Source organism: Kribbella sp. NPDC004138, from assembly GCF_053603655.1.
The window spans coordinates 112,314-168,429 of the sequence record NZ_JBSGFZ010000025.1 but is presented as its reverse complement, the minus strand read 5'-3'; the positions used below and the strand labels follow the sequence as shown (position 1 = coordinate 168,429).

Sequence of the window (56,116 nt, the reverse complement as noted above, 5' to 3'; positions counted from 1 at the left end):
CCACCGGGTGGCGACGTACGCCGCCGACCTGGCCGCCGCCCGGTCGTACCGTGAGGACCTCGGACCGGCGTGGGAGATCCCGAAGATCTATTGGACGGCGATGGCCGAGTCGCGGATGCGCCAACAGCTCCGGCTGCTGCGCGAGTCCGGCGACACCACCACGTTCGAGGGCCTGGACCCCGAGGGCCCGCTCGGTCCGTTCGTCACGCCGGACCGGCTGATCGACTGCGTGATCGAGGGCGAGGAGTTCATCGACCGGAAGCTGAACGCGATGAAGGCGCACGCCACCCAGATCACCGTCGACGGCCCGTTCTTCGCCCTGTCCAACAACCTCGGCAACCAGATCTGGAGCTCCGAGCCGTACCGCCTGGTCAAGGGCACCGCCGCCCCGGCCCCCGACGGCCTCGAACACGACCTCTTCGCCGGCCTCTGAGCCGGACCGGCAGCACTCGGAGATCCAGCCGGCCGCTCGCGCCTGAGCACGAGCGGCCGGCGATCCCGGTCACCAACCATCGATGGTCCGGTACCCCGGGTGGCGGTAACGATGCGGGTGGCGTGATCGGTCCCACACGCCGGGTTGAGGTATCAACCCGGGTCCGGGCATAACCTGCTGAGGTGTCCTCTTCCGAGTCGAGTGGGAGTGTCCCGCCTGCGGACTTCCGGGCTGCCCTGGGGCAGTTCGCGACGGGGATCACGATCATGAGCACGCTCCAGGACGGTGTCGCGCACGCGATGACCGCGAACGCGTTCACCTCGGTCTCGCTCGATCCGCCGCTGGTGCTGGTCTGCGTCGACAAGGCCGTCCGGATGCACGCGGCCGTGCTGGACTGCGGCTACTGGGCGGTGTCGGTGCTGTCCGGGGGGCAGCGGCCGATCGCGGACCGGTTCGCGCGGTCCGGGCGGGACCTGTACAGCCAGTTCGACGGCATCGGGACGACGGCCGGCCCGAAGACCGGCTGCCCGACCGTCGACGGGGCCCTGTCGTGGCTCGAGTGCCGCACCTGGGCGACGTACGACGGGGGAGATCACACGATCGTGGTGGGTGAGGTGCTGAGCCTGGGATCGGGCGATCCGGGCGACCCGAGCGCGCTGATCTACCACTCCAGTCACTACCGGGAACTGCCCGGAAACTGACCGTTACCCCGGGGCATCGCGGGGCAGCCCCGACGGTCGGGAGGGTCCGCAACGTCCCGTAGGATGTGCGCTTGTGCCCTGACCAAGGCTCGAGCAGGAGGACTCTGTCCGGTGGGGAGAAAACAGCTCGCGGGGATCATCGCCGCCGCCGGGCTCGGTGTAGTCGTCGTGGGGTACGGCGCGGCGTTCGCGTTCGCCGGAGACAAGATTCCTGGTGACACCACCGTGCTCGGGATCCCGATCGGCGGGCTCTCCGAGAAGGACGCGAAGGCCAAGCTGACCGCCGGTCTCCAGGACCGGGCGGCCGCGCCGATCGCGCTGACGGCGGGCGGGTCGACGTTCCAGGTGGCGCCGGCCGACGCCGGACTCACCGTGGACGTCGACAAGACTGTCTCCGCCGCGGGCGCGGGCCGCAGCCTCGCGCCGGGCCGGATCTGGCACGCGCTGACCGGTGGCGACGCGGTCGAGCCGGTCGTCACCAAGGACGACGCCAAGCTGAAGGCGGCCGTCGACAAGCTGGCCGGCCAGGTGAACCGCAAGGCCACCGAGGGCACGATCACGTTCAAGGGCACCAAGCCGGTCAAGCACGAGCCGGCCGACGGGCTGCAGCTCGACACCGCGAAGGCGGCCGGCGCGGTGTTCGCGGCGTACCCCGCGGACGGCGCCCCGAAGGACCTGCCGGTCGAGGTGACCAAGCCGCAGGCCGCGCCCGAGGCGATCGAGAAGGCGATGACGGAGTTCGCCGAGCCGGCGATGTCGGGCCCGATCCGGCTGACCGTCGGGTCGAAGTCGGTCGAGCTGGAGCCGGCCGAGCTGGCCCCGGCGCTGGCCGTCAGCGTGCAGGAGGGCAAGGTCATCCCGGCGCTCAGCACGAAGGCGCTGGAGCCGCTGTTCCAGGAGCGGTTCAAGGCGCTGGAGACGCTGCCGAAGGACGCGACGGTGCAGATCGTCGGTGCCGGCCCGAAGGTGGTCCCGGCGGTCGACGGCATGGTGGTCGACCGGGCGAAGGTCGGCGCGGCGATCCTGACGATCCTGCCGAAGCCGACCGGCGAGCGGCGCGCCGCCGTACCGCTGACGGCGACCAAGGCGAAGTTCACCACCGAGCAGGCGACCGCGCTCGGGATCACGCAGAACATCGGCGACTTCAAGACCGAGTTCCCGCACGCGCCGTACCGCAACACCAACATCGGGACCGCGGCGGCGAAGATCAACGGGACGCTGCTGAAGCCGAACGAGATCTTCAGCCTGAACAAGATCGTCGGCGAGCGGACCAAGGAGAACGGGTTCGCCGAGGGGTACATCATCAGCCGCGGGAAGTTCGAGAAGGACTTCGGCGGCGGTGTCTCGCAGTCGGCGACCACGACCTTCAACGCCGCGTTCTTCGCCGGCGTGAAGATCCTCGAGCACAAGGCGCACAGCGTCTACATCAGCCGCTACCCGGTCGGCCGGGAGGCGACCGTGGCGTGGCCGTCGGTGGACCTGAGGTTCCAGAACGACTCCGGGCACGGCCTGCTGGTGCAGACGATCTTCAAGGCGTCGACGCCGGGCAGCAAGGGCAGCATCCGGGTGATCATCTGGGGCACGAAGTTCGTCGACGTCACCGCCGGGCAGTCGGCGAAGACGAACGTCCGGCAGCCGAGCGTCGTCTACAACACGGCCGCCAAGTGTGAGCCGCAGGCGCCGACCCCGGGCTTCGACATCACCATTTACCGGTACTTCGCGAAAAACGGCGTCCGGCAGAGGACCGAGTCGTTCACGACGAAGTACAACGCCGCCGACGACATCCGCTGCGGTCCGAAGCCGGGCACCGTGGTCACGCCGCCGCCGGGTGGCATCACGCCGCCGCCCGGCCGGAAGCCGTCGAGCGCGACGAACACCACGCCCCCGGCCAGCTGACCGATCAGCCGGCCGGTCAGCCGCGGTGCAGGTTGTGCAGTCCGGCCGCGACCTCGTCGAAGACGCTCTCGTCGATGACCGCGCCCTCGCGGCGGACCTGCTGCGGGTCGATGCGCAGGACGCGGTCCAGGCGGACCTCACTGGGCCGGTGCTCGTTGTCCCAGGCGCCGCTGCCGATGTCCAGCCAGATCCGGCCCCAGCGCGCCTCGTCGGCGGCGTCGCGGTCGTGGTCCTTGCTGGTCAGGATCAGCGCCAGCAGGTAGGGCTCGTCCCAGCCGACGACCAGTACCGGGCGGTCCTTCCCGCGGCTGTGGTCCTCCTCGAACGGCACCCAGGTCCAGACGACCTCGCCGGGATCCGCCACCCCGTCGTCCGGGTGCGGCGTGTACTCCACCCGCACGGTCCCCTCGAAGTCCCCGGCGTACTCCGGCCGCTCCACCACGTGATCCGCCATGGCAGAGCAGCGTAGCTCCCTCACATCTCGGCGGCCTCGCAACGTTCCATCGGCGTGCTGCTCACTCGTAACCGCGGTGCGGTTCTCGCTGTTCTGCTCATCGGTCAGTTCATGGCCAACATCGACACCGCGGTGGCCAACATCGCCGGGCCCTCGATCGGGACCGACCTGCGGGCGTCCCCGGGGGCGGTCGGGCTGGTCGTCTCCGGGTACGTCGTCGCGTTCGCCGTTCTGCTGATCACCGGCGCCCGCCTCGGGGCGTCGCTCGGTTACCGCAGGACGTTCCTGCTGGGACTCGCTGTGTTCACCGCTGCCTCGCTCGCCTGCGGTCTCGCGCCCGGGATCGGCGCGCTGGTGGTCGCACGGTTCGTCCAGGGGGCAGGCGCCGCGCTGATGGTTCCGCAGGTCCTGAGCGGCATCCAGCTGCACTTCGAGGGACGTGACCGTCTGAAGGCCCTCGGCTACTTCTCGATCGCGCTCTCCGGTGGCGCCGTCGCCGGCCAGCTGCTCGGCGGCGTCCTGATCGCGGCCGATCTGTTCGGCACCGGCTGGCGGCCGATCTTCCTGGTCAACGTCCCGATCGGCATCGCGCTCGCGGTCGCCGGCCGTCGTCTGCTCCCGGCCGATCCGCCGGGCCACCGCGACCGGTTGGACCTCGGCGGCGTACTCGCCTTGTCCGCAACGGTTCTGCTCGTCGTCCTGCCGCTCCTGCTCGGCTCCGAACGCGGCTGGCCTGCCTGGTCCTGGGTCTGCCTCCTACTCAGCGTCCCGTCGCTGGCGCTCTTCGAGTACGGCGAACGCCGCACAGCCGCCCGCGGCGGCCGCCCGCTCGTAGCGCGCCAAGTGATCCGGAACCCGGCCGTCCGCGCCGGTCTGCTCGCCCACGGCTGCACCAGCGGGACGTACTTCGCGTTGCTGTTCGTCCTGGCGCTGTACCTCCAGGACGGCCTGCACAAGGGCCCGGCGTACTCGGGCTTCGCCATGGTCGTCTGGGTGGCTGCGTTCGGTCTGGCGGGACCAGTCATCCCCGGGCTGCGCACGGGAGCGCACTGGATGCCCGTTGTGGGCTGTCTGGTGCTGGGAGCCGGCTACCTGAGCGTCCTGGCCTATCTGCTGCTCGGCGGCCGCAGCGGCCCGCTTCTGTTCGCTCTGCTCGGTGTCGGCGGGCTGGGGCTCGGTATCAGTGCCAACACACTGATCGGTGCCATCACGTCCAGCCTGTCGGCGCAGTACGCGGCTGACCTGTCGGGTGTCGTCGCCACCAACGCACAGCTGTCTGGAGCGCTTGGCGTGGCGCTGGCTGGTTCTACCTATGCTGCACTCTCTGACGACCCCAGAGGGGCCTTGGCGGTCGTTCTAGCGGGGTTCCTCGTGCTGACGCTGGTCGGCGCGGCCGCGGCTCACCGGCTGGTCAGATAGCGGTACCTGTACGCCTCGTGGTAGCCGAGACGCGTGTACGTCGTGATGGCCGGCGTGTTCTCCAGCAGCACCTCCAGGTACGTACGCCGGCCGCCGTGGGATCCCGCCCAGCGCGCGAGCCCCTGCACGATCGCCGTACCCAACCCGCGGCGCCGACAGCTGTCCGCCACCCGGATCGCGTCCACACCCAGCCAATGCCCGGTCATCGAGCCCCGACCGACCGCGGCCACGACCCCGTCCACGACGACCGACGCGAACATCGCCTTCGGCGCCCCTTCGAGGACCTTCGGCGCCACGTCCGGCACCGGGCCCTCGAAAGCAGCCGCGTACCACGCGTCGTCCGGCTGCTCGGCCAGCTGGACGTCGTACCCGGGAAGCCCGTTCACGTGGTCCAGCGTGGTGTGCATGACGAGTACGTCGGACTGCTCCGGGCGGGCGTCGACCCAGCCGAGAGCACGGATCTCCTTGTCCTGCGGGCTGTCGACGCGGACCAGGGCCTGTGGCGGCAGGTGGCGCTCCCGGTAGAAGTCCTCGGCCCGGGACAGCGCGTCGGCGACCGGCAGGCCGGGGTCGCCCGCGGGCAGGAGCGAGTTGCCGCGGCCGGTCCAGCCGGAGGATGCTCGCAGCAACCAGTGACCGACGTACGCCGTCTCGACGGCTGGGCGGCCCAGTGCGGTCGTCAGGAAGAGCTGGTCGACGTCCACCGGGCGGAGCGGCATCTCGGGGATCGTTTTCGCGGCCGTCACGTCCGCGGCCGGGATCTCGTGCACCGTGCCGTCGGCGTGCCGGACCGCGACCAGTTCGGGGGTCCGGGCCTGCAGGACGCCGATGACGTCGGTCAGGCCGCCCGGTATCCGGTGCCGGACGACGACACGGTGGCCGATATCACGGGCACTGAGGCCTGACACGATCCGGACTCCTGGCAGAGTGGGCGACGTACTACCGTGATACTAGAGACACCAGAGACACTGAGCACCACCGCATCGCAGCACCCCAAGTCCAGCGCTGCGCTTGCCTGCCATAGGAGGAGTAGCAGTGACCTACGTCATCGCGCAGCCGTGTGTTGACCTGAAGGACCTCGCTTGTGTCGAGGAGTGCCCCGTCGACTGCATCTACGAGGGCAACCGGATGCTGTACATCCACCCCGACGAGTGCGTCGACTGCGGAGCCTGCGAGCCGGTCTGCCCGGTAGAAGCGATCTACTACGAGGACGACACCCCGGAGCAGTGGAAGGACTACTACACGGCGAACGTCGACTTCTTCAACGACCTGGGCTCGCCCGGCGGCGCGTCCAAGCTCGGCAAGATCGACAAGGACCACCCCTTCATCGCCGCGCTGCCGCCGCAGGAGCACGACGAGTAAGCAGTTGGTTGCACGGAGTAGGGCGTCCCTCGGGGCGCCCTCCTTTTATTGCTCGAGCACGTCGACGTGGACGTGGTCCAGGTGCCGGAGGATCTTCGGGTCGCCGGACCGCTCGGGCGGGGTGTAGTCCCGCCAGCCGGAGTCCGAGCGCCCGCCCGCGGTCCAGATCTTGTCGCTGAAGATGACGGTCTTGATCTTCAGCAGGTCCGCCCGGGCGACCAGGTACTGCGCCATCGCCCAGCCCTTCGTGGTGTTGGCGGCCGAGATCGGCCGGACGAACACGTCCACCGCCCGCCCGTCGTAGTGCGCCGACCCCTCCATGTGCCCGGTCCGCACCCCGCCGACGGCGTACCCGCCGGTGGACACCTTGCCGAACGTGCGGGCCAGGTCCTTGCGGACGGCGTCCGCGCGCGGCGTCAGCCCGTTGGGGCCCATCACCTCGGCCGGCACCGAGTCGGTGTTCACGGTGCAGCTGAAGACGCTCTTCGACTGCCCGGTCAGCGCCGACGCCAGCACCCGGGCGTCCGCCTCGTGGTCGGCGTACGCGTTCGGGAACGCGCTGCGCTGCACCTTGTCGGCGGCGACCGTGATCGCGAGCTTCTGGTAGTTCTTGATCTTCACGAGCGCGTCGTAGAACTTGCCGCTCGCGTAGTACGGGTCCTGGACCTGCTGCGCCGTACCCCAGCCCTGTGACGGCCGCTGCTGGAACAGGCCGAGCGAGTCCCGGTCACCGTGGCCGAGGTTGCGCAGGCCGGACTCCTGGTACGCCGTGGCGAGCGCGATCGTCGCCGCCCGCGCCGGCAGCCCGCGCCGGACGGCGATGCCCGCGATGATCGCCGCCGACTCGGCCTGTTCGAAGTCCACCACGACCATCTGCCCGTTGACCGTGGCAGTGCACTCCTCGGTCGGCGGCAGCAGCTTGCCGACGTGCTTACCGCCGAGCCAGGCGATCCCGACGCCCACCACGAGGCTGAGCACGCCAATGGCCCCCACGGCCACCAGGGCACCACGCTTCACCGCCATACCGCTCCCAACGTCCAAGGGCGGGTGACAGGTTCCTGTCCCACGGACAGGTTGACGTGCGAAGCCTCACGCCGGTTGGCGAAGTCATACTTTCGAACGATCAGGCGTTCGCGTGCAGCGCCTCGTTGAGCGTGATGCCCTCGCCCTTGCGCGGGCGGGCCTCGACGGCGCCGGTGACGGAGTTGCGGAGGAAGAGCAGACCGGGCTGCCCGGACAGCTCCCGGGCCTTGACCACGGCGCCGTCCGGGAGCGTGACCTTGGTGCCCGCGGTCACGTACAGCCCCGCCTCGACCACGCAGTCGTCGCCGAGCGAGATGCCGGTGCCGCCGTTCGCGCCGAGCAGGCAGCGCTTGCCGATCGAGATCACCTGCTTGCCGCCGCCGGACAGCGTGCCCATGATCGACGCGCCCGCGCCGATGTCACTGCCGTCGTCGACCACGACGCCGGCGACGATCCGGCCCTCGACCATCGACGTGCCGAGCGTGCCGGCGTTGAAGTTCACGAACCCTTCGTGCATCACCGTCGTGCCCGCGGCCAGGTGCGCGCCGAGCCGGACCCGGTCCGCGTCGCCGATCCGGACCCCGGACGGCACGACGTAGTCCGTCATCCGCGGGAACTTGTCCACGCTCGTGACGCTCAGGTGCTTACCCGCCGCACGGGCGCGCAGCCGGACGCTCTCGATCTCGTCGACCGGGACCGGGCCGAGCGACGTCCACGCGTTGTTCGGCAGGGCGCCGAAGACGCCGTCCAGGTTCACGCCGTGCGGGCGGACGAGCCGGTGGCTCAGCAGGTGCAGCCGCAGGTACGCGTCCGCCGTACCGCTCGGGGCGTCGGCCAGGGCGATCTCGGTCGCCACCACCGCACGCCGGACCTGGCGGAGTTCGTCGTTGCCCTCCGCCGCGACCAGCTCGGCCGGCGCCTTGGCGTCGTCCGGCCGCGTCCCGAGCGCGGGCGCCGGGTACCAGACGTCGAGGACGTCCCCGGCGGTCGTAACGGTGGCGAGGCCGAAGCCCCAGGCGTGCGTGGCGTTCTCCGTCATACCCCACACCCTAATTCGGCAGCGGCGGACGACGACGCGTGGTCTACTTTTCGGATGCTTCCTGCGTGGGTTCCGGGACGGGTGGTTCTGGAGGCTCTGGGTGCTCCGGCGGAGGACGCGGTGCACGGCGAGCTGTTGCGGCAGTGGGGCTCGTCCGAGGTGCGGCGGCTGTCGTACGGTCTGCGCAGCGTGATCGTGAAGCACGGGACCGACACGCAGTTCGGCGAGGACGCGGCGTACGAGCGGTTCGTCGTACCGCTGGAGCTGCCGGCGCCCCGCCTGCTGTACGGCGGTGACGGCGTGATCGTGCTCGAGGACGTCGGCCGGGTGACGCTGGAGCAGGAGCCGACCGCGGACGGGTTCCTCGCCGCCGCCGACCTGCTCGCCGGGATCCGTGGCCGGGCGGTGCCGGGGCCGAGCGGTTTCCCGCCGGAGCGTGTGAAGGAGCTGGCCGGCCGGATCGGCCGGGTCTCGTTCGACATCGCGCCGCTGACCGAGGCGCTGGCGGCGCTGCACCGGCAGGCGCCGTTGAGTGTCGTGCACGGCGACTTCGTACCGAAGAACCTCGTCACCGACGGGACCCGGTGGACCGCGGTCGACTGGCCGCTGGCGTACGTCGCCCCGCACCTGAGCGACCTCTACACGCTGGTCCGCGATGCCGTTGCCTTCGGCTACGAGCGCGGGCCGATCGTGGCGCGGTACGTCGAGGCCGCCGGGGCGGACTCGTTCCTGGTCGATCGGCAGCTGCTCGTCGGCGGCGCCTGCTTCTGCCTGCTCGCGCTGACGTTCGTGGTCGAGGAAGGGGTGCGGACGATCCCGGAGTCGGAGGGCTGGATCGATCCGCTGCTGGCCGAGCTGGCGGACCTCGTGGAGCAACTGTCGTGAGACTGCTCGTCCTCGGCGGCACGAAGAATCTCGGGCGGCACGTCGTCGAGGCCGCGCTCGCGGACGGCCACGAGGTGACGCTGTTCAACCGCGGCCGGACGAATCCCGCACTGTTCCCGTCGGTACTCCGGATCGTGGGCGACCGCGCCGCGCCCGAGGCCCTGGCGACCGGTGAGTGGGACGGCGTGATCGACATGTCCGGCTTCCTGGTCCGCGACGTCGCGCTGACCGCGGCCGTCCTGCGCGACCGCTGCGAGCACTACACCTACATGTCCTCGATTGCCGTGTACGCCGACCGGATCACCCCCGGGATGACGGAGACCGCGCCGCTGCTGCCGTGGCCGGACGGCGCCCCCGAGGACCATTTCACGATGGACCTCTACGGCCCGTCGAAGGTCCGCAACGAATCGTTGCTCACCGCCACCTTCGGCGACCGCACCGCCGCCGTCCGCTCCGGCTTCGTCGTCGGCCCCTACAACCCGGACTTCGGCAACTGGGGCTGGGCGCTCGCGCACGGCCTCCCGATGGAATGTGCCGCCCGCCCCGGCCAGCCGGTCCAGTACATCGACGCCCGTGACCTCGCCGCCTTCCTCCTGCACCTCACCGTGCACCGCATGCCCGGCCCGTTCAACGCGGTCGGCCCGACGCAGACACTCGCGGACCTGGCCGCCGTCTGGCAGTCCGTCGTACCTGAGCCGAAGCCGATCGACTGGTCGCCCGCCGTCGACCGCTTCCACCTGCCGCACGACGGCACCAACGACGGCACCTTCCAACTCGACAACACCCGCGCCCTGGCCGCGGGCCTCCAGCTCCGCCCGGCCGAAGAAACCGCCCGCGACTACGTCACCTGGGTCCACGATGGAAACGTTCCTCCCGAGCCGCCGCACTGATCCGTAACATTGCGGCGTGATCAGTGCGACCGGTGGTGGACCAGGCGGGCCGACGAGTTCTCGGGGTGGGTTCGGGAGCGTGGACGGAACGCGCTACTCGGGGGTTTCCGGCGGGCGGCAGGAGGCCGAGCTGCCGGGCGCCGGGGGAGTGGTCGCTGCGGGGGACCGCTTGCGGTACAAGATCTACCCGGAGCTGGACGCGGGGCTGACGTACGCCGCGACGTTCGCGGCCGTCGAGCTGGTGTTCGCCGACGGGACCCGGCTGGACGGCGCCCGGGACCAGTACGGGAAGGCGGCCGACGCGGCGGGCCAGGGTGCGGCCAAGATCCTGTACGCCGACCAGTGGAACGACGTACAGGTCGACCTGACCGCGGCCGCCGGCCGGACGATCGCGCAGGTGCTGCTCGTGGTCGACGCGCCGCAGGCCGGGCATGAGTTCGCGGGCTGGATCGACGACGTCGAGATCGGCCCGGCGCCGGCGGAGCCCGACGGCTCGGACCTCGCGGCGTACGTCGACACCCGGCGCGGGACCAACGCCAGCCACGACTTCTCCCGCGGCAACACGCTCCCGATCACCGCCTGGCCGAACGGGTTCAACTTCCTCACGCCGGTCACGAACGCCTCGACGCACCGCTGGCCGTACGAGTACCAGCGGGCCAACAACGCCGACAACCGGCCCGAGCTGCAGGGCCTCACGTTCTCGCACCAGCCGAGCCCGTGGATGGGCGACCGCGACCAGCTGACGATCATGCCGGTCGCCGCCGCCGAGCCGCTGGGCGATCCGGCCGAGCGCGCCGCCGCGTTCAGCCACGACGACGAGACCGCCCGCCCCGACCTGTACGCGGTCACGCTCGCGAACGGCGTCCGCGCGGAGCTCGCCCCGACCGACCACGGCGCGATCTTCCGCTTCACGTTCCCGGCCGGCGCGCCCGGACGGCACCTGGTCTTCGACACCATCGACGAGCACGGCGCCTTCGCGTACGAGGGGAACGCCGTCACCGGCTGGGTCGAGAACGGCTCGGAGTTCGGCCGCACCCGGATGTTCTGCTACGGCGTGTTCTCGAGTGCGCCGACGGCCTTCGGCGCCACGTCGGGCGGCCGCGACAACGCCCGCGCCGCGAGCTTCGACGCCTCCGAGGTGACGTTGCGGATCGCGACGTCGTTCATCGGGGTCGACCAGGCGCGGCACAACCTGGAGCTCGAGCTCGAAGGCCGCTCGTTCGAGCAGATCCAGGCCGCCGCCAACGCGATCTGGAACGAGCGGCTGCAGGTGATCCGCCCCGAGGGCGCGACGCCGCCGCAGCTGCGGACCGTGTATGGCAACCTCTACCGCCTCAACCTCTATCCGAACTCGCACTTCGAGAACGTGGCGAGCGCGGAGAACCCGGACCACCGGTACGCGAGCCCGGTCCTCCCCACCGAGGGCGAGGCCACCGACCAGGTCACGAACGCAGTGGTCAGGCCCGGCAAGATGTACGTGAACAGCGGGTTCTGGGACACCTACCGGACCGCCTGGCCGGCGTACGCGTTCTTCTACCCGGCCCTGGCCGCCGAGCTGGTGGACGGGTTCGTGCAGCAGTACCGCGACGGCGGCTGGATCGCCCGCTGGTCGTCGCCGGGCTATGCGGACTGCATGACCGGGACGAGCTCCGACGTGTCCTTCGCGGACGCGTACCTCAAGGGCGTGGCGTTGCCGGACCCGCTGGCGACGTACGACGCCGGCCTGCGGAACGCGACCGTCGCGCCGGAGGCGACCGAGGTCGGGCGGAAGGGCGTCGAGACCGGCTTCTTCGCCGGCTACGTGAGCACGGACACCGAGGAGAGCGTGTCCTGGTCGCTCGAGGCGTACCTGAACGACTTCGCCCTCGCCGAGATGGCCACCCGCCTGGCCGACGTCCATCCCGAGCGTAGGGCGCAGCTCCTGGTCGAAGCGGAGTACCTGCGCCGCCGGTCGCTCAACTACGTGCTGCTGTTCGACCAGGACATCGACTTCTTCCAGGGTCGCCGGCCGGACGGGACCTTCGCGAAGAGCCCGGAGAGCTTCGACCCGGAGGAGTGGGGCGGCGACTTCACCGAGACCTGCGGCTGGAACTTCGCCTTCCACGTCGCCCACGACCCGCGCGGCCTGGCCAACCTGTACGGCGGTCCGCGCGGCCTGGAGGCCAAGCTCGACGCGTTCTTCGCGACGCCCGAGCTCGCGACGAAGAAGGGCACCTACTCGATCGTCATCCACGAGATGCTCGAGGCGCAGGCGGTCCGGATGGGCCAGTTCGGCTTCTCGAACCAGCCCGCGCACCACATCGCCTGGATGTACAACTACGCCGGCGCCCCGGCCAAGACGCAGGCGATCGTCCGCGAGGTCCTCGACCGGCTGTACGTCGGCGAGCAGATCGGGCAGGGGTACCCGGGCGACGAGGACAACGGCGAGATGTCCGCCTGGTACCTGTTCGCCGCCCTCGGCCTCTACCCGCTCCGCGTCGGCGCGCCCGAGTACGCGATCGGCTCGCCGCTGTTCCGGCGGACGGTCGTGGCGCCGATCGGCGGCGCACCGCTGACGATCACCGCCACCGGTGCCGAACACCCTTATGTGCAAGAGGTCCAGGCAGACGGCAAGCAGTTGGCCGTAGCGTCGATCACTCACGAGGCATTGACGACGGCCGGCCGGCTCGACTTCACGCTGGGAGCCGAGCCGTCCGACTGGGCGACCCTGGAGTCACCGCCGGGCCTGACCACCGGCGACGCCGTCGCGAGCCCTCTGGTCGACCTCATCCCGCTCGACCCCGGCAACCCGCTCTTCGACGACACGTCCGCCACGGAAGCTGCCCTGGGGCCCGTCACCACGTGGTCCCTGCCGGCTCCCGCGACCGCCACGATGTACACAATCACCTCGGCCCGCGCCGAGGCGGCCCCGGCCGAGTGGCGCTTGGAGGGCTCCACCGACGGCACCAGCTGGACCACTCTCGACGAACGCGCCGGCCAGACCTTCCGCTGGCACCGCCAGACTCGCCCCTTCACCATCAGGACCTCCGGCGAGTACCAGCACTACCGGCTGACCATCCCGACCGCGACCGCCCTCGCTCAGCTCGAACTTCTCCCATGACGCGGGCAGGCCGATGGGTAGCTACTTCTTGGGTGCGGAAGTGGCCCGGATGTGGAGCTCGGTGCGCAGGGTGACGGTGGACGGCGGGCGGCCGGGGGAGGCGGTCCGGTCCTTCAGCAGCAGGCCGGCGGTGCGGCCGAGCTCGTACGTCGGCTGGGCCACCGTGGTCAGGCTGGGGACGACCAGGTCCGCCCACGGGATGTCGTCGAAGCCGACGATCGCGATGTCGTCGGGCGCCCGCAAACCCTTGCGCGCCAAGCATTCCAAAGCACCAACAGTCATCAGGTTGTTGGTGGCGAACAGCGCCTCGGGCGGATCGGCCAGCTCGAGCAGGCTCTCCATCGCGGCGTACCCGCCGGCCTCGCGGAAGTCGGCGTGCCGGACCAGGTCCTTGTCGTAGCGGATCCCGCCCGCCCGCAACGCCGAGCGGTACCCGGCGAGCCGATCCATCGCGGTCGAGACCTTGCGCGGCCCGGTGATACAGGCGATCCGCCGGTAGCCGCCGTCGATCAGGTGTTTGACGCCCTCGAAGGCGCCGTGCTCGTTGTCGACCAGCACGGTGTCGGCCTCGACGCCCTCGACCCGGCGGTCGATCATCACCATCGGGATCTTCGCGTCGGCGAGCAGATGCACGCCCTCGGCCGTCGACGTCGGGGAGATCACCACCCCCGCCATCTGGTCGGTCAGCACCGCCGACGCGTACGCCGCTTCCTTCGCGGCGTCCTCGTCGGAGTTGCAGAGCACGACGTGGTACCCCTCGGTCTGCGCCACGTCCTCGAGCCCGCGGACCAGCGAGGTGAAGAACGGGTTCTCGATGTCGGAGATGACCACGGCCCACAGGTTCGTCGACGACTTCCGCAGGTTCCGCGCGACGCCGTTCGGCCGGTAGCCGAGCTCCGCGACCGCGGCCCGGACCTTCGCGGACAGCTCGGGATCCACGTTCCGCCGGCCGCTCAGCACCCGGGACACCGTCGCCGGTGACACGCCCGACCTACGCGCGACGTCGTAGATCGTCGTCATACCCGCTCCCCGCTGGAGATCCGATGGTCGTCTGGATCGCACTCTAACTCCGATCCGACCGAAAGGATCTCATGAGGCGGAGGTTGCGCCGTCCAGCAGCGCCAGCGCTGCCGCGTGGGAAGGCGCCGAGTCCGCGGCGCCGTTCACGGTGGTCGACAGGGCACCGGCCGCGTTCGCCAGCCGTACGGCGTCCACCAGGCCGGCCCCGTGTGCGAGGGACGCGGCCAGCGATCCGCAGAACGCGTCCCCGGCGCCGACGGTGTCGATCGTGTCGACGTCGTGGGCGGCGATCCGTTCCTCGAACCCGCCGGCCCGGTCCAGGACGTACGCGCCCCGCGACCCCAGCGTCACCACGCAGGCGCGCAGGTCCCAGTCCTCGGCGAGCTTGCGGGCGATCATCGGCACCTGCGACTCGTCGTCGCAGTCCAGCCCGGTGAGCGCCGCCGCCTCCACCTCGTTCGGCACCAGGATGTCGACGTACCCAGCCAGCGTCGGGTCGACCGGGCCGACCGGGGCCGGGGTGAGGATCGTCGTGACACCTGCGGCCGAGGCGAGCCGGAGGGCGGTGTGGCTGGCCTCGACCGGGAGCTCGAGCTGGACGCTCAGCACCTTGCTCGACGTCAGTACCTCCCGCGCGGCCTCGACATCCGGACCGGTGATCGCCGCGTTCGCGCGGGACACGATGATGATCGAGTTGCCGCCGTCGGGCAGCACCAGCGGCAGTCCCACGCCGGTCCCCAGCGACGGGTGCCGCACGACCCACGAGGTGTCGACCGCGTTCGCCGCCAGCAGCTCGAGGAACTCCTCGCCGTACCGGTCCTCGCCGATCGTCCCGACGATCGCCGTCCGGGCGCCCATCCGGGCCGCCGCGATCGCCTGGTTGACGCCCTTGCCGCCGAGGAACTCCGCGAAGCCGGTGCCGTGCAGCGTCTCGCCCGGCAACGGCCGCCGCTCCGCCGACGCGACCAGGTCCTTCATGAACGATCCGAGCACGCACACCTCCGTCATGCCTGGTCCTCCAGCAGACGCTTGCCCAGGGCGCCGGACGGGTGGAAGCGCGCGAAGTCGTGATGACTGAACTCCCGCAGAACGACAAGGGCGCAGGCCAGCGCGTCGCCCATCGCCAGGGAGGCCGTGGTCGACGCGGTCGGCGCCAGGTTCAACGGGTCCGCCTCGCGGAGCACCATCGTGTCCAGCGTGTACGTCGCCAGCTGCGCCAGGGTCGACTCCTCGCGGCCGGTCATCGCGATCACCGGGATGTCCCGCTGCCGCAGCATCCGCACGAACGCGCACACCTCGGCCGTCTCGCCGGACGCCGACAAGGCCAGGACGAGGTCGCGTGTCGTGACCGCCCCGGAGTCCCCGTGCAACGCGTCGCCGGAGTGGATGAACGTCGCCGGCGTCCCCGTACTCGCCAGCGTCGCGGCGATCTTGCGCCCGACGAGGCCGGACTTGCCGAGGCCGGTCACCACCAGGTGACCTTCGCAGCGGGCGACCGCGGTCAGGACCTCCAGGAAGACCCCGTCCAGCCGGTCGGCGAGCGCCGACACGGCCGCGGCCTCGGTCTCGATGGCGTCCCGCGCCGCTTGCAGTCCCCGTGCCACCAGGTCCCTGGACAGCTCGTCGGCCGTGCGGTGGGCGGACGCACGGTTCGGCACAACTGGCATCCCAGCGCCTCTCATCTCAGAAATCGATTTCCGCAGATTAGGCAGCGGGGCCGGGACGTGTCAACGTCTGCACCCAGGTCGAATCCCTTGTGTGCAGGCGAGAATCCGGCGAGTTGACCACATCGGCACCCCGCCGCCCCTTGACCGGCAGGGCGGCTCCTCGTAAATTGCGAGAAATCGATTGCCCTCGAAGCACGGCTAGACCGTTCGAGACACCCCTGGAGCACTGATGGCCGCAACACCGTCCCCTGCCAGGCAGTTCAGCCGCCGGTCCGTCCTGCGCGGCGGGCTCGGCGCCCTCGCCGCGTCCGCGGCCGGCGTCCCGTTGCTGTCCGCCTGCGGCGGCAACTCCTCCGGCGGCGACGCCAAGGAGATGTCGTTCTGGAACTTCTACGGACCGTCCGACGACCAAGGTCCGCAGAGCAAGTGGTTCGTCGACACCGTCGCGGAGTGGAACAAGAACAACGACGTCAAGGTCAAGCTGCGCTACATCCCGGGTAAGGACTACCTGAACGGGACCACGCTGCAGACCGCGTTCCAGTCCGGGCAGGGTCCGGACATCTTCCTGATCAGCCCCGGCGACTTCCTGCGCTACTACAACGGCGGCGTCCTGCAGGACCTCGGGTCCGCGCTGCCGGAGGAGTCCAAGAAGGACTACCTGCCCGGCCTGCTCGAGGCCCGCAGCGTGGACGGCAAGGTCTACGGCCTGCCGATGGAGATCGAGCCGCTCGCGCTGTACTACAGCGAGGCCGCGTTCGAGAGCGCCGGCCTGTCCGAGGCCGACCTGCCGAAGACCTGGGACCAGACCCTCGCCGTCGCGCAGAAGCTGACCAACAGCAAGCGGTACGGCGTGATGTTCGAGACGCTGCCCGGCTACTACCAGAACTTCACCTGGTACCCGTTCCTGTGGCAGGGCGACGGCAACGCGATCAAGGACGGCAAGTCCGTCTTCGACTCGCCGGCCGCCGCGCAGGCGCTGCAGTTCTGGGGCGACACGATCAAGAACAAGGTGGCCCCGCGCAAGGCGCTCGGAGACGGCGGCGGCGACGTGGTGTCGAACCTCGGCTCCGGTGCCGCGGCCATGCAGCAGAGCGGTATCTGGGCGGTCGCCGACCTGCGTGCGAAGGCGAAGAACTTCAAGTACGGCATCATCCCGCACCCGACACCGGACGGCGGCAAGCCGGCCACCGACCTCGGCGGCTGGGCCTTCGTCGCGAACTCCAAGGGCAAGAACCCGGAGGCGGCGGCGAAGTTCATCGCCTGGGCGCTCGGCTCGACCGACGCGGCCGGTGTCGAGCGGCAGCGGCAGTGGAACACGGTCGTCAAGACCAACGTGCCGCCGCGCAAGTCCGTGCAGGACGCCGCCGACGCCAAGGGCGCGTTCGGCGAGGGCGTGCTGAAGAAGTTCGTCAGCGAGATCGCGCCGACCGGCAAGCCGGAGCCGCGGTTCCCACCGGAGGTGTACCAGCCGATCGCGGACGCGATCCAGGCCTGCCAGCTGAACGCGGCCGATCCGGCCAAGGCGGCGGCCGACGCGGCCGAGAAGATCGACACGTTCCTGAAGACCTACCAGGGCGCGCCGATCAGCTGATGGTGACCACAACCGCTCCTCCGTCCGAACCCAGGGCTCGCGCGCGGGCGTTGCCGAAGGCGGGGATGACGAGGAAACGGCGCGAGGCGCTGGCGGCGTACGCCTTCCTCGCGCCGGACACCCTCGGCCTGCTGATCTTCGTCGCGATCCCGATGGTGCTCGCCTTCGGCGTCGCGTTCTTCAAGGTCGACGGCTTCGGCAACTACCAGTACGTCGGTCTGGCCAACTACAAGCTGATGGCGGGCGACGACCAGCTGTGGGCGTCGCTGAAGGTCACCGCGACGTATGTGGTGACGTTCGTGCCGATCGCGTTCGTGGTGAGTTTCGCGCTGGCCATGCTGGTCCGCAACCACTTCAAGGGCATCGGCTGGGTCCGGTCGGCGTTCTTCCTGCCGAACGTGGTCAGCCTGGTCGTGGTCGGCCTGATCTGGCAGTTCCTGCTCGTCGACAAGCGCGGCGCGCTGTCCAAGCTCCTGGCGCCGCTCGGCCTCGGCGACGTGTCGTTCCTCGGGACGCCGTCGCTCGCGCTCGGCACGTACGTCGTGATCAGCGTCTGGTTCCTGATGGGCTACCAGATGCTGGTGTTCCTGGCCGGCCTGAAGGACGTGCCGAAGGAACTCGAGGACGCCGCGGCCATCGACGGTGCGGGCCCCTGGCAACGATTCCGGTACGTGATCTGGCCGCTGCTGCGCCCGAGCAGCTTCTTCGTCGTGGTGAACTCGACGATCGGCGCGGTCACCGGCCTGCAGGCGTTCGACCTGGTCTTCGTGCTGACCAAGGGCGGTCCGGCGCGCGCGACCAGCACCGTCGTGCTCTACATCTACGAGCAGGCCTTCACCTTCAACAACATGGGGTACGCCGCCGCGCTGACCACCGTGGTCGTCGCGATCCTCGTCGTCTGCACCGGCCTGATGTTCGGCTTCACCCGAGGAGGTCGCTTCGATGAGGATTAGAGTCCTGCCGGTTGTCGCGCACATCCTCGCGGTGATCGCGATCCTGCCGCTGCTGTGGATCCTGATCAGTGCGCTGAAACCGGCCGAGGAGGTGTTCGACTTCGGCTGGCCGGCGCACTGGACGCTGGACAACCTGCGGTACGTCCTGCTGAAGATCCCGATGCCGCGGTTCATGCTGAACTCGGCGATCGTGTCTGTGGCGGTTACCGTGATCGCGCTGTTCTTCCACTCGATGGCGGCGTACGCGCTGGCCCGGCTGCGGTTCCCCGGGCGCGGGGTCATCTTCTCCGGCATCATGTCGACGCTGCTGGTGTCACTGCCGGTGATCCTGGTCCCGCTGTTCCTGGTGGCCAAGCAACTCGGTCTGCTGGACAGTTACGCCGGTCTGATCGTGCCGAGCATCTTCCACGCGTTCGGGATCTTCCTGCTCCGGCAGTACTACCTGAACATCCCCCGGGAGCTCGAGGAAGCGGCCGACCTGGACGGCTGCGGGTACTGGCGGCGGTACTGGAGCGTCATCCTGCCGCTCAGCCGGCCGGTTCTCGCGTCGCTGTCGGTGCTGTTCTTCCTGGCCAACTGGAACGCGTTCCTCTGGCCGCTGACCATCACCCGGAACCCGGACCTGCGGGTGATCCAGCTCGGCGTCTCCGGCATGCAGGGGCAGTACGCCTCCGCGTGGAACCTCATTCTCGCGGCCGCGGTGATCGCGGCCGTCCCGACGGTCGTGGTGTTCGTCGCGGGCCAGCGCCGGCTGGTCGACGCGATGAAGACGACCGGCCTCAAGTGAAAGGCTCACATGTACGGCGACTACGGGAGCAGTCTGCGTGATCTGCCTCGATTGCGGGACTCCAAGCGCCGCAGGGCGTCCAGCTGGGACCGGACCGGTGGGAACGACGACCGGCTGACGATCCGACCCGGTGAGACCGCCGTACTCGCGGACATCGAGGGACCGGGATCGATCAACCACATCTGGTGCACCGTCGCACGGGACAGCCCGTGGGGGCCGGACGAGATGGACGGCGACTACCTGCGGAAGCTGATCCTGCGCATCACCTGGGAGGACTCCGACCGGCCCAGTGTGCTCGTGCCGCTCGGTGACTTCTTCGGCGTCGGGCACGGGAAGACCGTCAACTTCGTGAGTGCGCCGCTGCAGATGAGCCCGCAGGACGGGAAGGGCTTCAACTGCTGGTTCCACATGCCGTTCGCGTCCCGTGCACGTCTGGAGATCGTGTCCGAGCTGTCCGCGGCGCCGGTGTTCTTCTACTACTACGTCGACTACGAGCTGTTCGACGGCGCGCAGGACGGGCTCGGGTACTTCCATGCGTCGTACAACCGGCAGCAGCCCACCGACGGGGTCGAGCAGGGCGACGAGACGCTGCGGCAGTACCAGGTGGAAGGCACCAACCTCACCGGCGACGGGAACTACGTCGTCCTCGACACCGAGGGCAAGGGGCACTACGTCGGCTGCGTGGTGAGCATCCGGAACCTGCGCGAGTCGGCCGAGTGGAACTGGTACGGCGAGGGCGACGACATGATCTTCATCGACGGCGAATCGTTCCCGCCGTCGCTGCACGGCACCGGCACCGAGGACTACTTCAACACCGCGTGGTGCCCGAGCGAGGCGTACTCGGCGCCGTACCACGGGATCACACTGCCCGGCGGACCCAACTGGAGCGGGGAGATCTCGCTGTACCGGTTCCACATCGAGGATCCGATCACGTTCTTCCGCAGCATTCGCGTGACCATCGAGCACGGTCACGCCAACAAGCGCAGCGACGACTGGTCGTCGGTCGCGTACTGGTACCAGACCCTGAAGGGATAGCTCATGAAGCGTGGGGCCTTGCTTGCTGTCCTCCCGCTGGTCTTCGGATCGGCGGCGCTGTTCACTCAATCCTCTGATTCCTCGCCCGCTCCGGTCGCTGCCTCGGCTGGGATCGGCACCGCTCAGGTGGAGTCGAAGGGCACGCCCAGCCCGAGCGACGGCGACCTGTGGCCGTCCTGCTGGGCCGGCAACGACAAGCTGTACGCCGCGAACGGCGACGGCAAGGGATTCAGCCTCGACGGGGACTTCGCCGACATCGCGGTCAGCGAGATCACCGGTACGCCGGGAAACTTGTCCGGGGCAACGATCTCGAAGGGCAACCAGGTCGGCTCGATCTGGAGCGGCGCGGGATACAACCGCAAACCCACCGGGATGGTGTGCGTCGGGGACACGATGTACCTCGCCGTCCAGGACCTCGCGCTGGACTTCAACGACGTACCGGCGGCGACGATCCTGAAGTCGACCGACCACGGCCGGACCTGGACCTGGGACAAGTCGAAGCCGATGTTCGCGGACCACGTCTTCACGACGATCTGGTTCGCGGACTTCGGGCGCGGCGGGGCGCTGGCTCCGGACGGCTACGTCTACGCGTACGGACTGGACGGGAACTGGCGGGACTCGTTCGACGACACCGTCGCCGATCCGCAGTCGGTCTTCCTGGCGCGGGTGCCTCGCGGAAGCGTTCAGGACCGCGGCGCGTGGAAGTTCTACACCGGCGCCGGATGGTCCTCGAAGATCGCGGACCGCAGACCGGTGCTGACCGACACGCGGCGGTTGTACGCGCAGACGTACGGGACGAACGCGTCCAACCTGAGCGTGATCAGCCAGGGTGGTGTGACCTACCTGCCCGCGCAGAAGCGGTACGTGTACACATCCTGGACGGAGTACACGTTCGAGTTCTACGAGTCGCCGACGCCGTGGGGACCGTGGAAGCACTTCCTGAGCAAGGACTTCGGCGGGTATCCGTGGTCGACCTCGAAGTACGGCGGGTACGGCGTCACGATCCCGTCGAAGTTCGTGCAGCCCGACGGCAAGACGATGTACGTCCAGGCGAACGTCTGCCCGTGCGGCGGTGGCGGGATCGGTACGTCGGTCTACAACTTCAACCTGCGCAAGCTGGTGCTGACGCCGTCCGCCGGTACGCCGGCCTCGAACCTGCCGGGACCCGAGAACCTCGCGACGACCGGGGCTGTGGCGATCTCCAAGTCGACGCAGTCGGGGAGTCTCGCGCTGATGAACGACGGCGCTCGTACCGGGAGCGAGTCGGACTTCGACGACGAGGTCAAGGGCGCGTCGTGGTGGGGCTACGAATGGCCCGCGAAGTACAAGGTGAACAACGTCGAGTTCACGTCCGGCGCGGTCTCGGCGGAGGGCGGCTACTTCACCGGCCGGCCGCGGGTGCAGGTGCGCCAGAACGGGCAGTGGGTCGAGGTCGGGTCGCAGACCGTGTCCCCGGCGTACCCGGGTGACGCGTCGGCCGGCGCGAACACGACGTACACGATCACCTTCCCCGTGCAGGAGACGGACGGGGTCCGGGTGATCGGTCTGCCTGGCGGAACGCGGTCGTACTCGACTGTTTCCGAGCTGGCGGTCCGCTATGTCTCGCAGCTCGCCGACGGCGGATTCGAGGGCACCGGCGGCGGCAAGCCGGCCTGGCTCTTCGAAGGCACCGCGGCCAACGGCGTCGACCGCGGCCTCGGCTTCGCACACTCAGGCGCCAACAACGGCTGGATCCGCTGCACGTGTACGGGCTGGAGCGCGCTCTACCAGACCGTCCCTGTGGTCCCGGGCGCGACATACACGTTCGGCTCCTGGGTCAACGCGTCGGCGAACCTCCCCGCCGATCAGGGCCGCTTCGGCGTCCGCGCCGGGACACAGGACCTGGCCAGCAAGACCTTCGGCGCCGGCACCGGTTACGTGCACCACGAGGTCACCGTGAAGGTTCCGCCCGACGTCCACGAGTTGACCGTCTACGCAGGTTTCAACGCGCCGAACAAGGACACCTGGATCCAGGTGGACGACTTCACGGTCAGCTAAGGCCAGGGGAGGAGCTCCGGTGCCGGGCCTGTGATCGGGCCCGGTGCCGGCCGGCCGGCGTACCAGGCGGTGAGGTCGGTGAGTGCGCCTTCGAGGGTGACGGTCTCGCCGGCACCGTTGTCCCAGGTGACGGTGGGGGACTTCAGGACCAGGTGGACGTCGTCCGGGGTGCGCGGGCGGAGGAAGTCGAGCAGGTGCAGGCAGAAGTCCTCGGACCACGCGGCCGGCGTGACGCCGAGGTCGAGGTCCGCGGTGTGGATCGTGAGCTCCCGCCAGGTCGCCTGCAGGCCGGCCGAGAGGTTGCTGTTGCGGTGCAGGATCGGGAGCGGCCAGTCGGTCGGGCCGACCCGGTCCCACGCGTCGAGCAACGCGGTGACGGCCTGGTTCAGGTGCGCTTCGAGCTCCGCCGCGGAGCGGTCCGCGCCGGCCTCGATCGCGGCGTCGCGTGCGGGGCGGCCGCCGTCGTACACCTCGACGAGCCGGCCCTGGAGCGCCTCCTCGACCTGCCGCGTCATCGCCTCGGAGAAGTTCGCGATGTGCGTGATCACGTGCCCGCGGGACCAGCCGGGCAGCACCGAGTCGCCGCGCGCGGCGGCGTCGTCGAGATCTGCCGTCAGCGCGAGCAGTTGATGGGCGGTCGCACGTACTTCGTTCAGGGCCACAGCCGCGACCCTAAGCGATGGATTCACATGGCAGCAAGCGTCTTTCCCATTAGAATCCCCGGATGAACAACCTGGCCTTCGCCCTGGCCGCCACGATCAAGCACGACGGGCACGGCGGAATCGCCGACCTGTTGTCCACCCCGGAGGAGGCGGCCGTCTGGCTGGCTGACCACGCGGAGCTCGTCGCTGAGGTGCTCGGGCGGCGGGCCGAGCCCGCGGCCGTAGAGGCCTGGCCGGAGCTGGTGGGGATCAGGCGGGCGGTGCGGGCGCTGTTCGCCCGAGCGGTGGCGCCAGAAGCGCCGAGCAAGGCCGACGCGGACCGGTTGATGGATGCCGACGCGGCGGTCCGGATGGTGAACCGGGCGGCAGACCGGCTGGGGAGCGAGCGGCTCGAGTGGCCCGCGGACGGCGAACCCGTCGTACAGCGGGTCGCGCGCACCGAGGATCCCGTCGCGCTGGTGACCGGCGCCGTCGGGCGGTCGGCGATCGACTTCCTGGCGGGTCCGGACCGGGCCCGGCTGCGGGCGTGCCCGGCGGCGCGGTGCGTGAAGTACTTCCTGCAGGACGATCCGCGGCAGACCTGGTGCTCGCCCGCCTGCGGGAACCGGGAACGCGTCAATCGCCACTACCGCAGGCGCACCGCCGGATAGCCTGGTCGTCATGACCATCGCGCGTTTCAAGGACCTCTGCGTCGACGTGTCGTCGCCGAGCGAGATGGCCGCGTTCTGGGGCCGGGTGATCGGCCTGACGACCCCCGCCGACAACCCGAGCGTCCTGGTCGGCGACGCCCCGGAGAAGACCGTCTGGATGTGCACGGTCCCGGAGAAGAAGACCGTCAAGAACCGGGTCCACCTGGACGTCGTCACCGGCGCGGTCGCGGACCTGGAGCGGACGGGTGCGGCGATGCTGACGCCGGCGAGCGAGCAGCAGCGGTGGACGGTGCTGACCGATCCGGAGGGCGGCGAGTTCTGCGGGTTCGTACGCGAGACCGTCCCGGCGTACCGGCTGATGGAACTCATCGTCGACTCGGCCGACCCGGAGGCACAGGCCCGCTGGTGGGCGGGCGTGGTCGGCGGCGAGTTCTCGACCCGCCCGGGCCGGCCGTACCACTGGATCGAGAACGTGCCCGGGATGCCGTTCAAGTACTGGGTCTTCGTGCCGGTCCCGGAGCCGAAGACCGTGAAGAACCGCGTGCACTGGGACGTCACCGCCCCCGCCCTGCAGCCGGTCCTCGACGCGGGTGCGACACTGCTGCGGCCCAAGGACGACGAGATCGGCTGGCACGTCTGCGCCGACCCCGAGGGCAACGAATTCTGCGTGTTCCTGCCCCCGGAGGCCTCATGAAGCTGGATCTGTCCGCGTCCGCGTCCGACCTGACCGAGGCGCTGGTCAACATCTCCTCGGTCAGCGGCACCGAGGAGAAGCTCGCGGACAAGGTCGAGAAGGCGCTCTCCGCGTACCCGCACCTGAAGGTGTTCCGGCACGGCAACACCGTCGTCGCCCGTACCGACATCGGCCGCGCCGAGCGCGTCGTCCTGGCCGGCCACCTCGACACCGTGCCGCTCAACGACAACCTGCCCGCGCGCCGCGCCGACGGCCTGATCCACGGCCTCGGCGCCTGCGACATGAAGGGCGGTGTCGCGGTCGCGCTCCGGCTCGCGGCGACCCTCGAGGAGCCGAACCGCGATGTCACGTACGTGTTCTACGACTGCGAGGAGATCGAGGCCGAGCGGAACGGCCTGTTCAAGCTGACCCGCTCCAACCCCGAGTTGCTCGAGGGCGTGTTCGCGGTCGTGATGGAGCCGTCCAACGCGGTCGTCGAGGCCGGCTGCCAGGGCACGATGCGGATCGAGGTCAGCACCCGCGGCGAGCGCGCGCACTCGGCCCGCTCGTGGATGGGGTCGAACGCGATCCATGCCGCGGGCGAGGTGCTCGCCCGGCTCTCGGCGTACGAGCCGCGGCGGGTGCCGATCGACGGCCTGGAGTACCGCGAGGGGCTGAGCGCGGTCGCGATCACGGGCGGCGTCGCGGGCAACGTCGTACCGGACCTGTGCACGGTCACGATCAACTACCGGTTCGCGCCGAACCGGTCCGAGGCGGAGGCCGAGGAACACCTGCGCGAGGTGTTCGAGGGGTACGACGTGGTCGTCACGGACTCCGCGCCGGGCGGACTCCCGGGGCTCGAGCGGCCGGCCGCGGCGGCGTTCCTGCAGGTGGTGGGCGGGGAGCCGCAGCCGAAGTTCGGGTGGACGGACGTGGCGCGATTCACGCTGCTCGGCGTACCGGCGGTGAACTACGGCCCCGGCGACCCGCTGTACGCGCACAAGCAGGACGAGTTCGTGCCCGAGGCGGAGATCGAGCTGTGTGAACAGCGGCTGAGGAGTTGGTTGACAGACCGCGCGTAGCCAGGCCGGGCTACCGCCCAGGCAATAACCTGGAGGCATGTCAGAACCATCGATCCACCCCGACCGTCCGGTCGGCCAGCAGCAGCGCGGGCCGATCGTGATGCGGCGCAAGCAGGTGCAGCACTCCACCTCCGAGCAGCGGCTGCTGGACAGCCGCGGCCCGTCGGACTGGGTGCACACCGATCCCTGGCGGGTGCTGCGGATCCAGTCGGAGTTCATCGAGGGGTTCGGCATGCTCGCCGAGCTCGGCGCCGCGATCAGCGTGTTCGGCTCGGCGCGCACCAAGGTCGAGGACCCGATGTACGCCGCCGCCGAGGAGTTCGGGCGGAAACTGATCGGTGCCGGGTACGCCGTGATCACCGGCGGCGGGCCGGGCGTGATGGAGGCCGCGAACAAGGGCGCCTCCGAGGCCGGCGGCGTGTCCGTCGGGCTCGGCATCGAGCTGCCCTTCGAGAACGGCCTCAACGAGTGGGTCGACATCGGTATGAACTTCCGGTACTTCTTCACCCGGAAGACGATGTTCGTGAAGTACGCCCAGGGGTTCGTGGTGATGCCGGGCGGGTTCGGCACGCTCGACGAGATGTTCGAGGCGCTCACGCTGGCGCAGACCCGGAAGGTCACGTCGTTCCCGGTCGTGCTGTTCGGCACGTCGTACTGGGGCGGCCTGGTCGACTGGCTGCGCACCACGATGCTCGAGGACGGCAAGATCTCGGCCGCCGACCTCGACATGTTCATCGTCACCGACGACGTCGACGAGGCGATCAGCTACATCGTCAAGGCCGGCGAACTGGCCGACGAGGCCGCCGAAGAGGCCGCCGAAGCCGCCGCCCGCGAGGTGGACGCCGCCAACGATCCGGCCCGCCGAGCCCACCGCCTGGGCTCCGACGGGAGCTGAAATCCTGGGTGTTTTCGCGGTTGACTCGCCCGGCATGGCACGATCGGTCCCGTGATGTGGTTCTTCGGGCTGATCGTGGTGCTGTTGATCGGGGCTGTCGCGGTAGTCGCCTCGGGTCGTTGGGGTGCCATGAACACGGCGTACGACGACCGGCCCGACATGACCGTGCCCGCCCGGCAGGCACTCACGTCCACCGACATCGAGTCGGCCCGCTTCGCGGTCGGCGTCCGCGGCTACCGGATGGACGAGGTCGACACCCTGCTCGAACGCGTCGCCAAGGAGGTCGCCGAGCGCGACCGCCGCATCGCCGACCTCGAACGCGCCGTGGCCCCCATCGTCGAGGCCCCCGACGGCCACGGCTTCACGTCCCGCCCCTACGACCCCGCCGAATTCGAAGACACCGGCACCCAGCCCCCCATCCTCGTCGGCGGCGACTTCCCGGCCGACGACCCCGCGGACGCCCCTGGCAGCACCAGCGGCACGGCAAGCGCGGATGGACCGGGTGGAGCGCACGAGGCGGACAGCGCCGGCGACGCGGATGAAGCCAGCGGTACGGCAGGCGCGGCTGGATCGGGCGGGCCGGCGCACACGCCGGGTGGCGCGGATGAAGCCAGTGGTACGCCGTCGGCGGCGGCAGGCGCGGCTGACGGCGCGGACGGACCTGGCGGTACGGCGCACGCGTCGGGTGGCGCTGACGGCCCAGGCGGCACGGCGTACGCGGCCGGAAATGCGGATGGATCTAGCGGGTCGGCGCACCCAGCAGGAGGTGCCGGCAGCGCGGACGAACCTGGCGGTGCGGCCTCCGCGGAGGGCGGTTCCGGCGGCGCGAATGGACCTGGCGGTGCGTCTCACGCGTCGGGTGGCGAGGACGGATCTGGCGGTACGGCGGGCGCGGGCGCCAGTGAGGGTGGACCGGCCGGGTCGGCGTACGCCGCGGCCGGAGTTGACGGCCCGGGTGGAACCGGCGGTACGCCGTACGCGGCGGGCCCGGCTGGTCCCGGCGAGGCGGCGTCCACGGAGGAGCCGGGGGACGCAGACGAGCCGGAGACGAGCGAGCTGCCGCGGACGAGCCGTGCGGCTGCCGATGAGTACGAGCGCCTGCAAGCCGAGGCCCGCGCCGTACTGGAGGCCCAGTCCCAGCCCGTCAGCCCCCGCCGCACCCCGGCCCCGCAACAGCCGGCCGGGGAGTCGGCTTCGTTGACGCCCGCGCAACGGTACGACCAGCTGGTGCAGAACCAGCGGCCCGCACCCAGCCAGTCCGCACCCGCCGAGCCGGAGCCCGACAGCCAGACCGCAACGCACTGGACGTCACAGCCCCCGCAACAGGAGCAGGCCCGCGATACCCAGGCGACGGAGCAGCCCGCGCACCCGCAGCAGGAGCAGGGCGGCGAGACTCAGGCGACCGAGCAGGCGCAGCAGCAGACCCCGCAGCAGCAGGGTGGGGTGCAGGCGTCTAACGGTGCGGCTGGGGATGAGGAAGGCTGGCGGTTCTGGCCGCCGGCGGATCAGGCCGGCGAAGGCGCTTATCACCGGCCTAGCTGATCGGCATGACGGGTAGCTGTCACGCAGCCGTTTGCAGTTCTGTCGGTGGGGTCGGGTTGACTAGGGGCATGGTCTTCACACATCGGGAGCGCACGCAGCGACACCTGGGCGCGTTGGCGTCGGTCGGGGTTTGTGGGGTGTGGGTATGACGGTGGTCGGGCCGGACGGGCTGGCGCGGTGTGGGTGGGCGACTTCCGCGCCGGAGTACGTCGAGTATCACGACACCGAGTGGGGCAAGCAGATCCGCGACGACCTCGGGCTGTTCGAGCGGATGACGCTCGAGGGGTTTCAGTCGGGGCTGTCGTGGATCACGATCCTGCGCAAGCGGGAGAACTTCCGGACCGCGTTCGCGCGGTTCGATCCCGAGACGATCGCGAAGTACGACGATGCGGACTTCGAGCGGCTGATGGCCGACCCGGGGATCGTCCGCAACCGGCTGAAGATCAACGCGACGATCTCGAACGCCCGCGCGCTGCTCGACCTGGCCGACGGCGAGTTCACCGAGCTGCTCTGGTCGTTCCGTCCGGCGAAGCACAAGGCGCCGAAGACGCTCGCCGACGTGCCGGCCACGACGCCGGAGTCCGTGGCCATGTCGAAGGCGCTCAAGAAGAAGGGTTTCGTGTTCGTCGGACCCACCACGGCGTACGCGTTGATGCAGGCCACCGGTATCGTCAACGACCACTTGACGACCTGTATAGCCCGGTAAATCGCGTGCACGTGCATCTGCAAAAGGCAGCTGCATAAGGCTCTTTGGGGAAATCAAAAGACAAACGGCTGAACGAGTTGTGCTCCGGCCACTGAACGTGATGAAGTGTCGGCGGGCTCCCCGGCTGTCAGGTGGTTGTCCGGCCGTGACTCGCCCTGCCGGAACGTGGTCGTGGGGCCCACCAAACGTTCAGCAGGGGGTCCGGGCTGTGGCCCGGACCCCCTGCTACGGAAGCTTGTTCGTGCCGTCCGCGGTGAAGGCGGTCCGGAACACGTCGGTTCCGGTCAGCCCGGTCAACTGGGTGCCGGCGGATGTCGTGGTGAGGTAGAGATTCGCTTCGGCGTAAGCGTCTGCCGCATCGTCGTCCCCCGTGCCGAACTGTCGCGTCCAGGTCCGCGTCCGGTCGGTCGCGTACTTCGCCAGCACACCGTCGAACTTGCCCAGTGGTGCGACCAACGATCCGTCGGTGAACCCGCCGACGTAGACAGCGCCGCCCGGATCGACAGCGATCGCGGCCGCCTTGTCGTTCCCGGTGGTTCCGAACTGGTCCCGCCACGTCAGTACGCCGTCCGCGTCGGCACGAGCAACCAGGATGTCCTTGTCGCCGTTCAGCGTTCCCGCGAAATCGCCCGCGGTGTAGCCCGCCAGATCAACGCCGCCCGCCGGATCGGCCGCCATACCCCACACCTCGTCGGACGCCGCCGTGCCGAACTGCTTCGTCCACACCGCATCGCCCCCGGCCGAGTAGCGCGCCAGGAACCCGTCGATCCCGCCGGCGGACGTACCGAGCTCGCCGGCTGTCATGCCCGCCAGGTAGACCGCGCCGCCCGACACCGCGACCGCCATCCCCTTGTCCTCGCCCGCGCTGCCGGTCTGCCGCAACCACACCTGCTTCCCGTCGGCGTCGAGCCGCGCGACGAACACGTCCTTGTCGCCCTGGTTCGCGCCGCCGAGCGCGCCCTTCGTGTAGCCGCCGACGTACACCGTGGTGCCGTCGACCGCCAGCGAGTAGCTCCGATCCGCCACCCCCGGTACGCCGAACTGCGTCAGCCACCGCCGGCTCCCGTCGGCGTCGTACTGCGCCACGAAGGCGTCGTCCGTGGCGTTCCCCGGATGCGCACCGTCCAGGTCGCCGTTCGTGTACCCGGTCACCACGACGCGTCCGTCCGCGTCCACCGCGACGCCGTACGCGCGCTCCGTCCCGCCGGTACCCAGCGATCGCGTCCACTCCCGCGACCCGTCGGGGCGGAACTTGACCAGCGCCACGTCCGTCCCGCCGGCGTACGGCTGCCCGTCCAGCGCGCCCGCCGCCGCGACCGCCTGATAAACGTTGCCTGCGGCATCTGTCGCGATCCCGCCGGCGCGGTCCTCGCCCGGCGTACCGGTGATCGCCGCCTGCATCGGCGTTCCCGGCGGCTTCCCGAGGTACTGGAAGACGTACTTCGCGCCTTCGGCGAACGTCGGGCCCCACACGTCCCAGTCGTGGCCGCCGTCGACGACGCGGAACTCCGATGTCAGGGTCGGCACCCGGGACGCCTGGTTGAACACGACATGTGCCTCGAAGTCGAGGTCGTGGGTCGCGTCGACCGCTCGGGGGTTCTTGTACTCGTCGTCGCCGACCGCGATGAACAGGTGCGAGCGCAGCCCGGTGGCGGCGAACGACTTCAGCGCGGCCGGCCAGTTCAGCTTCAGGTACGTCGCCTCCACGAACGGGTCCTTGCCCTTGCCGAAGGCACCGAATTCACGGGTGCTCGAATCGCCTGGCGGCAGCGGGAAGTACACCGCCGGGCTGAGCGCGATCGCGGCGCCGAACAGGTCCGGGTGCGCGAGCGAGTACCGCAGCGCGCCGGCGCCGCCCATCGAGTACCCGGCGATCGCCCGGCCGGTGCGATCCGCGACCGTGCGGTACGTCGCGTCGACGTGCGGCACGAGGTCCTCGAGGAACGCGGTCTCGACCGGCCGTCCCGGATCGGTTCCGGTGTAGGCCGAGTCGACGTACCAGCTCGCCCGGCTGCTCCACGGCGCGTCCGGCATGATCGCGATCGCCGGCGGGATCTCGCCGCCGCCGATCAGCTGGTCCAGCCGGCTCTTCACCTGCGTCCAGGCGCTCATCGAGTCGCCGCGCCCGTGCAGCAGGTAGATCACCGGGTAGCGCTGCGCCGACGCGTCGTACCCCGCCGGCAGGTAGACGTTGTAGTTGATGTTCTCGCCGAGCGTCGCCGACCGCACGGCGGCCGGCGCGATGGTGCCCGGGGGGGACGGCCGGCGTCGCGGTGGACCCGGGCACGACAAAGCTTCCGACCAGCGTGGCGGCGGTCAGAACAGGCAGCAGCAGTTTCCTCACAGGTCAGGTTGTAATCGCTTACGTAAACGATTACAAGACCTGACCGCTCAGCGGCCGTGGAAGGTGGGCTGCTGCTTGGCGACGAAGGCGTCGACGGCGTTGCGGTGGTCCTCGGTGCCGCCGGTGAGCTGCATCTTGGTCGCCTCGAACGCGATCGACTCGGCGAGTGTGTGGCTGGCCGAGTAGCCGATGGACTGCCGGACGGCGCCGTACGCGACGGTCGGACCGGCCGCGAGCTTCCCGGCCAGCTCGGCGACCGCGCTCTCCAGCGCATCGGCCGGGACGACCGAACTCGCCAGGCCGAGGTCGAGGGCCTCGGCGGCCGGGATGGTGCGCGGGAAGTACAGGAGCTCGAGCGCCTTCGCCTGGCCGATCAGGCGCGGGAGGGTCCAGGAGATGCCGGTGTCGCAGGACAGCGCGATCCCCGCGAACGCGACGTTGAAGCCCGCGGTGTCGGCCACGATCCGGAAGTCGCACGCGAACGCCATCGACGCGCCGGCCCCGGCCGCGACGCCGTTCACCGCCGCGATCACCGGCTTCGGCATCTCGGCGAGTGCCAGGGCGATCGGCGCGTAGTGGTCCGGCACGGTGCTCCACAGCGCGGCCTGGTCATTGGCCTGCAACAGCCCGATGTGCTCCTTCAGGTCCTGCCCGACGCAGAACGCCCGTCCGGTTCCGGTCAGGACGACGACCCGGACGGCCGGGTCGTCGGCGGCGGCCTGGACCGTGTCGCGGAGCAGGACCTTGGTCGGCGTGTCGAGCGCGTTCATCGCCTCCGGCCGGTTGAGGGTGACGGTCGCGACACCTTCGGCGACGGCGTACGTGACGAGATCACTCATCGTGGTCAGCTCCTTGACTGTCAGTGAGATTCAGGCGAGATTTTCAGTGCTGGGTCAGGCAGTTGTCGACGAAACGCCCGGCCGCGGGGCTCAGTCGTTCGGCGTGGAAATCGAAGAACGCGGCGGCCTTCGTCCCGGCCCAGTCGGCCGGCAGCAGCTCGTCCGGAAGCCCCGGATCGCGGAACAGGAACTTGCGCCACTCGTGCACCAGCTCGGACCGGACCGCGAACGCCTGCTCGTCGCCCGTCTCGGCGCCGGCGGCGTCCACCACGGCCTTCGCCTCGATCAGCCAGGCCTCGTACGACGCGCCGAGCTCGTCGAGTTTCCAGACCCGCCGGGCGAACGCCGGAGCGCCGCTGTCGACCGGGGCGCGGAACCGGTCCGCGGCGATGCCCTCCGCCGCGAGGATCTGGTCGACCTCGGCGTCGTTGCGCAGCCCGACCCAGGCTCCGTCGGACAGCGGAGCCCAACCCAGGAAGGAAAGTTGGCCCGCCAGCTGGTCGCGGCGGCGGGCGTTCGGGACCTCGCGCAGGATGCCCAGGTGCCAGTGCCGGTCCCAGTCGCCCGGGCCTTCGGAACCGGCCGCCACCGGTGTGCCGTCGGGCGCGGTCCGGTAGATCCGGACGGCCGCGTCGTCGAGGCGGCGACGCGCCCGGGCGGTCAGCGCGTATCCGGGCTGGCCGTCGAGCCGGACCGGCTCCAGCCAGCCCTGCCGGACCATCCGGGAGACGGCTGTCCGGACCGCGGGCGGATGGACGCCGAGCGGCGCCAGCAGCCGGACGAGAGCGGCGACCGGAGCCTGCGCACCTCGCGCGCGCAGGTGATCGCCGTACAGGTCGAAGAGGGCTGAACGGGCGTGCACAAGACTCGAGTCTGCCGTATGGTGCACGCCTCTGGCCCGGGATCGGGAATAATGGGGCCTGACACACACAGATACACACTGCGATACGCGCCGACGGCGCATCACCGCAACGGCGCCGGCGACGGAACGTCTGCGCGGTGTCGTCGCTCAACACCGACACTGGGAAGGGGTGCGCGCATGGCGGCGATGAAGCCGCGGACGGGCGATGGTCCGCTCGAGGTCACCAAGGAGGGCCGCGGGATCGTGATGCGGGTTCCGCTCGAGGGCGGCGGCCGGCTCGTCGTCGAGCTCAACGCCGAAGAGGCGACCGAGCTCGGGAACGCACTGAAGGCCGTCGTCGGCTGATCACATCCTCCGGGGGTGACCTTCGCCCCTGCCTTTCACCGACCCCGGTGGGTGCCGCTCTTTTCGGCACCGGCCGGGGTCGTTACGGTTTGCCTTGCCCTATTTGATCAAACAGTGAGGTTCGCCCAGTGGCTCGCCGCAGCAGCACGTCTGTTTTTCCCAGTCTTCCGGTCGTTGCCTGGCAGCCCGGTCTGCCGGTGCACGGGTCGTCGACCTGGGTGATCGTCGTCGGTGCCGAGGACGGTCTGCCGGCGGCCGCGAAGGAAGCGGGAGAGCGGCTCGGCGTCGACCTCGACCGGTTGTACGAGGCGCAGTGCGGCACCGGGTTCAGCCCGTCTGCCGGCGCCACGGCGGCGTACCCGCTGCTGACCGGTGACGTCGCCGAGATCCTGCTGGTCGGGGCCGGCGACGTGAGCGCCAAGGACCTGCGACACGCCGGGGCGGCGGTCGCGCGGTTCGGTCGCGGCAAGAACGAGCTCACCACTGTCGTTGCCGAAGGCATCGACGACGCGAGGCTGCAGGCGTTCGCCGAGGGCGTGGTGCTCGGCTCGTTCTCGTACACGCAGAAGACGGTCGACCCGGGCAAGCCCGCGGTCGGCACGGTGACGCTGACCGACGGGTCGGCCGCCGTGCGGCAGCCGGTGATCGACCGCGGTGTCGTGATCGGGCGCACCGGCTGGCTGGCCCGGCAACTCGCGATCACCCCGTCGAACGAGAAGGACCCGGCCTGGCTGGCGGCGCGCGCCACCGAGGTCGCCGCCGCGACCGGCCTCGAGGTGACGGTCTGGGACGAGAAGAAGCTCGCCGCGGACGGCTTCGGCGGCATCCTCGCGGTCGGCCAGGGCTCGACCCGGCCGCCGCGGTTCGTCCGGCTCGACTACACGCCCGCGGGCGCGACCAAGAAGACGCCGTACGTCGTGCTGGTCGGCAAGGGCATCACCTACGACACCGGCGGCCTGTCGCTGAAGCCGCGCGAGGGCATGGTGTCGATGAAGCGCGACATGACCGGCGGCGGCTCGGTGATCGCCACGATGTCCGCGCTGCGCGACCTCGGCGCGAACGTCCGGGTGACCGGCCTGGTCTGCGCCGCGGAGAACATGCCGTCCGGTTCGGCGTACCGTCCGGACGACGTGATCCGGCACTTCGGCGGCCGCACCACCGAGGTGAAGAACACCGACGCCGAGGGCCGCCTGGTGCTCGCCGACGGGCTCGCGTACGCCGTGCAGGAGCTGAAGCCCGACGTGCTCGTCGACATCGCCACGCTGACCGGCGCGATCAAGGTGTCGCTCGGCGCGATGCTGTACGGCGGGATGTTCGCGACCGACGACGCGCTGGCGGACAACCTCGCGGACGCCGGCCGGGTGTCCGGTGAGGAGCTGTGGCGGATGCCGCTGCCGGCCGAGTACGAGGAGCTGATCTCGACGCCGATCGCCGACTCGGTGAACAGCTCGAAGGGCCCCGGCTCGATCACGGCGGCCCTGTTCCTGAAGGCGTTCGCCGGCGACGTCCCGTGGGCCCACCTCGACCTGTCGTCGATCGCCGAGTCTCCGGCCGACCGCTTCGAGTACTCCGTCGGCGCGACCGGCGCCGGCGCCCGCCTGCTCAGCACCTGGCTGTCCTCGGACACGCCGACGTCCGGCATCGGCTGATCGGGGCTCGTGGCAACTACCTGAAGCGGTCGCAGAGGAAATCGACGATGCGGTCGCGGGCCGGGCGGGCCTGCGGTACCAGGCCGGGCATGCTGATGAACGCGTGTCCGGCCTTGGAGTACTCGCTGACGGCGACTGTGGTGCCAGCCTCCCGCAGCCGCTCGGCGTACACGCGGCCGTGGTCCGCGACCGGGTCGAGCACCGGGATCACCAACAGCGTTGGCGGCAGCCCGCCGAGGTGGTCGGCGTACAGCGGTGACACCGAGCGCGGATCCGTCCCCTCCGGTACGGCGAGGCGGCGGAAGAATTCGAGCGACTCGCGGGTGAGCGTCGGCGTGTCCGGGTACTGCCGCACCGAGTCGTAGTCGAGCGCGGTCGAGGTCACGTCGACGCAGGCGTTGACCAGCACCTGCGCCCGCAAGGACAGTCCCGCGTCGCGGGCCCTCAGCGCGGACAGCGCGGCCACCATCGAGCCTGCGCTCTCGCCGGCCACAGCGACCCGGGTCGGGTCGATGCCCCACTCGGACGCGTGCTGGAACACGTGCCGCAGGACGTCCCAGCCGTCGTCGACCATCGCCGCGAGCGGAGTCTGGTGGTCCATCAGCCGGTGCTCGACGGAGATGACGACCGCGGACACCCGCGCGGCGACGTGGCTGTTGATCCAGTCGCACTGCACCGCGGTGCCCACGTAGCCGCCGCCGTGCACATGCAGGACCAGCGGCAGTGTGCCTGAGTTCTTCGGGCGGTGCACCCGGACCCGGATCGTGCGATCGGCGAGCCGGACCTGCTGCCAGCTGATGGTCACGCCGCCGTGCGGGATGCCGGTGAGCAGGCGGGCGAAGCGGGAGTTGACGATCCGGTTCGCGACTTCGCCGAAGGCGGCGAGATCGGCCGGCGTCATCGACCGGTAGTCGGGCTCCTTGCGTACGGAGTAGACCAGGCGGACGCCCAGAGGGGCCCGCTGTGCGGGCGGGGCGAGGGTGGCGGATCTGTTCATCGAGCACCGTCCTTGCGGTTTCGCTACGACTGGTATCGATACCGAAGGTAGCATAACTCGGTAGGGTGGGCTCATGGCTCCCAGCACACGGCCGCCCGGCCGGCCCCGTTCGAGTGTCGACGCGGAGGTGTTCGCGGCGACGCTGGCGACGATCCACGAGCTCGGCTACACCCGGGCCACGGTCGACCGGATCGCGGCGGCGACCGGGATCGCGAAGACGACGATCTACCGGCGGTGGCCGTCCAAGGGCGCGCTCGTGACCGCGTGCCTGGTCGACACCTTCGGCCCGCTGCCCCCGGCCGGCCGCGACCGTGCGCAGGACCTGGCCGCGGCGATCCGCTTCGGGGCGCGCCGGATCGCCGAGCCCGGGGTCGCGGCCGCGTTCGCCGGCGTGTTCACGGACGCGATCGGTGATCCGGAGCTGCGCGAGATCCTGTCCACGCAACTGCAGGACCCTTACCGGAAGGTGCTCATCGAGTCGCTCGGGTTGTCCGAGCAGCGCGTCCTGTTCTTCATCGACGTCGTCATCGGCACGCTGCTGCACCGCATGGGCATGACCGGTGAACCGATGGTCGAGTCGGATGTCGAGGCCCTGATCGTGATGCTCCAACGCGAACTACCGTAGATCTCATGGACGGAACGAATGCCTTGGGCGACTACCTCCGCGCCCGGCGTGAGCAGGTGCTGCCCGAGGACGTCGGCATCCGGAGCATCGGCCTGCGCCGCGTCCCCGGGCTGCGGCGCGAGGAGGTCGCACTGCTCGCGGGCATCAGCTCCGACTACTACCTCCGCCTGGAGCAAGGCCGGGACCGCAACCCGTCGGTGCAGGTCCTCGAGGCGCTCGCCGGCGTACTGCGGCTGGATGCCGACGCCACGGCGTACCTGCTCGGGCTCGCGCAGGAACGCTCCGTCCCGAGACAGCAGCCGCGGGTCGAGCAGGCTCCGGAGAGCATCGTCGAGCTGATCGCCGGGTGGCCGAACAATCCGGCGTACGTGCAGAACAAGTACACCGACGTCCTCGCGGTCAACGCGCTCTGTGCGGCGCTCTCACCGAACTACGCCGTCGGCGTCAACCTGCTGACGGCCGTCCTGCTCGACCCCCGCGAGCAGGACCTGCGCCGGGACTGGGACGAGCTCACCGAGGAAGGCGTCGCCGCGCTGCGCTCCGAGCTCGGCCCGAACGTCGACGACGCGCGGCTGAAAGACCTCGTGGGCGATCTGTCGGTCCGTAGCGAACGGTTCCGGCAGCTGTGGGCGCGCCACGAGGTGCGGCCCCGGCGCGGCCGGCTGAGCAAGCTCACCCATCCGGAGGTCGGCGACCTCGACCTCCGGTCGGACAAGCTGACGATCGGCGGCACCGACAACGTGACGCTGGTCGTCTTCCATGCCGTGCCGGGATCCCGCGACGAGGAGTCGCTCGCCCTGCTCGGCAGCCTGGTGGCCCCTCAGGACGCACCCCGCGTCAGGCCCAGCGAGCATAGGCCCGAATGATCTCCGGGTACGCCCTGAACGCGGTCCCGACATGGTCGACGGCACCCATCGAGTGCACGGTCACGTCGGCACCGCGCGCACGCAGGGAGGTCGCGCACACGTCGGCGTTCGCGGCCACCACGTCGGTGTCCTGCGTCCCGCTGTAGAGGTGGACCGGGACCCGCGGCGTCCAGTCCTGGCAGATCCGGTCGGCCTTCCGCAACGCCTGCAGGTACCTGCCCGTCGGGTGCTGCAGCCGGGCGGCGAACTCCGGGGTGAACAGCTTGTCCGGCGAGTCCGGCAGCCCGGCCGCGACCTCGGCGTCGGAGTGCGTCCCGTCGAACAGGCCCTCGACCGTCGCCGCGTAGGGCGCCTGGAACGCGGTGCGTGGGTCGTCGTACAGCCCGACGGTCCGGTTCCACGCGGTCACGAAGTACGCGAGGTAGTACGTCGCGGTGGGCGGCAGGACCCGACCGTCGAACGCGGCCGGAAGCTCCGTGCCGCGCAGGTCGTACGGCCCGGCGACGGCGCGGATCTCGCCGAGCCGGAACGGTCCGGCCTCGCCGCGGCTCAGCGCGCGGCCGACACCGATCGAGGCCCGGCCGCCCTGCGAGAACCCGGTCACCAGCACATCCCGCTTCAGCGCCACACCGTGCTTGGCGGTGAACGTCCGTGCCGCGAGCAGCAGGTCGGTGGAGGCTGTGGTCTCGGTCTTGGTGTCGACGTACGGATGCAGACCCGGGCCCGAGCCGAGGCCGAGGTAGTCCGGTGCGACGCCGACCAGGCCCTGCCCGGCGAACAGGGCCGCGACGAGGCGGTCGGTCGAGGTGTCGTCGACGGATGCGACGTCGGCCTTGCCCGCCAGGGTGCCGTGCAGGTACTCGACCACGGTGAGGGCCTCGCGCCGGCCGTCCGGCAGCACGACGATGCCGCTGGCCGTCGTCGGGCGGTCGTTGTGGTCGATCGTCCGGTAGATCACGCGGTACGCCGTGACGCCGTACGCCGCCTTCGGTGCATCGGGCAAGTCGGCTGCCGCGGCGTCGAGCTGGGCCGCTGTCAGGTGGGCGATCGGGGTCGCGGAGACAACCGTTCCGCGCAGGCCCAGGACTGAGGACTGGGCCGGCTCGCTCACGGCCGGCGGGCTCACGGCGCCGTAGGCGGACAACGGGAACGTGAGCAGGGCTGCGGTGGCGAGAGTGGCGGCGACGGGTTTCGTCAGGCGTGAAGTCATGCCTCAACCCAACCGTCGCCGGCACGCTCACAGAATGGTGCGAAGTCCCGGGGCCCGGTGGGGTTTTCCCTACCCGAGCAGGCTGGTGTACAGCTCCACGGTGCGTTGCGCGACCGCGTCCCAGCCGAACTGCGAGACCGCACGCTCGCGCCCGGCCTTGCCCATCGCGGCCGCCCGGGCGGGGTCGTCAACCAGCGCGTTGATCCCGTCGGCGAGACCGCGCTCGAAGGTGTCGGTGTCGTGCTCGTCGTACGGCACCAGGATGCCGGTCACGCCGTCGTCGACGACCTCGGGGATGCCGCCGACCGCGCTCGCGACGACCGCGGTCTCGCAGGCCATCGCCTCCAGGTTGACGATGCCGAGCGGCTCGTAGATCGACGGGCAGCAGAACGCCAGCGCGTGCGTCAGCACCTGCCGGACCTCTTCGCGCGGCAGCATCTCGGAGACCACGAACACGCCGTCCCGGGCCAGCCGCAGGTCGTCGATCAGCGCGTCGGTCTCGGCCTTCAGCTCGGCCGTGTCGGCCGCGCCCGCGAGCAGCACGAGCTGCACCGACGGGTCCAGCCGCAGCCCCGCCCGGAGCAGGTGCGGCACGCCCTTCTGCCGGGTGATCCGGCCGACGAACGTCACGTACGGACGGCTCAGGTCGACGCCGAGCCGCTCGAGCACGTGCGTCGACGGATCCGGCCGGTAGAAGTCCGCGTCGATGCCGTTGGAGATCACGTGCACGCGCGCCGGGTCGATCGACGGGTAGCAGTCGAGGACGTCGGTCCGCATCCCGCGGCTGACCGCGACCACGGCGTCGGCGGCCTCGTACGCGGTCCGCTCGGCCCAGCTCGACAGCCGGTAGCCGCCGCCCAGCTGCTCGGCCTTCCACGGCCGGCGCGGCTCCAGCGAGTGCGCGGTCACCACGTGCGGTACGTCGTACAGCAGCTTGGCCCAGTGCCCCGCCATGTTCGCGTACCAGGTGTGCGAGTGCACGAGCTGCGAGCCGCCGACCGCGGCGGTCATCGTCAGGTCGGTGGACAGGATCCGCAGCGCGGCGTTCGCGTTCGGGATCCGCGGGTCGTCCTCGGAGTGTGCGGTCGCGCCCTGCCGGGGCTCGCCCATGCAGTGCACGTCGACGTCGATCAGCCGGTGCAGCTCGCGGACCAGGAAGTCCACATGCACCCCCGCCCCGCCGTACACGTCCGGAGGAAACTCACGCGTCAGAATGGCGACCTTCATACCGCCCGACGATAGGACATCAAACGACGTGTGTCGGCACCCAGAAGCGCAGCTTTCCGTGTCGTTCGTCTTCCAGTTCGCCGCCGGCTGCCTCGATCACCTTGCGCGACGCGGTGTTGTCCAGGTCGCACGTCACCAGGGCCGGGTCGATGCCGAGCCCGGCGGCGATCGGCAGCGACTGGACGAGCATCTGGGTCGCGTACCCGTTCCGGCGGGCCGACGGGCGGACGAAGTACCCGATGTGCCCGCCGACCTCGGTCAGCGCCGGCGTCAGCTCGTGCCGGATCGAGAGCCGGCCGAGGAACTCGACGCCGTCGACGAACCACAGCACGGTCTGGTGCACGAACCCGGCCGGCAGCACCGTCGCCGGCTCGGCCTCGCTCCTGATCGCCTCGACCAGCCGGTGGAACTCGCCCGGGTCGGCGGCCTGCTCCCGGGTCCACTCGGTGTCGTCGGCGAGTGACCGGGTGCCCATCCAGCGCTCATGATCCGGACCGAGCTCGTCCCAGGCCGCGAGAAACGAACGGTGAACGGCGACGGACGGAACGATGAGGATCGGCATCCTCACAGTGTCGCGACACGAGCAACCGCTTATGCAAGAGGGCTCCCGGCGTTAAGGTGCGGACATGGCAAAGGCGCCCAGAGTTCTCGGAATCGTGCTGGCCGGTGGCGAGGGGAAGCGGTTGATGCCGCTGACGGCGGACCGGGCCAAACCGGCCGTGCCGTTCGGCGGCAGTTATCGCCTGATCGACTTCGTACTGTCGAATTTGGTCAACGCCGGTTATCGAAATCTCTGTGTGCTGACGCAGTACAAATCGCATTCGCTCGACCGGCACGTCACGCTGACCTGGCGGATGTCGACGTTCCTCGGCAACTACGTGACGTGCGTCCCGGCGCAGCAGCGGCTCGGCCCGCAGTGGTACCAGGGCAGCGCGGACGCGATCTACCAGTCGATGAACCTGATCAACGACGCGGACCCGGAGTACATCGTGGTCTTCGGCGCCGACCACGTGTACCGGATGGACGCCTCGCAGATGGTCGCCGCGCACATCGAGCGCGGCAACGGCGTCACCGTGGCCGGCATCCGGGTGCCGCGCGTCGAGGCGACCGAGTTCGGCGTCATCAAGACCGGCGCCGACGGCCAGGTGATCGAGGAGTTCCTGGAGAAGCCGGCCGACCCGCCCGGGCTGCCGGACTCCCCGGACGAGACGTTCGCGTCGATGGGCAACTACGTGTTCACCCGCGACGTGCTGGTCGAGGCACTGCGCAAGGACGCTGCGAACCCGGCGTCGCGGCACGACATGGGCGGTGACATCGTCCCGATGCTCGTTGCCGAGGGCAAGGCGGGCGTCTACGACTTCAAGGACAATGACGTACCGGGCGCCCTGGACCGGGACCGCTCGTACTGGCGGGACGTGGGGTCGCTGGACTCCTACCACGAGGCGCACATGGACCTGGTGTCGATCCAGCCGGTGTTCAACCTGTACAACCACGACTGGCCGATCTTCACCTCGCACCCGCAGCTGCCGGGCGCGAAGTTCACCGACGACGCGACGGTCGGCGAGTCGATCGTCTGCCAGGGCTCGATCGTGTCCGGCGCGCACGTGGACCACTCGGTCCTCGGGTCGAACGTGATTGTCAGCGCCGGCGCCGACATCCAGCGCTCGGTGATCATGGACAACTGCCGGATCGGCAAGAACGTCGTGCTGAAGAACGTGATCCTGGACAAGAACGTCGTCGTCCCGGACGGCACCGAGATCGGCGTCGACCAGGACTACGACCGGGAACGCGGCTTCACCGTCTCCAAGGGCGGCGTCACGGTGCTCGGCAAGGGACAGGTGATCGAGCCGCCGAAGGCCGCGATGTCCGACCAGGCCGGCGCTGACGAGGTCACCGAGGCGTGAGCACGCAAGCCGAGGCGCTGCAGCTCGATGCCGCGGATCCCGGGCACCGGGAGCTGTTCGACGTACCGCCGGCGCAGGGCGGCGACCACCCCGAGGTGGCGTATTTCGCCGGCAACTCGCTGGGGCTCCGGCCGAAGGCGACCCGGGCCGAGCTGCTCCAGGACCTGGACTCGTGGGCCGCACTCGGCGTCGAAGGACATCTCGACGCCGAGCGGCCCTGGTTGCCGTACCACGAGCTGCTGACCGGTCCCGCGGCGCGGCTGGTCGGCGCGTTGCCGAGCGAGACGGTCGTGATGAACACGCTGACCGTCAACCTGCACCTGTTGATGGTGTCGTTCTACCGGCCGACGCGGTCGCGGCACCGGATCGTGATCGAGGACTCGGCGTTTCCTTCGGACAGCTACGCCGTCCGGTCGCAGGTCCGCTTCCACGGGTACGACCCGGAGGACGCGGTCGTCCGGTTGCGCCCGCGGCCGGGGGAGAACAGCCTGCGGACGGCGGACGTCGTCGAGCAGCTCGGCGGCGACGTGGCGCTCGTCCTCCTCGGCGGGGTGAACTACCTGACCGGCGAGCTGATGGACATCCCGACGATCACCAAGGCCGGTCACGTGGCCGGCGCGGTCGTCGGGTGGGACCTCGCGCACGCGGCCGGCAACGTGCCGCTGGCGTTGCACGACTGGAACGTGGACTTCGCGGCGTGGTGCTCGTACAAGTACCTGAACTCCGGTCCGGGCGCGATCGCCGGTGCGTTCGTGCACGAACGGCATCTCGGCGGGGACCTGCCGCGCTTCGAGGGCTGGTGGAGCACGGAGGCGAAGACGCGGTTCGAGATGACGCCCGAGTCCCGGCCGCCGGCGAGCGCGGACGCGTGGCAGGTGTCCAACCCGCCGATCCTCTCGATGAGCCCGGTGCGGACCTCGCTGGAGATCTTCGACCGGATCGGCATCGACGTCCTGCGGGAGCGGAGCGTGCGGCTGACGGCGTACCTTTCGGAGCTGCTCGCTGGTTTCGACGTCATCACCCCGAGCGACCCGGCGCGGCGCGGGGCGCAGCTGTCGTTGCGGGTCCGCGGCGGCGCGGGGGAGCTGTCGCGACGGTTGCGCTTCGAGTACGGCGTGATCGCGGACTCCCGGGAGCCCGACGTACTGCGGCTCGCGCCGGTGCCGCTGTACTCGACATACCACGACTGCTGGCGGGCCGCGTCGGCGCTGGCCGGGGTGATGGCATGAAGGTCGCGATCGTCGGCGCCGGCCTGACCGGCTCGCTGCTCGCGTGTTTCCTGGCCCGGCGCGGGTTGTCCGTGACGCTGTACGAGCGTCGCCCGGATCCGCGGGTCGCCCAGGTCGAGCGGGGCAGGTCGATCAACCTGGCCATCTCCGAACGCGGACTGGACGCGCTGCGGCGGATCGGCCTGGTCGACCAGGTGATGGCGGACGCGCTGCCGATGAAGGGCCGGATGATCCATCCGGTCGCGGGACCGCTGGACTTCCAGGCGTACTCGGCGTCGGGGGACCGGGCGATCAACTCGATCAGCCGGGGCGCGCTGAACAACGCCTTGCTGTCGGCCGCGGCGGCCGCCGACGGCGTGACGGTCGAATTCGAGCACCGGCTGGTGGAGCTCGATTCGGCGGCCGGGCAGCTGGTGTTCGCGACCCCGTCCGGGAAGGTGTCGGTGCGGGCCGACGTGGTGCTCGGCGCCGACGGCGCGGGGTCCGCGGTCCGCGAGCAACTGCTTGCCGAGGGCATCGTCGCGGAGGACGTGGACTTCCTCGACTACGGGTACAAGGAGCTGTCGATCCCGGCCGACGACGGCGAGTTCGCGCTGGATCCCGGCGCCCTGCACATCTGGCCGCGCGGTACGTCGATGATGATCGCGCTGCCCAACCCGGACCGCTCGTTCACCTGCACGCTGTTCTGGCCGGCCGGATCGTTCGACGCCCTGACCACGGCGGACGCGATCTCGGCGCACTTCCGCGAGCACTATCCCGATCTGTTGCCGCTGGCCCCTGATCTGGTCGACGACTACCTGAACAACCCGGTCGGCGTGCTGGGGACCGTGCACACGCTGCCGTGGCAGGCGCACGGACGGACGGCGCTGCTCGGCGACGCGGCGCACGCGATCGTCCCGTTTTACGGCCAGGGCGCGAACTGCGCATTCGAGGACGTGGTCGAGCTGGACCGCTGTCTCGACGACACCGGCGGCTCGTGGGCGCGGGCCCTGCCGCTGTTCGAGACGCGCCGGCGGGAGAACACCGAGGCGATCGCGGAGATGGCACTGGCCAACTTCGTCGAGATGCGCGACAAGGTCGCCAGCCCGGTCTTCCGGCTGCAGAAACAGGTGGAGCATGCCCTGGAACGCCTGCTCCCGGGCCGTTACGTCTCCCGCTACGAGCTGGTCTCCTTCTCCACCACGCCGTACGCCGAGGTCCAACGCCGCGTCCGCCGCCAGCAGCAGGTGCTGGGCGCGGCGGCGGTCGCCGTTGCCGGAGCCCTCCTCACCCTCGCCCGCCGAAGGCTCCGCAGATGACCGCGCGAACTCCCGCGCCGCCTCCGCCGCTCCGCGCGCGAGGGGATAACCCTGCGACTGTCACCGCCCGGGGAGGTGGGATCGGATGAGCTTGTGGTCGCCTGAGTTGTTGACTGGGCAGCCCGCGACGGTTGGATTGTTGCGACACTTTGTCGGCGGATCGTTCGTGGAGAGTGCCTCGCGGTTCGCGAAGGTTTCGCCGGTGACGGGGGAGCAGATATTTGATGTCTGTGAGGCCGATGAGGCGACTGTCGATGCGGCTGTGGGGGCGGCTCGTGCTGCGCTGAAAGGCCCGTGGGGGCGGATGAGCGAGCAGGAGCGCGCCGTCGTCCTACGCCGGGTCGCGGACGGGCTCGAGCGGCGCTTCGAGGACCTGGTGGCGGCCGAGGTCGGCGACACCGGGAAGTCGATCAGCCAGGCGCGCACGCTGGACATCCCGCGCGGCGCGGCGAACTTCCGCGCGTTCGCCGACTTCGCGACGACGCTGCCGACCGAGTCGTACGCGACGACGCTGCCCGACGGGCGACGGGCGCTGAACTACGCCGTCCGCAAACCGGTCGGTGTGGTCGCCATCGTCGTCCCGTGGAACCTGCCGCTGCTGCTGCTCACCTGGAAGGTCGCCCCGGCTCTCGCCTGCGGCAACGCCGTCGTGGTGAAGCCGTCCGAGGAGACGCCCGCGTCGGCGACCGTGCTCGCGGAGGTGATGGCGGAGGCCGGCGTACCGGACGGTGTCTTCAACCTGGTGCACGGCTTCGGCCCGTCGTCGGCGGGGGAGTACCTGACCCGGCACCCGGGCGTGGACGCGATCACGTTCACCGGCGAGTCCGCCACCGGTACGGCGATCGCGAAGGTCGCGGCGGACCGAGTCAAGGCGGTCTCGTTCGAGCTCGGCGGCAAGAACGCCGGCCTGGTCTTCGCCGACGCCTCGCTCGACGACGCCGTCGAAGGCTCGGTCCGCTCGACCTTCACCAACGGTGGCCAGGTCTGCCTCTGCACCGAACGCCTCTATGTGCAGCGACCGGTGTTCGACGAGTTCTGTACGCGCCTGGCCGCGCGCGCCGCCGAGCTCACGTACGGCTGGCCCGCCGACGAGGCCACCACGAACATGCCGCTGATCTCGAAACAACACCGCGACAAGGTCCTGTCGTACTACGACCTCGCTCGGGCCGAAGGCGCCGAGGTGTTGACCGGCGGCGGCGTACCCACCTTCGGGGATGCCCGCGACGGCGGCTGCTACATCCAGCCGACCGTGGTCACCGGTCTGCCCGAAGACGCTCGGACGAATCGCGAAGAGATCTTCGGCCCGATCTGTCATGTCGCGCCGTTCGACACCGAAGAGGAAGCCTTCGCCCTCGCCAACGACAGCGACTACGGGCTCGCCGCGACCGTCTGGACCCGCGACGTCGGCCGGGCCCACCGTGCCGGCGCCGCTCTCGACGTCGGTCTGTGCTGGGTGAACACCTGGTTCCTCCGCGACCTGCGCACGCCCTTCGGCGGAGTGAAGCTGTCCGGCGTCGGCCGCGAGGGTGGGCGGCATTCGGTGGACTTCTACACCGAAACGACGAACGTCTGCGTGGAGCTGTCATGACCGTCGTGCCCGGGAAGGCCACGCCGCGCGGCCGGTTCCCGCATGTGAAGGTCAGCGGCGGCTTCGCCTTCGTCTCGGGGACGTCGAGCCGGCGGCCGGACAACTCGATCGCCGGGGCCTCGGTGGACTCGATGGGCACGGTGTCGCTGGACATCCGGGTGCAGACCCGGGCGGTGCTGGAGAACATCCGGGACATCCTGGCGGCGGTGGGCGCGGGACTCGAGGATCTCGTCAGCGTCACGACGTACCTGGTGTCGATGAACGACTTCGGGGGGTACAACGAGGTGTACGCCGAATTCTTCGACGAGTCCGGGCCGGCCCGGACGACCGTCGCAGTGCATCAGCTGCCGCATCCCCAGCTGCTGATCGAAATCCAGGCCGTAGCGGCGATCCCGCACGAGGAGGAGTGAGTGATGGTCAACCTGGAGTCGACGAACTTCCCGCAGTGGATCGAGGAGAACAAGCACCTGCTGAAGCCGCCGGTCGGCAACAAGCAGATGTTCCCGACCGGGGACGACTTCATCACGATGGTGGTCGGCGGCCCGAACCAGCGCACCGACTTCCACGTCGACCCGTACGAGGAGTTCTTCTACCAGATCTCCGGCGAGCTCAAGGTCAACGTGATGACCGACGACGGCCCGGCGACCGTCGCGGTGAACGCCGGCGAGATGTGGGTGCTGCCACGGAACATGCCGCACTCGCCGCAGCGCGGCCCGAACTCGATCGGCCTGGTGATCGAGCGCGTCCGGGAGCCCGGCGTGCTGGAGAAGTTCCGCTGGTACTGCGCGAGCTGCAACGGGATCGTCCACGAGGTCGAGCTCCAGGTCAGTGATATCGTCGCCGACCTGCCGCCGGTCTTCAAAGCGTTCTACGACAGCGAGGAAGCCCGCACCTGCCCGAACTGCGGCACGGTGCACCCGGGTAAATGACCGTCGACGTCCACACCCACCTGGTACCGCACGGCTGGCCGGACCTCGCGGCGGCGTGCGGTGGGGACGGGTGGCCGTGGCTGCGGATCGACTCCGAGCGGGCCGCGATGATCATGGTCGGCTCGACGGAGTTCCGCCCGATCGGCCCGCAGGCCTGGGATCCGGCCGTCCGGCGCGCCGATATGGATGCCGACGGCATCGATCTGCAGGTGGTGTCGCCGACCCCGGTGTTCTTCGGGTACGAGCGTCCCGCGGCGCAGGCCGTGAAGCTGGCCGAGATCTTCAACGACCTCACTCTGCAGACGCTGGCCGGCGACGACCGGTTCGTGCCGTTCTGCCAGGTGCCGCTGCAGGATCCGGACCTGGCGTGCGCCGAGCTGGACCGGTGCCGCGCGGCCGGCCATGTGGGGGTGGAGATCGGCAACCACGTCGGCGACAAGGACCTGGACGACGCCGGGATCGTTGCCTTCCTCAACCATTGCGCCGCGACCGGTACGCCGGTGCTGGTGCACCCGTGGGACATGCCGGGCGGCCCGCGGCTGGATCGCTGGATGGCGCGCTGGCTGACCGGGATGCCCGCCGAGACCCATCTGTCGTTGCTGGCGATGATCCTCGGCGGCGCGTTCGACCGGTTGCCGCCGTCGCTGCGGATCTGTTTCGCCCACGGCGGCGGGAGTTTCGCGTTCTGGCTGGGGCGGCTCGAGAACGCCTGGCACCGGCGCGGCGACATCGTCCGTGGTTGCTCCGAGCATCCACCGTCGGCGTACCTGGACCGGATCCTGGTCGACACGGTCGTGTTCGAATCAGCGCCTTTGCGGCTCCTTGTCGATACCTTGGGGGAAGACCGCGTTCTGGTCGGCAGTGACTATCCCTATCCACTGGGTGAGCGGCCGGTCGGGGAGGTGGTACGGAAGGCCGGCTTCCTGACCGCGGAGCAGCAGCACAAGTTGCTGACGTCGAACGCCCTGCGTTATCTCGGGAGGTCTGAATGAGTGAGGACCGATCGGTACTGTCGCGCAAGGCGCCGGAACCGGACCAGGAACTGCGATACGGCGCCCACGCGGACCAGGTGATCGACTACTGGCCCGCGAAGGAGTACCGGCCGCTGATCGTCTTCCTGCACGGCGGCTTCTGGCGGCCGGAGTACGACCGGGTGCACGCCCGCTCACTGGGCGCGGCACTGTCCGACCTCGGCTGGCCGGTCCTCTCCGTCGAGTACCGCCGCGAGCCCGGCAAGCCGGACACCACCACCGCCGACATCCGTACGGCGCTGGAGGCGCTACCCGACCTCGTGGACGTTCACGCGGGCTACGTGCTGATGGGCCACTCCGCAGGCGGCCAGCTGGCGCTGTGGGCCGCCTCCACCCTCAACCCGGTCCGGCTACGCGCTGTCCTCGCCCTCGCCCCGGTGGCTGACCTGTTGATGGCCGACCAGCGCATGATCGGCGACAGCGCCGTCCAGGCCTTCATCGGCGGCGGCGTCCGCAACGACCTGGACCCGGTCCACCTCCCGGCCTCCATAGCCCCCGTCACCCTCATCCACGGCGCGAACGACACCGTCGTCCCCATCGCCGTCACCGAGTCCTACTTCGCCGCCCACCCGACAGCCCACCTCCACCGCGTCCCCCACTGCGGCCACTACGAACTGATAGACCCCCAGTCCGACCCCTGGCACGACGTAACCACCGAACTAACCCGCCTGACGAGCTGACAGTCATTCCTGATCGGGGATGCGTCGCCAGACTGCGCCGCGCCCCGTTCCCTCGGGACTGACCTTCAGCTCGTTCTTGAGCTCGTCCAGGACGAGCCGGATGGTCTGATCGCTGATTCCTGGCAGGGCCGTCCGGACGTCTGCCAAGCGGAAGACCGGGGCCGCATGCTTCAGCACGTGTGCTCGAACCCGATCCTGCTTCGTTCCTCCACTCCGGTCCGCGGCCGCCCGGCGGGCGAAGATCTGGTACGTCGACGCCAGGACGTCCACGAAGTACGACAACCACGGCCAGGGATCCGCCCTGTCGTCGTGCCAGTCATCGGTCGAACGCAGAAGGGCTGCGTAGTACTCGTCGGCAGAGTCGGCGATGAGCTGTTCGAGAGAGACCCACCGGCAGACCTCGTAGCCGCCGTCGATCAGCAGAGCGTTCGTCAGCGCACGGGCGACTCGGCCGTTCCCGTCAGCAAACGGATGGATGACGAGCAGGTCCAGGACGAACAGACCGACAAGGAGGACCGGATGGTGCCTGCCGTCAGCTTGCGCTTCCCGGTACCGGCTGATGAGGTCGGTCAGACAGTCCGCGGTCCGTGCTGCTGGGACAGGCACGAACCTGACCGTCGTACTGCCGTCTGGTGAACGATCGACGACTAGGTTGTCGTCCGTCTTCAGCTGTCCTCCTGGGTATGCCGTCTCGGACCAGAGCAGGCGGTGAAGGTGCAGCAGGAGACCGATGTTGAGCGGATGCCAGTCTTCCTGGAACAGGTAGTCGAGTGCTTTGCGATAGCCCGCCAGCTCCTGCTCGCTCCGGTTCCGGAGGACGCCGGCCTTGCCTTCGATGATGCGCTCGGCCCGCGCGGCATCGGGTACTACGACACCTTCGATGGCCGACGACGCGGTGATGCTCTGGATACGCGCGCGATTGGCGAGCTCGGTCAACAGAGCCGGCAACTGGTGCCGGTACAGCGCCTCACTGCCTCGTCCGGTGTCGATCGACCGGAGCCGCATGACGATGTCGGCCGGGACTCGGCCGATCAAGCGATCGAGATCTGCGAACGAGCGCACCGAACCCTCCAATAAACCAACAAACATCATAATTGGAGTTCATCTTAGTATGTTTGTTGGTTTTGTTGGTGGGTTTCTTCGCGGATTCCGTCGCTGTAAGTGGCGCCGTGCTTAACAGTCAGTTACTGCTACTTCAGGCGCTTGGCGGCGGTGAGGAGGCCGTCGGAGGTGGGGAGGAGGGCGGAGACCAGGTTGTCGTCGTCGCGGACGGCGCGGATCAGGTCTCGGAGGGCCATCGTGTCGGGGTCGCGGTGGGCGGGGTCGGCGACGCGGCCGCCGGTGAGGATGCCGGCGAAGGCGACGATGCCGCCGGGGCGGAGCAGCCGGAGCGCCTCGTGCAGGTACGCCGTGTTCTCGCGCCGGTCCGCGTCGCAGAAGACCAGGTCGTAGTGACCGTCGGTGAGCCGGGTGACGACGTCCAGCCCGGCGCCGGCGATCAGGCGGAACCGGTTCGACGCGACGCCCGCGTCCAGGAACGTCTTGCGCGCCAGCCGCTGGTTCTCCGCGTCCATGTCGACCGTGGTGAGGGTGCCGTCGGGCCGCATCCCGCGCAGCAGCGCGAGCCCGGAGACGCCGGTCCCGGTGCCGATCTCGACGACCGCCTTCGCGCCCACGCCCGCGGCGAGCAGGCTCAGCGCGGCGGCCGCACCCGGGCCGATCGGGGCGACACCGCTGTCCGCGGCGCTCGCCCGCGCACCGGTGACGACCTCGTCCTCACCGGTGTAGTCCTCGGCGTACGCCCAGGACGTCGGGTCGATGCCGGTGGCGATGGCGTCCTCCCAGTGGTCAGCGAAGTGATGTGCGGCTGCGGTACCCATGCTGAACCGAAGCCTAGCGGTTGGAGGTCCGCTTTCCGTGACGCACGCGCGGAGGCTGCGCAGTCTTGCTCATAACAACCTTGCCCTGATCAGATATGATCGTCTCAACGAGACGCGACTCACCTGGTGAGGGAGGTGTGGAGTGAGATCAGGCGCGGATGACGTCGATACCGGCTTCCTTGAAGACGGCGAGCTGGGTCTCGTCGGCCTGGGCGTCGGTGACGAGGGTGTCGATCTCGCTCAGCTCGCAGATCCGGGCGAAGGCGCGCTGCCCGAGCTTGGAGGAGTCGGCGACCACGACCACCTTCGCGGCCCGGCTGACGATCAGCTGGTTGATGTTCGCCTCGCCCTCGTGGTGGGCGGTGGCGCCGGTCTCGTCGATCCCGTCGACGCCGATGAAGGCGATGTCCAGCGACAGGTCCGACAGGATCCGGTGCGACAGCGGACCGATCATCTCGTAGGACTGCGGCCGCGCCACGCCGCCGGTCAGCACCATCTTCACGTGCGGCCGGACGATCAGCTCGTTGGCGATGTTCAGCGCGTTCGTGACCAGCGTGAAGGCCGGCTCGCCGTGCTCCGCGGACAGCTCCGGCCGGGTGGCCAGCGTCCGCGCCACCTCGGAGATCGTGGTGCCGCCGTTCATGCCGATCACCATGCCGCGCCGGACCAGCGTGGCCGCGGCCTGCGCGATCCGCTGCTTCTCGGACGCGAAACGCGCAGTCTTGTAGCGCAGCGGCAGGTCGTACGACACCGCGTTGGCGACCGCGCCGCCGCGGGTCCGGGTGAGGAGCTGCTGCTTGCCGAGATGGTCCAGGTCACGCCTGATCGTGGCCGCGGACACGTGCAACTGCTCGGCGAGCTCGTCGACGTCGATGGCGCCCTTCTCGGCGAGCGACTCGAGCAAGGTGTTGAGGCGTTCATAACGCTTCACCCGGGGCTCCTCCTTCACACAATCGGTCAGCCGGATGGCGGCTGGTTGGCACCATTCGATCACGTTCGAGCAGTTTCGACCATGACAAGTGCGGAGACGACATGACCCAGACGCCTTTTGTGAGCACTGAGATCGCCAGTCAACCAGACCTCTGGCGACAGGTCTCGGACGGTTTCGCGCAGTACGGCGGTGCGCTTCCGAAGGCCGGCCAGCGCGTCGCGGCCGTCGGGTGCGGCACGTCCTGGTTCATGGCGATGGCCTACGCCGCGCTCCGCGAGGACCTCGGCCAGGGGGAGACCGACGCGTTCGCCGGCTCGGAGTTCCCGGCCGGCCGGTCGTACGACGCGATCGTGGTGATCAGCCGCTCCGGGACGACGACCGAGGTGCTCGACCTGATCCGGGCCACCGACCTGCCGACCGTGGCGATCACCGCGACCCCGGGCTCGCCGATCTTCGACCTGGCCGACCGGACCATCCTGCTGGACTTCGCCGACGAGCAGTCCGTCGTACAGACCCGGTTCGCGACCACGACGCTGGCGCTGCTGCGCGCGTCGCTCGGTGAGGACCTGTCGAAGGCCGCTGCGGACGCTCAGACCGCACTGACCGTCGATGTCGACGACCTGGCCAAGCTCGAGCAGGTCACGTACGTCGGCACGCGCTGGACCGTCGGCTTGGCGCACGAGGCGGCGCTCAAGCAGCGTGAGGCCGCGTCGGCGTGGACCGAGGCCTACCCGGCGATGGACTACCGGCACGGTCCGATCGCCATCGCCCAGCCCGGCCGCGGTGTCTGGATCTTCGGCGAGGCGCCGGCTGGTTTGCTGGACGACGTCGCTGCCACCGGCGCGACGGTCGTGCACCACCGCGACCTGGACCCGATGGCGTCCCTCGTCGTCGCTCAGCGCGTCGCGGTCGCCAAGTCCCTGGCCCTCGGCCTCAACCCGGACCAGCCGCGCAGCCTGTCCCGCTCGGTCATCCTCGGCTGACCGCAGCGGTCATGGGTGCGTCGAGCGTCCATCCCAAGGCGCTGTAGAGCGCCCGTCCGTCCTCCGTTGCCACCAGTACGCCGGCCGTCGCGCCGGCGTACTGCGCAGCGCTCGCCAAGGCGGTCATGACGCTGCGGCCAAGTCCACGCCGGCGATGCTCCGGTGACGTCTCGATCTGGTCGAACACGGCGGCGTCTCCAGCGAGCGCCGCCTTTCCGCGCGCGGCGACCGAGCCGTCAGCAGCCGTCATGGTCACATCGAGGATGGCGCCGCGCTGCGTGTGCGTCAGCTCGTACGACGGCGGGGCCACGGCCGGCGCGGCGCTCAGCCGGGTTGTCATGAGGTACTCCCGCGGCTGCACCTCCCAGCGAGCATGCAGGGCGACCTCGCCGCGGATCTTGAGCCAGGTGTCAGGACTGCGCAGCCCGTCGACCAACCCAGCGTCGTACGCGTGCAACACGTAGCGGACCGCGTGGCCAGGGAGGCCGACGTCGACGCGGTAGCCACTTGGCAGCCGCACTGGCGCCGGGGTGTTGCGGGAGATGGTCCAGCCATGGACCCAGGCGTCAAGCATGCGCAGGAACCTTCGCGTTGAGGGCGGACAGACGACCGATGCCTGCGGCGACCAGGAGCCCGCCGCCTACGACCAGCAGGGTTGCCCTGGCACCGAGGCTCGGTACGAGCAGGCCGGCGGTGGCCTGGCCCAGCGCAGAGGCGCCGACGCGCAGGCTGGCCGCCGTGGTGCTGACCCGGCCCTGCAGGGACTCCGGGCTGTACCGCTGCCGCGCGGCGAACATCGCGGGCAACGTGGGACCTTCGAGGAGCCCGGCAAGAAGCGCGAGCACGAGCAGTACGGCGAGCGACGGCGCGAGCGGCCACGTGATGAGAGCCAGGCCGTAAGCGCTGACGGACAGCACCACGACGTACTCCGGTGGCCAGCGCGACTGCAGCCGGCCGAGGAGGAGGGCTGTGGTGACGCTGCCGAGCTCGACCGCTGTCCACAGGTAGCCGGCCGCGGACTCCGGCCGGCCGAGCTCCACCATGCGCAGGGGCAGTGCGATCAGCAGCATGCCGGTGAAGCCCATGAGCAGGGTCGTCGTGATCGTCGAGGCACGCAGGCGCGGGGTGTGTGCGAGGTGGCGGAGACCTCCGACGACAGACACCAGGAACGGCTCGCCGCCGGCCCCGCTCGGTGGCAGGGCGGGCAGCCGGCCGATCGCGACGATGCTGAGTCCGGCGGCGACGACGATCACCACGACGGCCGCGTCGACCGAGACCGCGGCGGTGATCGTGGCCGCGGTGGCCGGTCCGGCGATCGCGGCAGCGCTGAAGCTCACCGACTCGAACGAATTGGCGCGGGCCAGGCGATCCGGACGGAACAGGCTGGGCAGCATGCTCGTGAATCCGCCGCTCACCATCGGCAGCGTGGCGCCGGCGACCGCTGCGAGGGCCGGCGCGATCCAGTGCGGGCTGTTCCCGACGACCAGCAACAGCGCGATCATGACGGCGGCCAGCGTTGCCTGGTTGGCTGCGAGTGCGCTCCGGCGGTGCGGCGTCCGGTCCAGCCAGGCGCCGAGCAGCGGGCCGGTGACAATCGCCGGGAGGGCGTACGCCGCGCCGGTGAGGCCGGCGAGTGCGGGACTGCCGGTGCGGTCCAGCACGAGGAGGACGAGCGTGAAGGCGACCATCTCGTCGGCGAGCCGGGCGAGGGTCGCGGCCAGGTAGTAGCTGAACACGCCGCGGTCCCTCCTGTTACGTGAAGATCAGTGTTACGCGTTACGTTAGCAAATACGTTACGACGAGGAGAAGCCGTGGACATTCCGGCCCCCGACCGCTTGGTGCGGCTCGCGGTCGACCTGGTGAACACCCGCACGCTCTCGCCGGAGCGCCTGACGTCGCCGGCCGCGGTGCGCGAGTTCCTCCTCGAGCACGGCGAGTCCGGCCCGATCACGCTCGACGACGCGGATCTGGTGGCGGTCCGGGCTGTCCGGGAGCGGATCCGGCCGGTGTTCCACGCCGATCCCGCGACGGCGGCCCGGGTGCTCAACGAGTTGCTGGAGGAGTACGCCGTACGCCCGTATCTGTCCGATCACGACGGATCGCCGTGGCACCTGCATGTGGCCAAACCCGGGGCCACGTGGGCGGAGTGGCTGGCCGCGACGACCGCTCTCGGGCTGGCGAGCTTCGTCGCCGGGCACGGTTTCAAGGCGCTCGCGGTCTGCGCGGCGGCCGACTGTGAGCAGGTCTTCGCCAACGCTGCGGAGAAGCGGCCGCGCCGGTTCTGCACGCCGCGGTGCTCGAGCCGCACGCGCGTGGCGTCGTACCGGGCCCGCCAGAGCTGACTTCCAAGCTGAGCGAAACCAGTTTCGCCTGAGGTCTGGTGTTTGCGAAAGCGCTTGCGCTACTCTGCGGAACGGTCGGCTTGCCGATCGCCATCCCCGCAGAGGAGTTCCGATGAACAGGTTTGCCATCCGTTGTGCTGCAGGGCTTTCCGTGCCGTTCCTGCTCGTGGCCTGCTCCAGCGCGCCGTCGTCCGGCGGCGGTTCCAGTTCCCCGGGGCAGGTGACGCTCACGGTCGGTGACCGCCCGAGCAGTTCCGATCCCGCCAACCGGGCGTCCTTCGACAAGAAGGTCGCCGACTTCCAGCAGGCCAACCCGGACATCAAGCTGAACCCGGTGGAGACCATCTGGGACGCGACCACGTTCCAGGCGCAGGCGGCCGGCGGGCAGCTGCCGGACGTGCTCAACGTGCCGTTCACCGAGCCGCAGGGCCTGATCGCCCGCAAGCAGGTCGCCGACCTGACCAAGGTGCTCAAGGACGACGGCCTGCTGGACGAGCTGAACCCGAACGTGCTCAAGATCGGCCAGGACCAGTCCGGCAACGTGTACGCCGTGCCGACGGCCGCCTACTCGGTCGGTCTGGTCTACAACCGCGAGCTGTTCACGAAGGCCGGGCTGGACCCGAACAAGCCGCCGGCCACCTGGGACGAGCTGCGGGCGGACGCCAAGCGGATCGCACAGAAGACCGGGCAGGCCGGCTACGCGCAGATGACCACGAACAACACCGGCGGCTGGATGTTCACCACCCAGACGTACGCGTTCGGCGGCTCGATCGAGAACGAGGACGGCAGCAAGGCGGCGTTCGACGACGCGCCGTCGAAGGCCGCGCTGCAGTTGCTGCACGACATGAAGTGGACGGACAAGTCGATGGGCCAGGCCGTGCTCTACGACATCGACGGCATCTCCAAGGCGTTCGCGGCCGGCAAGATCGGCATGTTCATGTCGGCGCCGGACGCCTACCGCACGCTGGTCCAGACGAACGGCCTGAAGGCGTCGGCGTTCGGCATCGGCCCGATGCCGCAGCAGGGCGGCGACCACGGCACGCTCAGCGGCGGCAGCGTACAGATCGTCAGCCCGAACGCGACGGACGCAGAGAAGGCGGCGGCGATCAAGTGGATCAAGTTCGCGTACCTGAACAAGTACGTGAACCAGGACGCGGCCGTGACGAGCGCCAAGAACGGCGTGGCGGCGAAGCTGCCGGTCGGCACTCCGGGTCTTCCGGTGGTCAACGCGGACCAGTGGTCGACGTACCAGTCCTGGATCAAGCCGTACGTCAACGTGCCGCTGGAGAACTTCGCGCCGTACACGAAGGTGGCGGCCGATCAGAAGATCATCCCTGAGCCGCCGGTGAAGGCTCAGGAGGTGTACGCCGCGCTCGATCCGGTCGTGCAGACCGTGCTGGGGAACGCGAAGGCCGACATCCCGGCCCTGCTGACCAAGGCGGCCGGCACGGTGAACGCCAAGCTCGGGCGCTGAGTTGCTTCGCCGCCTGCGCAACGGGGTGCCGGCAGTGCTGTTCGCGCTGCCGGTGCTCCTGGTCTTCCTGGTGTTCTCCTGGGGCCCGATCGTCAAGGGCCTGGTGATGAGCGTCCAGCAGACCAATCTCGTCGACCCGGTGAAGTGGGTCGGGCTGGAGAACTTCCGGTACGTGCTGACCGACCCCGCGGTCGGGCAGGCGTCCCTCAACACGCTCTGGTTCACCCTGCTGGCGTTGCTGTTCGGCTTCCCGGTCCCGGTGCTGCTGGCGATGTTCCTGTCCGAGCTGCGCGGCCGGTCCTGGCTCTACACGACGCTGGCCTACCTGCCGGTGATCACGCCGCCGGTGGTCGCCATCCTGCTCTGGCGGTTCTTCTACGA

At 69.9% G+C, this 56,116-nt stretch carries 55 protein-coding genes (2 of these 55 only partly in view); 35 read left to right on the top strand and 20 right to left on the bottom strand.

Annotated features, from left to right (window positions below; all coding sequences use genetic code 11):
- The 3 genes from mshB to ACWEOO_RS31660 all read left to right on the top strand — a co-directional run.
- A protein-coding gene (gene mshB, locus ACWEOO_RS31670; protein WP_452146151.1) for an N-acetyl-1-D-myo-inositol-2-amino-2-deoxy-alpha-D-glucopyranoside deacetylase crosses the window boundary here: on the top strand, nt 1-433 show its final stretch. The gene continues 479 nt to the left of window position 1, outside the view; the window shows 433 of its 912 coding nt (coding positions 480-912); the start codon falls outside the window, past its left edge; it ends in the stop codon at nt 431-433.
- A 182-nt stretch (nt 434-615) separates the two neighbouring features.
- Entirely contained in the window at nt 616-1,134 is a 519-nt protein-coding gene (locus ACWEOO_RS31665) for a flavin reductase family protein (RefSeq protein ID WP_359926138.1), read from the top strand.
- A gap of 111 nt (nt 1,135-1,245) precedes the next feature.
- The gene (locus ACWEOO_RS31660; RefSeq protein WP_452146150.1) at nt 1,246-3,030 is read left to right on the top strand and encodes a VanW family protein; all 1,785 of its coding nucleotides are present in this window, start codon (nt 1,246-1,248) and stop codon (nt 3,028-3,030) included.
- A gap of 16 nt (nt 3,031-3,046) precedes the next feature.
- Here ACWEOO_RS31660 and ACWEOO_RS31655 read toward each other — a convergent pair whose 3' ends face one another.
- Nucleotides 3,047-3,484, bottom strand: a complete 438-nt coding sequence (locus tag ACWEOO_RS31655) for a type II toxin-antitoxin system PemK/MazF family toxin (protein ID WP_452146149.1) — start codon at nt 3,482-3,484, stop codon at nt 3,047-3,049.
- A 54-nt stretch (nt 3,485-3,538) separates the two neighbouring features.
- Here ACWEOO_RS31655 and ACWEOO_RS31650 point away from each other — a divergent pair, with 54 nt between their 5' ends.
- The gene (locus ACWEOO_RS31650; protein WP_452146148.1) at nt 3,539-4,903 is read left to right on the top strand and encodes an MFS transporter; all 1,365 of its coding nucleotides are present in this window, start codon (nt 3,539-3,541) and stop codon (nt 4,901-4,903) included.
- On the opposite strand, the gene ACWEOO_RS31645 is transcribed toward ACWEOO_RS31650, so the two are convergent.
- Nucleotides 4,885-5,811, bottom strand: a complete 927-nt coding sequence (locus ACWEOO_RS31645) for a GNAT family N-acetyltransferase (RefSeq protein WP_452146147.1) — start codon at nt 5,809-5,811, stop codon at nt 4,885-4,887. The two genes, ACWEOO_RS31650 and ACWEOO_RS31645, sit on opposite strands and share 19 nt — an antisense overlap.
- Before the next feature lie 127 nt (nt 5,812-5,938).
- Between ACWEOO_RS31645 and fdxA the strand changes: the two genes are divergently transcribed.
- Nucleotides 5,939-6,265, top strand: a complete 327-nt coding sequence (fdxA, locus tag ACWEOO_RS31640; protein WP_012923087.1) for a ferredoxin — start codon at nt 5,939-5,941, stop codon at nt 6,263-6,265.
- 45 nt (nt 6,266-6,310) lie between these two features.
- Here the strand turns inward: fdxA and ACWEOO_RS31635 are convergent, their stop codons facing one another.
- Nucleotides 6,311-7,288, bottom strand: coding sequence for a hypothetical protein (locus ACWEOO_RS31635; RefSeq protein ID WP_452146146.1), 978 nt, complete (start codon nt 7,286-7,288; stop codon nt 6,311-6,313).
- Nucleotides 7,289-7,388: 100 nt separating this feature from the next.
- Entirely contained in the window at nt 7,389-8,327 is a 939-nt protein-coding gene (dapD, locus tag ACWEOO_RS31630; protein WP_359926122.1) for a 2,3,4,5-tetrahydropyridine-2,6-dicarboxylate N-succinyltransferase, read from the bottom strand.
- A 54-nt stretch (nt 8,328-8,381) separates the two neighbouring features.
- On the opposite strand from dapD, the gene ACWEOO_RS31625 reads away from it, so the two are divergent.
- The 3 genes from ACWEOO_RS31625 (at nt 8,382) to ACWEOO_RS31615 (ending at nt 13,202) form a co-directional block, all read left to right on the top strand.
- A complete protein-coding gene (locus ACWEOO_RS31625; RefSeq protein WP_452146145.1) occupies nt 8,382-9,212 on the top strand; it encodes a phosphotransferase in 831 nt (276 codons plus the stop codon).
- Nucleotides 9,209-10,102: an NAD-dependent dehydratase gene (locus ACWEOO_RS31620; protein WP_452146144.1), complete on the top strand. Its 894-nt coding sequence runs from the start codon at nt 9,209-9,211 to the stop codon at nt 10,100-10,102. The genes ACWEOO_RS31625 and ACWEOO_RS31620 overlap by 4 nt, the downstream gene beginning before the upstream one ends.
- Before the next feature lie 79 nt (nt 10,103-10,181).
- On the top strand, nt 10,182-13,202 hold the full coding sequence (locus ACWEOO_RS31615) for a GH92 family glycosyl hydrolase (RefSeq protein WP_452146143.1): 3,021 nt from the start codon (nt 10,182-10,184) through the stop codon (nt 13,200-13,202).
- 21 nt (nt 13,203-13,223) lie between these two features.
- On the opposite strand, the gene ACWEOO_RS31610 is transcribed toward ACWEOO_RS31615, so the two are convergent.
- The 3 genes from ACWEOO_RS31610 to ACWEOO_RS31600 form a co-directional block, all read right to left on the bottom strand.
- Nucleotides 13,224-14,222, bottom strand: coding sequence for a LacI family DNA-binding transcriptional regulator (locus ACWEOO_RS31610; RefSeq protein ID WP_452146142.1), 999 nt, complete (start codon nt 14,220-14,222; stop codon nt 13,224-13,226).
- A 69-nt stretch (nt 14,223-14,291) separates the two neighbouring features.
- Nucleotides 14,292-15,230, bottom strand: a complete 939-nt coding sequence (locus tag ACWEOO_RS31605) for a ribokinase (protein ID WP_452146141.1) — start codon at nt 15,228-15,230, stop codon at nt 14,292-14,294.
- A complete protein-coding gene (locus ACWEOO_RS31600; protein ID WP_452146140.1) occupies nt 15,227-15,880 on the bottom strand; it encodes a KpsF/GutQ family sugar-phosphate isomerase in 654 nt (217 codons plus the stop codon). Before ACWEOO_RS31600 ends, ACWEOO_RS31605 begins: the two co-directional genes overlap by 4 nt.
- A 238-nt stretch (nt 15,881-16,118) precedes the next feature.
- Here ACWEOO_RS31600 and ACWEOO_RS31595 point away from each other — a divergent pair, with 238 nt between their 5' ends.
- The 5 genes from ACWEOO_RS31595 to ACWEOO_RS31575 all read left to right on the top strand — a co-directional run bounded on the left by ACWEOO_RS31595 (nt 16,119) and on the right by ACWEOO_RS31575 (nt 22,292).
- A complete protein-coding gene (locus ACWEOO_RS31595) occupies nt 16,119-17,480 on the top strand; it encodes an ABC transporter substrate-binding protein (protein ID WP_452146139.1) in 1,362 nt (453 codons plus the stop codon).
- 65 nt (nt 17,481-17,545) lie between these two features.
- Nucleotides 17,546-18,433 carry a carbohydrate ABC transporter permease gene (locus ACWEOO_RS31590; RefSeq protein WP_452146138.1) on the top strand — a complete coding sequence of 296 codons (888 nt, stop codon included), beginning with the start codon at nt 17,546-17,548 and terminating at the stop codon, nt 18,431-18,433.
- Nucleotides 18,423-19,220, top strand: coding sequence for a carbohydrate ABC transporter permease (locus tag ACWEOO_RS31585; RefSeq protein WP_452146137.1), 798 nt, complete (start codon nt 18,423-18,425; stop codon nt 19,218-19,220). Before ACWEOO_RS31590 ends, ACWEOO_RS31585 begins: the two co-directional genes overlap by 11 nt.
- 9 nt (nt 19,221-19,229) lie before the next feature.
- Nucleotides 19,230-20,255 (top strand): glycoside hydrolase family 172 protein, encoded by a 1,026-nt coding sequence (locus tag ACWEOO_RS31580; RefSeq protein ID WP_452146136.1) that lies wholly within the window; start codon nt 19,230-19,232, stop codon nt 20,253-20,255.
- Between the two features lie 3 nt (nt 20,256-20,258).
- On the top strand, nt 20,259-22,292 hold the full coding sequence (locus ACWEOO_RS31575; RefSeq protein WP_452146135.1) for a DUF4185 domain-containing protein: 2,034 nt from the start codon (nt 20,259-20,261) through the stop codon (nt 22,290-22,292).
- On the opposite strand, the gene ACWEOO_RS31570 is transcribed toward ACWEOO_RS31575, so the two are convergent.
- Entirely contained in the window at nt 22,289-22,954 is a 666-nt protein-coding gene (locus tag ACWEOO_RS31570; RefSeq protein WP_452146134.1) for a maleylpyruvate isomerase family mycothiol-dependent enzyme, read from the bottom strand. The genes ACWEOO_RS31575 and ACWEOO_RS31570 overlap by 4 nt on opposite strands.
- Nucleotides 22,955-23,016: 62 nt before the next feature.
- Between ACWEOO_RS31570 and ACWEOO_RS31565 the strand changes: the two genes are divergently transcribed.
- The 6 genes from ACWEOO_RS31565 to ACWEOO_RS31540 all read left to right on the top strand — a co-directional run bounded on the left by ACWEOO_RS31565 (nt 23,017) and on the right by ACWEOO_RS31540 (nt 28,502).
- Nucleotides 23,017-23,604 (top strand): CGNR zinc finger domain-containing protein, encoded by a 588-nt coding sequence (locus ACWEOO_RS31565; RefSeq protein WP_452146133.1) that lies wholly within the window; start codon nt 23,017-23,019, stop codon nt 23,602-23,604.
- Nucleotides 23,605-23,614: 10 nt separating this feature from the next.
- Nucleotides 23,615-24,298, top strand: a complete 684-nt coding sequence (locus ACWEOO_RS31560; protein ID WP_452146132.1) for a VOC family protein — start codon at nt 23,615-23,617, stop codon at nt 24,296-24,298.
- Nucleotides 24,295-25,359, top strand: coding sequence for a succinyl-diaminopimelate desuccinylase (gene dapE / locus ACWEOO_RS31555; protein WP_452146131.1), 1,065 nt, complete (start codon nt 24,295-24,297; stop codon nt 25,357-25,359). The genes ACWEOO_RS31560 and dapE overlap by 4 nt, the downstream gene beginning before the upstream one ends.
- A 37-nt stretch (nt 25,360-25,396) precedes the next feature.
- Nucleotides 25,397-26,254, top strand: a complete 858-nt coding sequence (locus ACWEOO_RS31550; protein ID WP_452146130.1) for an LOG family protein — start codon at nt 25,397-25,399, stop codon at nt 26,252-26,254.
- Nucleotides 26,255-26,308: 54 nt separating this feature from the next.
- A complete protein-coding gene (locus ACWEOO_RS31545; protein ID WP_452146154.1) occupies nt 26,309-27,796 on the top strand; it encodes a DivIVA domain-containing protein in 1,488 nt (495 codons plus the stop codon).
- A 145-nt stretch (nt 27,797-27,941) separates the two neighbouring features.
- Nucleotides 27,942-28,502 (top strand): DNA-3-methyladenine glycosylase I, encoded by a 561-nt coding sequence (locus ACWEOO_RS31540; protein WP_452146129.1) that lies wholly within the window; start codon nt 27,942-27,944, stop codon nt 28,500-28,502.
- A gap of 225 nt (nt 28,503-28,727) precedes the next feature.
- Here ACWEOO_RS31540 and ACWEOO_RS31535 read toward each other — a convergent pair whose 3' ends face one another.
- The 3 genes from ACWEOO_RS31535 to ACWEOO_RS31525 form a co-directional block, all read right to left on the bottom strand.
- Nucleotides 28,728-30,731 (bottom strand): alpha/beta hydrolase-fold protein, encoded by a 2,004-nt coding sequence (locus tag ACWEOO_RS31535; protein ID WP_452146128.1) that lies wholly within the window; start codon nt 30,729-30,731, stop codon nt 28,728-28,730.
- Between the two features lie 162 nt (nt 30,732-30,893).
- Nucleotides 30,894-31,685, bottom strand: a complete 792-nt coding sequence (locus ACWEOO_RS31530; RefSeq protein ID WP_452146127.1) for an enoyl-CoA hydratase/isomerase family protein — start codon at nt 31,683-31,685, stop codon at nt 30,894-30,896.
- Between the two features lie 43 nt (nt 31,686-31,728).
- Nucleotides 31,729-32,547: a PaaX family transcriptional regulator gene (locus ACWEOO_RS31525; RefSeq protein ID WP_452146126.1), complete on the bottom strand. Its 819-nt coding sequence runs from the start codon at nt 32,545-32,547 to the stop codon at nt 31,729-31,731.
- Nucleotides 32,548-32,724: 177 nt separating this feature from the next.
- On the opposite strand from ACWEOO_RS31525, the gene ACWEOO_RS31520 reads away from it, so the two are divergent.
- Nucleotides 32,725-32,892, top strand: coding sequence for a DUF3117 domain-containing protein (locus ACWEOO_RS31520; RefSeq protein ID WP_355476735.1), 168 nt, complete (start codon nt 32,725-32,727; stop codon nt 32,890-32,892).
- A gap of 128 nt (nt 32,893-33,020) precedes the next feature.
- The gene (locus tag ACWEOO_RS31515) at nt 33,021-34,541 is read left to right on the top strand and encodes a leucyl aminopeptidase family protein (protein WP_452146125.1); all 1,521 of its coding nucleotides are present in this window, start codon (nt 33,021-33,023) and stop codon (nt 34,539-34,541) included.
- Nucleotides 34,542-34,557: 16 nt separating this feature from the next.
- Here ACWEOO_RS31515 and ACWEOO_RS31510 read toward each other — a convergent pair whose 3' ends face one another.
- On the bottom strand, nt 34,558-35,538 hold the full coding sequence (locus ACWEOO_RS31510; protein WP_452146124.1) for an alpha/beta hydrolase: 981 nt from the start codon (nt 35,536-35,538) through the stop codon (nt 34,558-34,560).
- A gap of 73 nt (nt 35,539-35,611) precedes the next feature.
- Here ACWEOO_RS31510 and ACWEOO_RS31505 point away from each other — a divergent pair, with 73 nt between their 5' ends.
- Together ACWEOO_RS31505 and ACWEOO_RS31500 are read left to right on the top strand one after the other, a co-directional pair.
- Nucleotides 35,612-36,163, top strand: a complete 552-nt coding sequence (locus ACWEOO_RS31505) for a TetR/AcrR family transcriptional regulator (RefSeq protein WP_452146123.1) — start codon at nt 35,612-35,614, stop codon at nt 36,161-36,163.
- 5 nt (nt 36,164-36,168) lie between these two features.
- On the top strand, nt 36,169-37,029 hold the full coding sequence (locus ACWEOO_RS31500; protein WP_452146122.1) for a helix-turn-helix domain-containing protein: 861 nt from the start codon (nt 36,169-36,171) through the stop codon (nt 37,027-37,029).
- Here ACWEOO_RS31500 and ACWEOO_RS31495 read toward each other — a convergent pair.
- The 3 genes from ACWEOO_RS31495 to ACWEOO_RS31485 form a co-directional block, all read right to left on the bottom strand.
- Nucleotides 37,001-38,239 carry a hypothetical protein gene (locus ACWEOO_RS31495; RefSeq protein WP_452146121.1) on the bottom strand — a complete coding sequence of 413 codons (1,239 nt, stop codon included), beginning with the start codon at nt 38,237-38,239 and terminating at the stop codon, nt 37,001-37,003. The two genes, ACWEOO_RS31500 and ACWEOO_RS31495, sit on opposite strands and share 29 nt — an antisense overlap.
- 69 nt (nt 38,240-38,308) lie before the next feature.
- Nucleotides 38,309-39,466 carry a glycogen synthase gene (gene glgA / locus ACWEOO_RS31490; RefSeq protein ID WP_452146120.1) on the bottom strand — a complete coding sequence of 386 codons (1,158 nt, stop codon included), beginning with the start codon at nt 39,464-39,466 and terminating at the stop codon, nt 38,309-38,311.
- 19 nt (nt 39,467-39,485) lie between these two features.
- Nucleotides 39,486-40,028 (bottom strand): GNAT family N-acetyltransferase, encoded by a 543-nt coding sequence (locus ACWEOO_RS31485; RefSeq protein WP_359926052.1) that lies wholly within the window; start codon nt 40,026-40,028, stop codon nt 39,486-39,488.
- Nucleotides 40,029-40,092: 64 nt separating this feature from the next.
- On the opposite strand from ACWEOO_RS31485, the gene glgC reads away from it, so the two are divergent.
- The 8 genes from glgC (at nt 40,093) to ACWEOO_RS31445 (ending at nt 48,125) form a co-directional block, all read left to right on the top strand.
- A complete protein-coding gene (glgC, locus tag ACWEOO_RS31480) occupies nt 40,093-41,370 on the top strand; it encodes a glucose-1-phosphate adenylyltransferase (RefSeq protein WP_359926049.1) in 1,278 nt (425 codons plus the stop codon).
- On the top strand, nt 41,367-42,599 hold the full coding sequence (kynU, locus tag ACWEOO_RS31475; protein ID WP_452146119.1) for a kynureninase: 1,233 nt from the start codon (nt 41,367-41,369) through the stop codon (nt 42,597-42,599). Before glgC ends, kynU begins: the two co-directional genes overlap by 4 nt.
- A complete protein-coding gene (locus ACWEOO_RS31470; RefSeq protein ID WP_452146118.1) occupies nt 42,596-43,897 on the top strand; it encodes an FAD-dependent oxidoreductase in 1,302 nt (433 codons plus the stop codon). Before kynU ends, ACWEOO_RS31470 begins: the two co-directional genes overlap by 4 nt.
- A gap of 85 nt (nt 43,898-43,982) precedes the next feature.
- Nucleotides 43,983-45,485 carry a 2-hydroxymuconic semialdehyde dehydrogenase gene (locus tag ACWEOO_RS31465; RefSeq protein WP_452146117.1) on the top strand — a complete coding sequence of 501 codons (1,503 nt, stop codon included), beginning with the start codon at nt 43,983-43,985 and terminating at the stop codon, nt 45,483-45,485.
- Nucleotides 45,482-45,895, top strand: a complete 414-nt coding sequence (locus tag ACWEOO_RS31460) for a RidA family protein (RefSeq protein ID WP_452146116.1) — start codon at nt 45,482-45,484, stop codon at nt 45,893-45,895. Before ACWEOO_RS31465 ends, ACWEOO_RS31460 begins: the two co-directional genes overlap by 4 nt.
- Nucleotides 45,896-45,898: 3 nt before the next feature.
- A complete protein-coding gene (locus tag ACWEOO_RS31455; protein ID WP_452146115.1) occupies nt 45,899-46,414 on the top strand; it encodes a 3-hydroxyanthranilate 3,4-dioxygenase in 516 nt (171 codons plus the stop codon).
- Entirely contained in the window at nt 46,411-47,406 is a 996-nt protein-coding gene (locus ACWEOO_RS31450) for an amidohydrolase family protein (protein WP_452146114.1), read from the top strand. Before ACWEOO_RS31455 ends, ACWEOO_RS31450 begins: the two co-directional genes overlap by 4 nt.
- Nucleotides 47,403-48,125, top strand: coding sequence for an alpha/beta hydrolase family protein (locus ACWEOO_RS31445; RefSeq protein ID WP_452146113.1), 723 nt, complete (start codon nt 47,403-47,405; stop codon nt 48,123-48,125). Before ACWEOO_RS31450 ends, ACWEOO_RS31445 begins: the two co-directional genes overlap by 4 nt.
- Nucleotides 48,126-48,128: 3 nt before the next feature.
- Here the strand turns inward: ACWEOO_RS31445 and ACWEOO_RS31440 are convergent, their stop codons facing one another.
- The 3 genes from ACWEOO_RS31440 to ACWEOO_RS31430 all read right to left on the bottom strand — a co-directional run bounded on the left by ACWEOO_RS31440 (nt 48,129) and on the right by ACWEOO_RS31430 (nt 50,936).
- The gene (locus ACWEOO_RS31440) at nt 48,129-49,187 is read right to left on the bottom strand and encodes a Fic family protein (protein WP_452146112.1); all 1,059 of its coding nucleotides are present in this window, start codon (nt 49,185-49,187) and stop codon (nt 48,129-48,131) included.
- Nucleotides 49,188-49,315: 128 nt separating this feature from the next.
- Nucleotides 49,316-50,005: an O-methyltransferase gene (locus tag ACWEOO_RS31435; protein WP_452146111.1), complete on the bottom strand. Its 690-nt coding sequence runs from the start codon at nt 50,003-50,005 to the stop codon at nt 49,316-49,318.
- Between the two features lie 148 nt (nt 50,006-50,153).
- Nucleotides 50,154-50,936, bottom strand: coding sequence for a DeoR/GlpR family DNA-binding transcription regulator (locus ACWEOO_RS31430; protein ID WP_355700302.1), 783 nt, complete (start codon nt 50,934-50,936; stop codon nt 50,154-50,156).
- Between the two features lie 119 nt (nt 50,937-51,055).
- Here ACWEOO_RS31430 and ACWEOO_RS31425 point away from each other — a divergent pair, with 119 nt between their 5' ends.
- Complete coding sequence (locus tag ACWEOO_RS31425) at nt 51,056-51,919, top strand: SIS domain-containing protein (RefSeq protein ID WP_452146110.1); 864 nt, start codon at nt 51,056-51,058, stop codon at nt 51,917-51,919.
- Here the strand turns inward: ACWEOO_RS31425 and ACWEOO_RS31420 are convergent.
- Together ACWEOO_RS31420 and ACWEOO_RS31415 are read right to left on the bottom strand one after the other, a co-directional pair.
- Nucleotides 51,906-52,493, bottom strand: a complete 588-nt coding sequence (locus tag ACWEOO_RS31420; protein ID WP_452146109.1) for a GNAT family N-acetyltransferase — start codon at nt 52,491-52,493, stop codon at nt 51,906-51,908. The genes ACWEOO_RS31425 and ACWEOO_RS31420 overlap by 14 nt on opposite strands.
- Nucleotides 52,486-53,655, bottom strand: coding sequence for an MFS transporter (locus ACWEOO_RS31415; RefSeq protein ID WP_452146108.1), 1,170 nt, complete (start codon nt 53,653-53,655; stop codon nt 52,486-52,488). Before ACWEOO_RS31415 ends, ACWEOO_RS31420 begins: the two co-directional genes overlap by 8 nt.
- A 75-nt stretch (nt 53,656-53,730) precedes the next feature.
- Here ACWEOO_RS31415 and ACWEOO_RS31410 point away from each other — a divergent pair, with 75 nt between their 5' ends.
- The 3 genes from ACWEOO_RS31410 to ACWEOO_RS31400 all read left to right on the top strand — a co-directional run.
- A complete protein-coding gene (locus ACWEOO_RS31410) occupies nt 53,731-54,261 on the top strand; it encodes a CGNR zinc finger domain-containing protein (protein WP_452146107.1) in 531 nt (176 codons plus the stop codon).
- A gap of 112 nt (nt 54,262-54,373) precedes the next feature.
- Nucleotides 54,374-55,735 (top strand): extracellular solute-binding protein, encoded by a 1,362-nt coding sequence (locus ACWEOO_RS31405; protein WP_452146106.1) that lies wholly within the window; start codon nt 54,374-54,376, stop codon nt 55,733-55,735.
- Nucleotides 55,736-55,769: 34 nt separating this feature from the next.
- Nucleotides 55,770-56,116: the 5' portion of a carbohydrate ABC transporter permease gene (locus ACWEOO_RS31400; protein ID WP_452146105.1), read on the top strand. It continues 496 nt past the right edge of the window; only the first 347 of its 843 coding nucleotides appear in the window; the start codon lies at nt 55,770-55,772; the stop codon falls past the right edge of the window.

Bases quoted from the DNA above. Each gene is read 5' to 3' on its own strand.
- ACWEOO_RS31655 (WP_452146149.1), bottom strand. From the start codon at position 3,484: ATGGCGGATCACGTGGTGGAGCGGCCGGAGTACGCCGGGGACTTCGAG.
- ACWEOO_RS31635 (WP_452146146.1), bottom strand. From the start codon at position 7,288: ATGGCGGTGAAGCGTGGTGCCCTGGTGGCCGTGGGGGCCATTGGCGTG.
- dapD (WP_359926122.1), bottom strand. From the start codon at position 8,327: ATGACGGAGAACGCCACGCACGCCTGGGGCTTCGGCCTCGCCACCGTT.
- ACWEOO_RS31625 (WP_452146145.1), top strand. From the start codon at position 8,382: ATGCTTCCTGCGTGGGTTCCGGGACGGGTGGTTCTGGAGGCTCTGGGT.
- ACWEOO_RS31610 (WP_452146142.1), bottom strand. From the start codon at position 14,222: ATGACGACGATCTACGACGTCGCGCGTAGGTCGGGCGTGTCACCGGCG.
- ACWEOO_RS31605 (WP_452146141.1), bottom strand. From the start codon at position 15,230: ATGACGGAGGTGTGCGTGCTCGGATCGTTCATGAAGGACCTGGTCGCG.
- ACWEOO_RS31595 (WP_452146139.1), top strand. From the start codon at position 16,119: ATGGCCGCAACACCGTCCCCTGCCAGGCAGTTCAGCCGCCGGTCCGTC.
- ACWEOO_RS31590 (WP_452146138.1), top strand. From the start codon at position 17,546: ATGACGAGGAAACGGCGCGAGGCGCTGGCGGCGTACGCCTTCCTCGCG.
- ACWEOO_RS31585 (WP_452146137.1), top strand. From the start codon at position 18,423: ATGAGGATTAGAGTCCTGCCGGTTGTCGCGCACATCCTCGCGGTGATC.
- ACWEOO_RS31580 (WP_452146136.1), top strand. From the start codon at position 19,230: ATGTACGGCGACTACGGGAGCAGTCTGCGTGATCTGCCTCGATTGCGG.
- ACWEOO_RS31575 (WP_452146135.1), top strand. From the start codon at position 20,259: ATGAAGCGTGGGGCCTTGCTTGCTGTCCTCCCGCTGGTCTTCGGATCG.
- ACWEOO_RS31565 (WP_452146133.1), top strand. From the start codon at position 23,017: ATGAACAACCTGGCCTTCGCCCTGGCCGCCACGATCAAGCACGACGGG.
- ACWEOO_RS31560 (WP_452146132.1), top strand. From the start codon at position 23,615: ATGACCATCGCGCGTTTCAAGGACCTCTGCGTCGACGTGTCGTCGCCG.
- dapE (WP_452146131.1), top strand. From the start codon at position 24,295: ATGAAGCTGGATCTGTCCGCGTCCGCGTCCGACCTGACCGAGGCGCTG.
- ACWEOO_RS31550 (WP_452146130.1), top strand. From the start codon at position 25,397: ATGTCAGAACCATCGATCCACCCCGACCGTCCGGTCGGCCAGCAGCAG.
- ACWEOO_RS31545 (WP_452146154.1), top strand. From the start codon at position 26,309: ATGTGGTTCTTCGGGCTGATCGTGGTGCTGTTGATCGGGGCTGTCGCG.
- ACWEOO_RS31540 (WP_452146129.1), top strand. From the start codon at position 27,942: ATGACGGTGGTCGGGCCGGACGGGCTGGCGCGGTGTGGGTGGGCGACT.
- ACWEOO_RS31530 (WP_452146127.1), bottom strand. From the start codon at position 31,685: ATGAGTGATCTCGTCACGTACGCCGTCGCCGAAGGTGTCGCGACCGTC.
- ACWEOO_RS31520 (WP_355476735.1), top strand. From the start codon at position 32,725: ATGGCGGCGATGAAGCCGCGGACGGGCGATGGTCCGCTCGAGGTCACC.
- ACWEOO_RS31510 (WP_452146124.1), bottom strand. From the start codon at position 35,538: ATGAACAGATCCGCCACCCTCGCCCCGCCCGCACAGCGGGCCCCTCTG.
- ACWEOO_RS31505 (WP_452146123.1), top strand. From the start codon at position 35,612: ATGGCTCCCAGCACACGGCCGCCCGGCCGGCCCCGTTCGAGTGTCGAC.
- ACWEOO_RS31500 (WP_452146122.1), top strand. From the start codon at position 36,169: ATGGACGGAACGAATGCCTTGGGCGACTACCTCCGCGCCCGGCGTGAG.
- ACWEOO_RS31495 (WP_452146121.1), bottom strand. From the start codon at position 38,239: ATGACTTCACGCCTGACGAAACCCGTCGCCGCCACTCTCGCCACCGCA.
- glgA (WP_452146120.1), bottom strand. From the start codon at position 39,466: ATGAAGGTCGCCATTCTGACGCGTGAGTTTCCTCCGGACGTGTACGGC.
- ACWEOO_RS31485 (WP_359926052.1), bottom strand. From the start codon at position 40,028: ATGCCGATCCTCATCGTTCCGTCCGTCGCCGTTCACCGTTCGTTTCTC.
- glgC (WP_359926049.1), top strand. From the start codon at position 40,093: ATGGCAAAGGCGCCCAGAGTTCTCGGAATCGTGCTGGCCGGTGGCGAG.
- ACWEOO_RS31470 (WP_452146118.1), top strand. From the start codon at position 42,596: ATGAAGGTCGCGATCGTCGGCGCCGGCCTGACCGGCTCGCTGCTCGCG.
- ACWEOO_RS31465 (WP_452146117.1), top strand. From the start codon at position 43,983: ATGAGCTTGTGGTCGCCTGAGTTGTTGACTGGGCAGCCCGCGACGGTT.
- ACWEOO_RS31460 (WP_452146116.1), top strand. From the start codon at position 45,482: ATGACCGTCGTGCCCGGGAAGGCCACGCCGCGCGGCCGGTTCCCGCAT.
- ACWEOO_RS31455 (WP_452146115.1), top strand. From the start codon at position 45,899: ATGGTCAACCTGGAGTCGACGAACTTCCCGCAGTGGATCGAGGAGAAC.
- ACWEOO_RS31450 (WP_452146114.1), top strand. From the start codon at position 46,411: ATGACCGTCGACGTCCACACCCACCTGGTACCGCACGGCTGGCCGGAC.
- ACWEOO_RS31445 (WP_452146113.1), top strand. From the start codon at position 47,403: ATGAGTGAGGACCGATCGGTACTGTCGCGCAAGGCGCCGGAACCGGAC.
- ACWEOO_RS31435 (WP_452146111.1), bottom strand. From the start codon at position 50,005: ATGGGTACCGCAGCCGCACATCACTTCGCTGACCACTGGGAGGACGCC.
- ACWEOO_RS31420 (WP_452146109.1), bottom strand. From the start codon at position 52,493: ATGCTTGACGCCTGGGTCCATGGCTGGACCATCTCCCGCAACACCCCG.
- ACWEOO_RS31405 (WP_452146106.1), top strand. From the start codon at position 54,374: ATGAACAGGTTTGCCATCCGTTGTGCTGCAGGGCTTTCCGTGCCGTTC.